Origin of the sequence: Streptomyces luteolifulvus (genome assembly GCF_008806595.1) — a bacterium.
Lineage (GTDB): Bacteria > Actinomycetota > Actinomycetes > Streptomycetales > Streptomycetaceae > Streptomyces > Streptomyces luteolifulvus.
On the sequence record NZ_VZRB01000036.1, the window covers coordinates 1 to 57,671 of the forward strand.

The window sequence follows — 57,671 nt, forward strand, 5'->3', positions numbered from 1 at the left end:
TTCCTGCCCACCGGCCTGCCATTCGGCTCACCCGAAGAAGCCCTCGACTGTGCCTGCGGCCTCTACCTCAACGACCCCACCGCCTGGACCACACCACCCTCCACGAACTAACGCGGAGCAGCACTAGTACTGGGTGCAGGACAGTGATTCATCGCGGCGGGCCAGGGAACCCCGGTTGGCTCCGGCTCCGACTCCGACTCCGACTCCGACTCCGACTCCGAGGAGATGCTGCTGGTGCCATCGGCGGACGGCAAGGGGATCGTCATGCGGCCGGAAACACTGCGTGAGGAGACCAGGCGGTCCGCCGCGAAGAAGGCGGCTTGTGGGTGCGGGCCGTTCGCCACGCGCCTGGCCGGCGGGGAGAAGAACGGGCGCAAACGGATGGCGACCGTCGGCGCGGTCTACGACCTCGCGCCGATGCCGCGTGAACCCGGCGATGTGATCAGAGGTGGCGACAACACAGATCGCACGGATCGCCCCGAACGCCCCAGGGCGCAGGCGAAGTGGCTGACCGCCTCCGTCGAACGCGACGCTGAACAGGTCATCGGCACGGTGTTCGACGAGGCCGAGCGCCGTGATCCTGACCGGGAGCGGGAATGGGTGATGCTGGTCGACGGTGCCCGCCACCAACTGGACCTGATCCATGATCAGTGCGACGCGCGCGGTGCGGAGGTGCGCATCTTCATCGACTTCGTTCACGTGCTGGAGTACACATGGGGCGCAGCCTTGTGCTTCTTCGCCAGGACCGACCCCGCCGCCGAGACGTGGGTCGGCGATATCGCGACGGAGATCCTTAAGGGCCGGGCCGAGCAGGTCGCCGACGACCTCGACGCCCGGCGCCTGGGGGTGGACAAGGCGGTCGGCTATCTGCGGGCCAAACTCCCCTACCTCGGCTACGACATCGCCCTCGCCGAGGGCTGGCCGATCGCCACAGGCGTGATCGAGGGCGCGTGCCGGCATCTGGTCAAAGACCGGATGGACATCACCGGTGCCCGCTGGGGCCTGCCCGGGGCCGACGCCGTCCTCAAGCTCCGCGCGGTGATCAGCAACGGCGACTTCGAGGAGTACTGGGAGCACCGCACGCAACGCGAGCACCTGCGGGTTCATACCATCCGCTACCGGCGACGGCCTCGCACTCACGGCGTGATCACCGTCCCTCAAGCCGAGCCGCACCCATTCGGGATCGGCCATCGCGCACAGATCTTCACCGCGTAGCAAGAAACACCAGGCCAGTACTACAGCCTCACTTCCTGGGCAGTCGATCGCATACGATCGGAAGCGGTCACTGCCTCGGAGCGCGGCAGGGAGCGGCGGCCTGCGGGGCACATCTGACCCCTTCCGGACACGGTCGCCGAGCGGGAAACGATCAGGTTCTATCACGAACTCGAAGATCTGCGGCTGCAGTACCAGGCCGACAGCAGGATTGACTCGCCTACCAGAACGGCCATCTGTGTGTCGTCCGTTGCCTCACCCGGCTCCCAGCGCCGCCTCCATCTCGCACACCGACTCCTGGCACAGGGAATCGGGCAGAGAACACACCCTGTGGCCCGAAAAGGCAGGCTCGCAATCGCTCGGATCCGAAGCAATGCACCCAGGTCACGCATGGCTCCAGGCTTCCGCACCGCGGGTCGCCGGCGGCGTCGCGGCGTCCGGTACTGGCTGGCGTGGGTATGGCGGCGCATATCGCAGTGATGCTCCGCGACATTTGCATAGAACGAATCTTCGAGTCGTTCAACCTATTGACCGCGGTGGGCGATGGGCGGGACCCTCCTTATCCGTGAGGGGGATCGGGGGCTGCAAGCATGCCCGAGAGGGTTATTCGGTACGTAGAGTCACCGGAGTATGCGAAAGACCTACGTGCTGTCCGCAAGATCTGGGCGGCCCCGAGGATGCTGGGTGGCGCAGGCATGTTCATCTTCACCACCTATGCGACCCTTCCCTTGCTTTCCCGTGTGGGATCGGTCGATGGGCATGGGGAAGCCCTGATGTTACGCAGGATCGTCGACGGTGGGCGGGAAAAGGAATTCTTGGTGGGTCTCCTGGGTATCGGTGACGAGACCGTACCGGACGGCGGCATAGCGAATCCCATGGTTCGCCGACTGCTCACCGATCTCGGCGAGCTTCACCGAGATCTGCACGGCATGCGCGGCGAGTATCTCGACTTTTTCGCCGGCATCATCGCCCTGTCATGTCTGCGGACCGGAAGTGCCTTGAAGCTGGTTCTCGACGTCGACGACTGCCGCCGCTACTGGCGGTATATGTGTCATTCCCTGACGCTCTTCGGGGCCGAACTCGGTGACCGAGAGACGGTTTCGGCAGCGTGTGAGCACTTCGTCGCTCAGCACGCCGGAGCCGATCGCCGGACGAGGGCTTACCTGACCCAACTGTTCGCCACCCATCCGGAGCACATGGCGACCTGCTCGCATGCGATGTTCCCCGAGAGCAGACGGGTCGTCGTCAGTACCATGTCGCCACACGTGCCTGCGCATTGGGCGATCCGATGACCGCGCTACCGCGGACTGGCGGTCGCGCGCGTACCGCACTCCGGTTGCTTCCCGTCTACGGGCGGCACTTGCTGTTCCGCCCCTACCGGACGGATCTGCCCCCCGCGGCAGGTGGCCGGGGCCGGGAGATCGCCGCCTACGACCTCTTCCTCAACCTTCTGCTGTCGGGCTTCGCCGAGTTCACTGGACGGCCGGTGCGGCAAGGAACGGCACAACTGCTCATCCTGGTCAACAGGATCGCATTCCTAATGGATGACGAATTCGAGCGCCGGATCGGGAGGGAATCCGTTCACTTCGACGATCTGGCCACGGCTGCGAACGTCGAACGTGCTATTGCGGACCTGCGGGCGTACTTGGGCAGCACCTGCGACCCTTCCCGGTGCGACCTGATCCGGCAGGCACTGCGTCAGACCGTCGACACGGAGTACCGGCGCTACGCGACGTCGATCGAGAATCGGCGGGCCGCTCCATCGGTGGACGATCTTCTGGAGGACGCTGGCGTGGACTGCGGTGCCGTGATGAGGCAACTCGCCGAGATCACGGGCCTGTTCCAGGGTGTCGACGCCCCGAAGGCCGCTTTGGACGACTTCTGTGCGCTCGGCCTTGCCTGCAGGTTTGCCGACGATCTGAGGGACTGGCAGAAGGACAGCGAGACAGGCGCTGGAAACATTCTCCTCTCCACCCTTGCCCGGCACCCGAATGAGGCTCGACGACTCACGGACGCACAGAAGCCGAGGACCCGGATGAACGAGAAACAATGGTGTCGGCTGTGTCCCACGGCGTTCGCCGAGTTCACGCGTCTTTACGAGGAGCACTACGCGCGCATTCGCTCGAAAACCCTGCGCATCGCCGCCGACTTGATGATGGAGCCGGGCCGCAGCGGTCATCGTGCCACGGCCGATGGTGTGACGGCTGCTCGGGCTTAGAGAGGGAATTCCGCATGGACAGACCGTCGGACGCGCCACCGACGACCGTGGCACTCACCGACGACCGGGCAACCGACACCCGGGTGAGCGGGCGCAAGGCGGCGATGCTGGCACAGTTGCTGAGGTCGGGTTTTCCCTGCGCCGACGGCATGGTGATTCCGGCTTGGATCCACCAGCACTTCCAGGAGCGTGGCAAGACCGGTTCGGACGACGGTGAAACGTCGGCACATCTTGAACGCGCCCTGGACGAGATCACGGACGTTCATCACTCGGACCTGCTCGCCGTCCGCTCCTCCAGCACCGTGGAGGACACGAACGAGGCGTCCTGCGCCGGCCTCTTCACGAGTGTGCTGGACGTCAGGGGAGCCACCGCCCTGCGAGCCGCCGTACTGAAGTGCTGGGGGTCCGCGGAGAACGTGGCTCTGCCTCAGCGCGAGAGAGTCACCGAAGCACCGCTAATGGCCGTCCTGGTGCAACGCATGCTTGAACCCGACGCCGCCGGCGCCGCGTTCGCCACCGACCCGAAGGATGGTGACACCACGGCCGTGTCCGTTTCCGCTGTGCGAGGCCGCGCGGACCGGCTGATGCAGGGCGAGACGGCCGCCGACGAGTGGACGGTGACGGTCTCTGCCGCCACCTGTGTGCGTAACTCATACGACGCGATCACGCCCGACCAGGCGGTCGCGATCGCCGAGCTGACCCGGCAGGTCTCCGCCCACCTGTCCTGCCGCGCCGAGGTCGAGTGGGCCCTCCTGGACGGCAGGATCACGCTGTTGCAGGCTCGGCCGACAGCCGCCGGCGACGAACACGCGGTCGCCTGGCCGGCGCCCCCGCGCGGCGAGTGGCGGCGGGACATCCGCCTCGGCGAATGGCTGCCCGAACCGGTGACCCCGCTGTTCGCCACATGGTTTCTGCCCACGGTGGATCTACGATTCCGGCGAGCGCAGTGGCAACGCAGTGGTGTCCTGGTGCCGAAGCCGTCGTACCGGCTCCTCCATGGCTGGTACTACCACTCGCCGCTGGGCGACCGCCGCTCCTCAGCGCTCCTCGAGGGGATGCTCGCGCATCCCGGCTTCGCCTGCGCCATGCTGGTCAGCAGACACCGGCCGTCGATCACGAACCGGATCGTCGTCGCGAAGCAGACGGCCGCCCTGGAGAACCACAGGCTGAGCTGTCGTGCGCTGCTGGGCACGGTGACGGCAGGCTTCGCCGCGATGTCCGAGCGTGTCGTGGTCGACTTCGTCAACCGTGTGATCGCGCTCGTGGGAGACTGCCTCTGGCCGATGTTCTTGGTGGGCGGCACTGCCTGGCGGGCGGAGGAGGCGCTGGCCAGCTACTACGAGAAGGCGATCCTCCCTGAGCTGGACGAGCCGTATCACGGGTTGCTGGTCGACCGGGAGCAGGCCGAAGCCGTCGCCCCGCACGCGGTGTCAACGCTCGACTGGTACCGACCGACCCTGGGCGAGGTCGCTGACGGCTCTGGCCCGCAGCCACGACCCGTGGTGTCCGAAGACGACGCCGACAGGCTCAAGGAGTTGTGCCTCGCGGTCCTCTCTCGGCGCAGGACGGACCCGGCAAGGTTCAACCGCCTGCTCACCCTTGCCCGGGACACGGCGCGCATGCGGCGGCGGTACACGGGGAACCTGACCGAACCGTGGCCGGCTCTGCGCCAGGCGCTCCTACGGCTGGGCACCGTGCTCAAGGAGAGGGGCGTGATCGACTGCCCGGAGCACGTGCACTTCCTGACCTATCAGGAACTGAGGACGGCACTGTCCCACGGCTCTCCCGCCCGCAGGCAGGAGCTGATCGCCCACCGGACCTCAACCTGGGCACGACAACGGGCTCTTCGGCCGCCTCTGAGTCTCGGTACCGCGGCGTACCTGCTGCCGCTGCTGCTAGGCCGTCCGGTCGTGGAGACGGACGGACGGATTTCTCCTGACGTGCTCGAGGGGATCGGTGTGAGCCCCGGAAGGGCAACCGGCAGGGCCCGGCTCGTCGATCACCCGGCGGGAGCGGAAGTGGCGGCCGGTGACATCCTCGTCGTCCGCTCCCTCGTCCCCGCACTGGCTCCACTGATCGCACGAGCCGGAGCCGTCGCCGCCGACGTGGGGAGTGTGGCCGCACACATGTCGGTCATCGCACGCGAGTACGGCGTACCCGCCGTTGTCGCACTGCACTCGGTGACGCAGGCCGTTCAGGACGGCGATGTCATCACCGTGGACGGCACGACGGGCCGTGTCCATCGACGCGGACCCGTCCGATAGGGCAGCGGGCGAGGAGACGGTATTCCATCCATGGTGCACAGCGCTTCACACAGCGGAACGGGGCAGCGGATCGTGGCCGCCTGCAGCATCGTACGGCCGATCACCTGCGCGCTGGCCGCACTGTCCGCGGCGTGCGGCGGCTACATCGCGGCGGACTCGCCGGGCGTGGGCCGGGGCCGCGGGGTCCTCGCCATGGTGTGCATGGCAGGGGTGATGGGTGTCGCGAACGCGGTCAACGACATCGCCGACCTGCCCGCCGACAGGATCGGCAAGCCCTGGCGGCCGATCGCCTCGGGGCGGGTTGATGTCCGTACCGCCCGGCTCGTGGTACTGGCATTGGTGGTGCTCACACTGACGATCGCCGCTGCGCTGGGCCCGGCCGAGACACTCTTCGCCTCTGCGCTCCTGTCCCTGGCCTTCGCTTATTCCTACCGGCTGAAGGACACCATCCTGGTCGGCAACCTCGTCGTCGCCGTCGTCAGCTGCGGCACTCTCCTGTTCGGCGCCCTGGTCTGCGGCGGAATGCCGCTGAGATCGTGGGTCGCCGCAGGGACCGTCCTGCTGTTCGTGGTCGGCTACGAGATCGTCAAGACGCTGCAGGACCGCGACGCCGACAGCAAAGCCGGCCTGCGCACGCTCGCCACCGTGTTCGAGCCCGGTACTAGCGTCGCCGCCTACATCGCCGTGGCCGCAGTTCTGTGTGCCGCCGTTTGCGGCATGGGCGCCCCGGTCAGCTCGGAGCCGTCACTGTTTCTCGTCTGCGTCGCTCCCTTCCTGATCGCGCCAGTGTGCTCGTGCGCCTACATCCTCTGGTCCTGGCCGGACCGGGACAGGTCGACGGCACGATCACTGCTCATCCTTCGACTGGCCTGGTTTCCAGGCCTGTTCTCCCTGACCCTGTTGAAATGAGATGGTGATGGATACCAGATGAATACGAGTCACATCGCACTGGTGACGGGCTATGTCGTCCTGAGCTACTTCATCGGCTGCATCTCGACCAGCTACTACGTGACGAAGACGCGCACCGGAAAGGACATCCGCGACCTCGGCAGCGGCAACGCCGGCGCGCAGAACGTGGGAAAGGTGCTCGGCCGCCCATGGTTCGTGGCCATCCTGTTGCTGGACATGCTGAAGGGCTACGTCGTCGTCCTCGGCGGTGTCCACATGGGACTGGGGGATGGCGTCGTCACCCTGGCGATCGTCGCCGTAGTCTCCGGGCACATCTGGCCGGCACAGATGGGGTTCAGGGGAGGAATGGGCATCGCCACCTCGCTGGGGGCCGTGCTGGCGTTCCACTGGCTCGTCATGGCCGGCATCGTGGGGATCTTCGCGGTCACCTACTTTCCGCAGGTGTGTAGCGGGCGCATCGTGGCACGCAAGGCGGCCGCCAGGAGCGCGGTCGCCGCGATCAACCTGACCGCTCTGTCGATGGTGCTGATGAAACAGCCGTTGATGAGCTGGCTCTCACTGATCATCCTCGGCTTCGTCCACTACGCGGCCTACCGCTCACGGCTAGCCAGGGGCTGGCCTCATCCAGCCAGAGACAAGGCGGCCGCATGAGTACCGGACTGCACATCCACTTCGCCGACCAGCTGCGCGGAATCGACGACCGCATGCGGGCCGGCTTCGAGTTCTGGCCCTGGGGGCACCGAGACCGGATGCGCGTTCTGGTGGAACGGCAACTGGCCCGGAAAGGAAAGCGACTTCGCTCGTTGTTCGCCTTGCTCTGCGGCGAACTTCTGGGCGGTACGCCGGAGAAGGCACAGCCGCTCGCGGCGGCCGTCGAGCTGTACCACGCCGCGTCGCTGGTGCTCGACGACGTCCAGGACAACGCCGTATTTCGTGACCGCGACCAGGCCGTGCACGTCAGCGAGAACGTCAGCAATGCGATCAACCTGGCATGCATCGTACGGTCGTTCTCGCACTATCCCCTCCACGGCAGCGATCTCACCCTGGCGGAGAAGGACGGAGTGCGGCGTCGGCTGGACACGATGGCGACACTGGTGCCTCTCGGGCAGAGCATGGACATCGGCTGGCACCAGGGCTGGTACGACTTCAGGTCCGTACCCTACGAGGAGCTGATCCGCCTGAAGACCGGCGCACCCTTCGCCTGTGTCGCAGCCGGCGCCGCCGTAACCAGCGGCAAGGACAGCGGAACGCACGCTGGGATGGAACGACTCGGCTACCGGGTCGGCATGCTGTACCAACTGGTCGACGACTACAACGACATGTTCCTGCACGACCAGGCCGCCGTACCGAGCGACCTGCAGGAGGGGAAGTTCACCAGACCTGTCGCGATCCTGATCGGACTGCTGTGCGCGGACGGCCGAGAGGGCGTCGCCGAACGCGTGGCGTCCCGGTTGAGGAAGCCCGACGGCGACGGTCCGCAGTGGATCCTGGACCTCATGACCGCCTGTTCCGTCGCCGCCCTCCTCGAGGAGGAGATCCAGGACAGCGCAGCCGACATCGAACGGGACGTCGCGGCCCTGTCGTCCGGCGGCCTTGACGCAACCGGCCGCATGACGGAGTTCGTCCGCTCGCTCGCCGCGATGATGGCCGAGCGGCCTCAACCGGTGCCCGCGGAGTCCCTGTCGTACAGGAGGCGTTCCACGTAGCGAGCCACGGGCAGGTCCGCGTGGACCTCCAGTTCGTTGCCGAGGATCCTCTTGGCCCAGATGGGTACCAGGACGGCCGCGACCGAGGGCAGGGCCGAACGGCGCTTCCGCGAGACCAAGGCGACCGAAAGCAGCAGGAGCTGGGAGGCAAAGGATCCCAGCCCGGTCTCCCGGCAGGCGTACCCGAGACCGGGACCACTGAGGATCACCACGGCCCCCTTCCAGTCGGTGCACAGCAACGCTCCGATGGCCGGCGTGATGCCGCGGCCCCCCGCTCCCTGAAGGAAGGGCGACCAGTTGTGCCCGGCGACGACGAGAGCCGCGTGCAGGGCCGGCGAGCGCCGGCCACGCCCGGCCAGCCTGATGGCGACGTAGCCCTTGGCAACGTCCAGCGCCGACACGATCAGAAACGGTGCCAAACCCGCAGCCCGATACGCCCCGGTCGCCGACACGGATTCCGGATGGACTGCACGAAGGTCGACCCCTGAGGCGCATTTCGCCACGAGGTGCGCGGACGGCAACGCGCCGATGAGGAACGAACACCCCACCCGCCACAGGCCCTCACCGATCCCCGCGACTCGCGTCGGGCCCCCGAAGACGACGGTGTCAGCCACTCACCACTCCCCAAACCCGGTCACCTCTGGCGCAGGGTAGCCTTTACCGGGATCACAACGGGCATGCGCGGCCCGGTCGGGCCTCGGGACTGGCGGAGTCGTGTACCAAACTGTCGCGTATTCCCCGCCTCGCCTTGGATTCCTGTGACTGTCCGTGACTGCTGCGTCCCTTGGCGATGGGGAATTCACCACGCTCGGATGCGCGACTCTCTCCGGAGCGGCGGGCCGCGCAGTCTCATCGGGCCCGTTGCCCAATTCGCCGACCCTTCACCCGACGAGGCGTGTTGAATGGCGTGGCTGAAGGTCCGCTACTCAACTGGTCATAGGGGCTTGTACTCAGCCTCAGATCTTGTGACTGGTGATCGGTGCTGATCGTTGTCCAGTCATGCTGATGGATGTGAGTGCGGAGCACGTTGAGGGCTGGGCAGAGGAACTGGCTGTCTTGACGGGCGGGTTGGGGCATCTGTTCGCCCGGCCGGAGCCGCGGGAGGTTTTCGCCGATCTTATCGAGGGGCTGCTGTCGGACCTGGGCCGGAAGAACGGCTGGACGATGGCCGGTCGGGCCGGGCATGCCACCCCTCACCGGATCCAGAAGTTCCTTGGTGAGGCCTCCTGGAGTGCGGACGCGCTGCTGGCCGAGGTGCAGGCTTATGTGGCACGGGAGTTGGGAGACCGGGGCGCGACGCTGGTGCTGGACGACACCCAGGTGGTCAAGAAGGGGAACCAGTCCGTCGGGGTCGCCTACCAGCACTGTGGGACGACCGGACGTCCGCAACTGCCAGGTCATGGTGATGCTCACCTACGCCGCCGCGAGCGGCCACACCTTCTACGACCGGCGCCTGTACCTGCCGGAGTCCTGGACGAGTGATCGTGAGCGGTGCCGGGCGGCCGGGGTGCCCGACGAGGTCGTCTTCGCTACCAAGCCGCGGCTGGGCATCGCCATGCTGGCCGGTGCGGTGGCCGGCGGGCTGCCGTTTTCCTGGGTGGCCGCGGACGCGGACTACGGCAAGGACCCCGCCCTCAGGTCCTGGCTGCACGATCAGCAGATCCGCTATGTGCTCGCGGTGCCGGTCACCCTGCCGGTTCATGGCCCGCCGGGCAAGCCGCGCCTGCCGAAGGTCGCGGCGGCCGGTGATCTGCTGCACTACGCCACGGTGCGCGAGCAGTGGGAGTGCCGCAGCCAGGGCGAGGGCTCCAAAGGGCAGCGCAGTTATGGCTGGGCCTGGTTCAATGTCGCCCTGCCCGGACAGACGCCGGCCGACGGCTTTGCCCACTGGCTGCTGATCCGCCGCAGCACCCAGAAGAAGCAACTGGCCGGCGGCCGCGTGGACTTCGAGTACGCGTACTTCCTCGTCCACGCCCCCGCCACCGACCCGGTCACCGAGGCGATCGTGAAGGCCGGAGTCCGCTGGAAGATCGAGGAGAACAACGAGCTTGCCAAGCAGATCACCGGGCTGGGCCAGTACCAGGTCCGCCGCTGGATCTCATGGCACCGGCACGTGACCTGCGCGATGCTCGCCCTGGCCTTCCTGACCGTCCAGCGCGCCCGCCACCCCGCCCCGGAACCAGAACCCGCGGACGAGCCCACCCGTCCGGACCCGGCAGACGAGGGAAAAGCGCAGGAGACGGCGGGAGGGAGCACGTTCCGCTGATCCGGCTGACCGTCCTGGCCCTCGCCTGTCTTCTCGCGGCCACCGCTCTGACCGCCCACCACAGCGACGCCTACCACCTCAAACAGCATCACTGGCGAGCCCTGCACCAGACCCGGGCCACCGTCAGCCACTACAAACGGCGCGGCGACCCTTTGCCCGCCCGCCTCCGCCCCTGGCGACAACCCGAGCAGAACCGATCACAACATCAAGATCTGAGGCTGTAGTACCAGATGGCCACTCCTATGGCCTTCTCATTTCAGTGCGCTGGGGATTCTCACACAGTGTCATCAGGACTCCTCACCCGATGTCACCACTCCTATGCTCTGACCAGGAGAGATGCATGACATTCAGATGAGAACCACAGGTGACACCGAGATGAGGAGTCGCACCCCGGCCTCCCGCCGGTCCCACAGCACCATCCCAGGCCCGCCTCGACGAGCCCGAATACCCCTGCCCACTTGACAAAACGCCCTACATATCAGGATCCGCGGATTCATCGACAATGAGGGCGTCTCATTGAGAACGGATTAGCAAATCCGCAATCCCATTGACAATGGCTACGCTCAGTGGCGGTCCTCGTCGGGATCTTTCGCCGGACCGCGGGCGGTGCCCGCCGTACGCACAAGGTTCCTACGGCGTCGATCCGGTACGAGGACGCGTCGGTATGTGAAGTACCGTTCCGGCAGCTGCGGTTGGCCGATTTCGTGGAGTCGAAGCCGTGGCGGGACGTTCGGTCGGTACGCGGCATGACCCACTATTGGGGCAAGTACGCGTCGGCGACGACGTGCGGGCACTTGGTCTATGAGAGCCGCGACGTAGGCCGTCAGAGATTCCATCCCGAACCAGGCGACCCGCATGCCCTGGTCGATGGCCTTGTGAGCAAGGGCCCCCGGCGAAGGTGGCTGTTGCCGACACCCAACGGGCCGGCGGCGAGGTTCTCCGCGCGGCGGATGTCCGTGCGTGTGGTCGCCCTACCCCGACACGGCTCAAGCCAGCTCAGCAGGCTGTTCCGTCTGCTCATGATCCTTTGGACATCAGCGGGTGCGTGGCACCAGGCTTGTCAGATCCATACCAATGTCGTATGGGACAGAAACGGTCAGCTGGTCGCGGTGGATGCCGGTGGCGACATACGCTCTGGTGGTCTCGTCCAGCTCGTAGGTATGCACGACTGGCAAGCCCTTTTCATCTTCCACACGCCAGTAGAACGGGATCCCGGCTTGTGCATATTTGAACGGCTTCAGTACCCGGTCCCGTCCGGCTGACTCTGCAGAAACCACTTCCACGACAAGGCTGACTTCTTCCGGCAGGTACCGCGTGCGATCGGGCTCGAAGGGCACTCGCACAGCAAGGACGTCAGGCTCGGGCCGGTTGATCTTGTCAAGTTTGATCGTCATCTCGCGGTCGACATCGAAGCCCTCCGGAGCCAGCTGGCGAAGGGTCACCGCCAAGTTTTCGACGACCCGGGAGTGCCAGGACCGCTGCGGGGACATCATGAAGATCAGGGCTCCGTCAATCAGCTCAGTATGGCGTGGTAGGTCAGGGACCTGATCGAGATCATCGGCCTCCCACCCGCTGGGCCTAGGGGGCTGCATCCAGGGAGGCAGTGCATCCCATGCTGGGGTGCTCATGGACGTCTCCTTGCCTTCAGCTTCGAGCCCTACCGTAGCTGAGGAGAATCCGGTGCACCCGCGTTCTGCGGCGATCTTCACTCCGCCATCAGACTGCGAATAACGCACGCGGCCCCGCGACGGATGCCACAAGCGGCGCTCGCGGCCCCCAGCAACCGTTCAGCGCCAGAGTGCTTGCTGGTTCTGTCAGCGTGGCCACTGATCAGGCAAGGCCAGGTGTCGTTAGCCAGAGGAGCACGATGAGCGAAGGGACTCGCGGCTCTGACGGCGATACCAGCCGCTCGCTGCGTGGTGGGTACGGTTCGTGCGACTGGGCGGCGTAGGGCGACATGGCGTCGCCGTGCGGGCAGTCGTGCGGGGCGGCGGGTGGGCATTCGGTTCGCGCAGGACGGGCTGTCCGATGGCGCCGAGGTCGTCCGGGAGCGTCGGCGAGAGTGATGCTGGCGGCGATGACGACCTGGTCGCGGGCGGTCTGGAGGGCGATGGTGAAGCCGTCCCGGTCATGCGCAACACCGAAGCGCGCGAGTGACACGTCGAGATCCATGACTGCCTCGACGCAGACGTCCCCCTCCTGGAGCGCATGCACCCTAAACGCCGCCGCATCCTCGAAACGCCGCGGCTTCACCCCACCACTTCAGAGAACCTGCCGCCCACGCCGTCCCGGGCGTCTGTCCCCATTGCTCGGCGCCCCGGTCCGTGGCTCCGGCGCCGAACGTGGCCGAGGTACGGGCCTGAGCCCGCGAACAGGGCATGGACGTACCACCGCGCGGCAGACTCCGCACCCAGATCTGGGACGCCTGGTGCCGAAGCTGGTGTCCAGGGGCCGTCACCCCGAGGTGTCCGGGCAGGCCGGTGCTCAGGAGCGCTGAGGGGCTCGAGGTCACTCGCGCGGTCGAGTCATCGTCGAGCCTGCCGGGGAGCCCGGACGCCGGGGCTCCGGCTACCGGATCACTGGCGGCACGGTAGGGACCGCCTGCCATGTGGTTGCCGGAGCGGCGGTGGTGCGGGTGCGCTGCAACGCCGACACTCCCGAGGAGTCGACGCGGGACGCGCGTGTGCTCGCCGCGGACGGCGACCTCGCTCTCCTGGCCGTCGACCGGGCCGACGAGCTGACCCCCGTCCGCTTCGGCCGTGTTCTGGAGCGGGACGCCGTGATTGCCTGTACCGGTCTCGGTTTTCCCCGGTTCACGTTCCGCGGCGACGCGTCGGGGACCTACCGGGATGTGTGCCATCTGGTCGGTTCCGCGCCGGTGCTGTCGAACCGACGCAGCGGCACCCTGGAGATCACGGTTGCGAGCCCGCCGGAGCCCGACCCCGATCCGGCACGGTCGGCCTGGGAGGGCATGTCGGGCGCGCCGGTCTTTGCGGCGGGCCGCCTCGTCGCCGTCGTCAACGCGCATCACGCTCTCGAAAGGCGCGGGCAGGCTGGAGGCACACCGTATCGCCGTCCTGTATCGCCGCAGCGCCCGCGAGTTCCGCGACATCCTCGGGCTGCCGCCCCGGGCCGAGGACACCCTCGACGTCCTGCCGCCGGTGAGCCGGTCCTTGGAACGGGAGGCGCACCAGGCCGAGGTCGCGTCCATCGCCCCCCTGCGCCTGGTCGACCGGGACGCCGAGCTGGCGGAGCTCACCGAGTTCTGCTCGGACCCGGACTCCTATCTGTGGTGGCAGGCGGGCCCGTGGGCCGGCAAGCCTGCTCTGGTCTCGTCCTTCGCGCTCGCCCCGCCCGACGGTGTGCCATCCGCATCCGGATGCAGCAGACGCAGGCGGTCCGCCTGGCCCCCGCCGCCTTGCGCTGACCTCGGACTACCTCTCACTCGCTGGCAACGGCGACATCCCGCAGCGTGGCGCGGTCTGTGCACGGCACTCGCGCGGCCAGCAGGGGCTGGCCTATCTGCCGCCGCCGTGGCGCGGGGCGTTGGTGGTGAGCTCGGAGACCACGAGTGCGGGGGTTTCCGCCGTCCAGGGGGCCGCGGCCGGGTCCAGCTGGTCGGCGAAGGCGCGGGCGATGTCACGCGCGTGAGCGAGAGCGGCGGGGCTGTCGCCTTCGACAACCACAGAGGCCCTGGGGATTCGCGTGCGTTCGTCTGCGTGCCAGTCATGCGCTGCCACCTCGCCGTTGGCTCGGTTGTGCCGTCAGGCTCAGCGTGTGCCCGCCCGCCGGGGCTTCAACCGGGACGGCACTCTTACGGGCGTACTTGCGGCAGAAGCCCGAGCATGGGCTCGCAAGAAAACCTGTCGTGGTCACAGTAGACATTTCCTCGTCGCAGGGTTATTGTTTCTGGCGTACCCAGGAAGTCGATGAGGGCACAGCAGAGATGAACTGCCGTGCATGCAGGTCAAGCAGGACGCGGCCCCTCCCCCAGGGGTTGCGAGCAGTACCCGCGGTATCCAGCAGTACGACCGTGTAACCGAATGAGGTAAGGAGCAGACGCCATCAGGATCGCCCGGGCGAGGAAGAAGTCCGCCCGGGTACCGCAAGGCCCCGGATTGGAAGGTGGTCCCCGGTCACGCATCCGCGATCCCCGCAGCCCCGCCCTCCCAGGCAGGCTCTGCGGACACAGAAGCCCGGCGCAGTCGGCCGGTAGATGGTGTTGAAAGCTCGGGGCCCGAGGCGCCAGTACGGCGCCCCGGGCCCCCCGACGTGTCCCCTGAAAGAAGAGGTCTATGCCCCCTGCCAGTCCCCGTCCCGTCGACAATCTCGACGACGACGACTACCCCGCCTACACCATGGGCCGGGCCGCCGAGATGCTCGGCACCACCCCCGCCTTCCTCCGCGCCCTGGGCGAGCACCGCCTGATCGCCCCGCTGCGCTCCGAAGGCGGCCACCGCCGCTATTCCCGCTACCAGCTGCGCATTGCCGCCCGCGCCCGCGAACTCGTCGACCAGGGCACCCCCATCGAGGCCGCCTGCCGCATCGTCATCCTCGAAGACCAGCTCGAAGAAGCCCAGCGCATCAACGAGCAACTGCGCACCCAGGGCGGCGAGGCACAGCCGAAGACCACGGCCTGATCACCATGCCGGGCGGCAGGCGGACCACACCGACCGCCGGCGAGCGAAGCCGCCTTCAACACGGTTCCTCCGTGGATACCCCCGCCTTCAGGCGGGGGAGGAAACGGACTCCTGCGAAGCAGGGCAGGGAAAGCCGATGCGCCGCCAGGGCGGATCGGCGTTCACCGCCAACCGCCCGCAGGCGAGTGGTAGTTTGTGTGCCGTCCGGGCAGTGGAAACCAAGCTGGCCGGGTCTACCGCCGGGCTGGCGGGATGTCAGGTCTGTGGAGCCGGCGCAAGACTGCTGGGCGTACCCACGTCCCTTGCCGTTCGTTCGGGGCAGCTGCTGTCTGGGAACCCGCGAGGGTCGAATCCCCCTGCTTCAGCTGGGGGAGAAGTCAACACAGTGCGATGGCACGCGCTCAGGCCACTTGGGTGGGTTCGGCGCGGCCGAACAGCAGCGCGTAGCCGCCGGGGAGCTGGCGCAGGATGCGGGTGAGCAGGTCGGGGCCGGCCAGGGCGGCGACGGCGGCGAGGACGGAGCCGGTGTCCCAGCGGGTGGTGGCCAGGGTGGCGTCGCTGCGGGTCGCGAGGTCTTTGACGAAGGCCCAGCCGGTCAGGGGCTGGCTGTCGGGGATCTGTTCGGTGAAAAGGCGTGCGGCCTGGAGGGGCAGGCGGGCGGCCAGTTCGACGCGTTCCTCGCCCGTCACCTGGCGTCCGAGGCCGGAAAGGACGAGTCGGATGGCTTGCTCGGCCCGTTCCCGGGTGGGATAGGCGCCGTCGTAATGGACCTTGCCCAGCATCTGCTCGAACGTCATCACAGGCAGGTGCTGGATCGATGCACGTCGGTCGGCCATCACTGCGGTGGTTGCCCTTTTCTCGCGGTGGTGCCGGTGCCCGCAGGTGTGCGGGTACCGGGTGTGGGGGTGGTCAGGTGGGCTGGGGCGGCCGAAGAGCAGGTCGTAGCCTGCGGGGAGCTGGAGCAGGATGTGCCCCAGCAGGTCGTCAGCGGCGGCGTCGGCGACCGTGCTGAGGCCGGCGCTGACGTCCCAGGTAGCGGTCTGCTCGGTGGCCCCCTCGAGCCAGGCTGCCGTCGCCCTGATGAACCGCTCCCGGGGCAGCGGTTCGGCGCTTTGCAGCGGGTTGAGCAGGATCAGGGCGAAGGCTTCCGGCAGGCGCGCCGCCAGCTGGGCGCGGACCTCGCCAGCCAGGTGGGCGCCCAGCAGGGCGAGGACCACGCGGGTCGCGCGTTCTGTTTCCTGCTCACTTTGGTACTCGCCGCGCTCCTTGACCTGGTCGAGGAACGCTTCGATGCGCAGGGTCACCTCGGCCGCCGCCCTTCTTCGGCTGCTGTGCTCCGTGGGTGCGGAGGGCGGGGTGAGGGGGGAGATCATGCCCGCCCTCCGCCGTTGACCGACCCGGGGCGCCGGGCTCAGCCGGAGATCTCCTTGCGGGAGGATTCCCCGCCGATGGCGATCTTGCGGGGCTTGGCGCGCTCGGCGATCGGGATGCGCAGGGTGAGCACCCCGGCGTCGTAGTCGGCCTTGATGCGGTCGGTGTCGAGCGTGTCGGCCAGCACGATCTGGCGGGAGAAGACGCAAAGCGGTCGCTCGGAGAGTTCCATCTGCACGTCGTCGGCCTTCGCCACGGGCCGACGCTCGGCCCTGACGGTCAGCATGTTCCGCTCGACGTCGACGTCGATCGCCTCCGGGCTGACCAAGTTTCCACGTGATCTTGGACACTCGATCTCTATCACAAGGTCTTCGGCTATTTCGCCCCGGCCGAGGCCAGGCAGCGCCACACGCCCTCGCGGCAGCCTCCTCGCTTATCTAGGGGTATCGGTTGATCTGCGCAGTTCAGGCGGCCTTTGGCGTGTGCAGGCATGTTAGGCACGTACGGAAAGTGGTTCGCTCGAACCACTTCGTGGACGCTCGTTCGAGCGCGGCGGTGCGCCACGCGGAAAGCAACGAGGCTGAGTAGGTCTGCGGGTCGCCGCTCACCACACGTCTTCACCATGTGGTGCCAGATAGCGGTCAAGCGGTGAGTGGCACGTGGAACATTGCCATGGCCGCGTGGGCGTGCCATCTGGGTCTAGGCCGTCGGGCCACCTCGTTGCGAAGGTCCGCCCGAAATTGAATGTCTCTAAAGGGTCGTCCGTACGAAGGTCGGCAGCCTGCCGGTAGAGGTGCTCAGCACCTTCCCAGTCGCCGGCCTCCTCCCGCATCGTGGCCAGGCAGGACAGGGCATTGGTGCTGCCGTGGTCGGCAGCCTGCCGGTAGAGGTGCTCGGCGCCCTCCCAGTCCCCGGCCCGCTCCCGCATTAGGGCCAGGCGGTCCAGGGCGTCGGAGTCGCCGTGGTCGGCGGCCCGCCGGGCGAGGTGCTCGGCACCCTCCCGGTCCCCGGCCTCCTCCCGCAGCAGGGCCAGGCGGAACAGGGCGTCGCCGCTGCCGTGGTCGGCGGCGCGGTGTCGGAGGTGGTGGGCCCATTGCAGGCGGTGCCGGGCCTGGGCTGCCTGGGCGAGGTTGTTCAGGGCGTCGGGGTGGGTGAGGTGGGTGAGGGCGGCGTGCCAGAAGGAAGCGGGCGGACACAGCGGTCTGCGGGCGGTGCGGCCGTGTTGTTCGAGGTAGTCGGCGAGCCGGAACATCGGCCCCGCAGTCGCCGGGGGCGGGATGTCGGCAGGCGGGGAGGGCATGGGCGGTCGTCGTCGGGGCCGGGGAGTGGTGTTGCGCAGCGGGGCCTGTTTGCCGTGGACCAGCTCAGCGAGTTCGGCAAAGGCCTGTTCGGCCCAGTCCTCGGTGAGCTGGTCGTAGTCGGTTTCGGTGAGATAGTCGGCGGCAGCGTCGATGAGAAATGCCTGCGGCAGGTAGAGGCCAACACCGAGGCGGCGCGCGTCCATCGCCGCCTCCAGCACAGCTCTGGCCGCAGGGGTCGCTCGTTCGTAGCGGTTGAGCAGCTCGGGGGCACCGGCCAGGTCCTGAGTCACTCGCCCGTCGGCGTCGGCGCGGGTCAGGGCATCGGCCAGTAGCCGGTCACCCTCCCGGGCGAGGGCTGCCGCGGTGGCCAGCGCCTGGGCGTCGAACGCTTCGGGGACGGTCAGCGTGCGGCCGGACAAGAGTTCCCGCACCCGGCTGTGCGGGTCTTTCCTCTCTGGGGAGGGCATGGCGGCGTAGCGGGCGGCGTACTCGGGCCAGAGGGTGCCGAGTACCAGCACCGGACCACGCTCCGGGGTGGTGAGCAGGCCATGGAGTACGGCGGCGATGCGCTCACCGGCCTCCCGGTCGCCGAGGTAGTGCTGGGCTTCGTTCAGCCACACCACGGTTTTAGGAGCGACACGGTGCAGGTCATCGAGAGCGGCCTCGGCGCGGGTGGGATCGAAGGGATGCCAAAGCCTCCACCCCATGTCCGCGAGCGGCTGCACAGCCTCCCAGCACGCCCGTGTCTTGCCCGTCGACGAACCGCTCACCAGGACCACCATCCGGCTGCGGCCGGCCGCAGCGTCCCGCACCGCTTCCGCCAGCAGCAGGTCATGCCCGCGCTCGACGTACCCCGGCAGCACCCGCGCCCCCGGCGCATCCCTGCCGGGAACGATGCTGTTGGGCCCCGCCGGATGGACTTCCAGAGCGTGCGGCTCCCACAGCCCGATCGGACGGCCCGGGACCGGCCGCTTTCCTCCCCAGCCTCCGTCCACATCCCGCTGTAAAGCCAGCAACTCCCCGACAGGCAGCTTAAACGCGCGGGCCAGTGCCTCCACCGTGTGCGCCGAGGGCACCGGCCCGCCGACCTGGAAGGCCTCCGACACGGTCGTACGCCCCAGCCCCGACCGGCGGGCGAGTTCCGTCTTGTTGATCCGGTTGCGGGCCAGCCCGTCGCTCAGCTTCCCGCGCAGCTGTGCGAGTGCCGGATTGTCGCCGTTACCGTTCCGCTCGTACTGCACCCGCTCGCCCCCGCAAAACCGTGTTCGCCGTGTTCAATCTTCTCCCGGCGAACCCCGGTGAACAGGGTTTCCGCGACTTTCGACCACGACACCCCACCTCGTGAACCGGGAGCCTGCCGTGACCGTCGCCGTCGCCCTCCTCACCACCGCACTCGTGATCGTCATCGCGCTGCTGGCCGCCGCCGGCGCGGGCAAACTCGCGCGCCTGGACGGCGCCACCTACCCGGCCGCCCTCACCCGAGCCACCACCGCCTTCGCCGCGGTCATCACCCTCGCCGCTGCGGTGGCGGGCGCCCTCGCCGCCCTCTTCGCCTGAACCAGCCCACCGCCGCAAGACCGACGGCCCAAAGCCCGCACCCAGTACCGCACCACTGATGGAGAACTCCCGTTCCAGGTCGTCGCGTCCCGAAAGGTGTTCGAGTCGAAACATCCGAACCGAAGAGGTCGGCGCGTACAGCACGAACATCCCGTACGTGCCTGAACAGCCCCCAGATACCCGTCAGGCACGCCGCATGCAGGCCACTTGTCTCACATGCCTGAGACTCAATCCGAACCCGAGATAAGCGCAGCCGGCGCCACATCCCTGGTGCAGAGCTGGGGCACGACTGGATCCGCCAGGACGAGCAGGACGCCCCCGCGCCGATGCGCTCGTTCGCCGGCTTCCTCCGCCAGGACCTCGACGAATGGAGCTCCGGCAAGGCCGAAGGCAATGTGAACCGGGTCAAAACGCCTCTGTCGTGCACCGGACCACTCGGCAGGTGCGCCCTGCCCGGGCGAGGGCGGCCGTGCCGGCGGACTTCAGGGGGTGGGTCTTGGCCAGATGCAGTGGTGCGCCCGCCTTGACGGTGGCCCGGGTGAGGTGGCCGACCCGCGGCCTTCAAACGTGAGCACTCTCAGCTCCGCCACCTCGGCGGACCACGGCCAACCGTGTACTGGGTCAGCAGCGCCTGTCAGAGGTGGAATGCACCGAACTTCACATCGGTTCCGCAGACGTTGAAGGTGGTGGGGGACGCGGCGGCGTTGACGACGACAACAGTGCCGGCGGTGTCATCGGGCAGGGCGATGTCGACCTCCGACGCCTGGAGAGCGCACACGTCGCGGGCGGACTGGCTGCCTTCGAAATTGAGGTCGGTGTAGAGCACTTCGGCGGTGGCCGTTGCGCGGGGGGCGAGGTCGACGGCTTCGGTTCCGCCGGCGGAGTTGTCCGTCTCGACGGGGGCGCTCTTGCCGTGGTCGTCCTTGGCGGTGAGGGTGGTGGCGCCGACGATGGTGCACGGCTTGTCGGGCGCGTTGGTGATCTTCACGGTGGCGGCCGCAGGCTCGGACTCGGAGGCATGCGCGGCCGCTGCCACGAACGAAGCCGTGGTCGATTCCACGGTGCAGGCCGCGGTCGCCTTGTCAACCCCGTCCGCTCTGCCGGAGCCGCGCGCCCCGTGCGGCGCGCTCTTGCCAGCGGGACTGCGGTGACCGTGCCTGCTCCGGCCTTCCCTCCCGCTGCGGTGTCCGTGGACGCCCCCGGCGTGCCAGCGGCAGACAGAGGCGGACGAGCCGCCTGCTGCCTTGTCCTCGCCTCCCTGGCAGGCGGTGAGGCCGAATCCGGCGACGAGCATGACTGCAGCGGCGGCGGTCATGCGAACTCGCAGGAAATTTACCCGAGTTACTGGTGTGTCGTGTCGTGGGGAAACACGTCGCGCTCCGCGCGCCCCTTCCGGCGGCACGCCGTGGCAAGAGTCACAGGCGGCGACGTACAGGGCGGGGCAACCCGTACGGGCCGTCCGCTCATCGGCGCCCGTGCGCCCTGCATCGGACTGCATCGCCAACTCCCCTCTCCATCAGGGAAGTTGAGGCGTGAACGAGACAAGAACAGCAGCCGGTCAGTGAACCTGTGCGGCCTGCTGCCTCTCTACGTGTCCGACGACCGTGTGCCGGTCAGGCGGGTGTCCGCCGCCCGGCGCGCTCCGACGAGACAAGGAAACAGATCCGTGGTCTTGCACCGCACACTGAGAAAGATCCTGACGCTGTTCGCCGCCCTGGTCTGCACAGCTGTCATGGCCGGTCTGGCTGCCTCGCCGGCCCAGGCCGACCCCCACCGGGACCTCACGCAGATCGACTGGAACATCACCAACCTGGACGAGGGGGGTGACGCCGCGGCCTCCGCCTACCACGGCATGGTCGGGCGGCTTCGTGACGTCAGCGGCCACCGCCTGGGCAACAACCTCATGGAGACGACCACACAGCCGGCCCGCGTGATCGAAGTACGGGTCCTGACTGCCGGGCACCACCTGCTGTCCCTGTACTTCTGGGCGGACAACCTGTACCTGGGCGGCTACTGGGAACCGCACGGCGGCCACTACCTCTTCAGTGACCTGTGGCCCGACCAGATGCAGCGCATCCTGGGCAGCCCCGACGACGTACACATGCTGCCGTGGGGCTCCAACTACTCAGAGCTGCCCGGCGGCAGCAACCGGGGCAGCTTCAACCTCGGCCCGCAGGGCATCTGGACCGCGCTGAACCGTCTGATGCGCTCGCACCAGCTCCTCCCCCAGGACCACCGTGACGTGGCCGCGGGAATCCTGCAGACCATCGCGGTCACCTCCGAGGCCGCCCGCTTCGGATACATCGAACGACTGGCCGGCGACAGCATCCGCAACAACCAGCCGACGCAGCTCGGCAGTACCGGCCTCGCCCTGGAGAACAACTGGAGCCGCATGTCGGAATGGGTACGCGGAGAACTCCAGAACCCCACCCGCCCCGACCTGGAGGTCGCCGGACACAGGTTCTCCTCGATCGGAGCCCTGATCGCCTTCGTGTACTACATGGAGATCAAACACCCCGGCTCCTGAACCAGCCCTGCGGCACACCAGCACCGGCACGGTCGAGCTGAGCGACGCGGCGAACGCTGCGCCGAGATCACGCGGGACGCCGGCGCACTCCGCGGTGCGGAAAGGCCACGGCGCGGGCACCTCCCTTTGCCCTGCTCGTACTCATGGGCGTGTGTGGCGCCCGCAATGGCGCCGTGCCAGATCACCGTGCGGCGCGGGCAGTGAAGGGCCGTGCCGCAGCGCCGTACGGGGTGGAGCACCAGGGCTTCTCCTGACCGTGATCGGAGGCATCTGGCCGATGTGCGCTTCGTCTCAGACTCCGTGGTCCACGCTCCACCCCAAACTCGTGGGTGCGAGCGTCGTCTACCGTCTGACGCGGGGCTCCGGACGGCATCCCGGCGAACAGACATCCGGCGGTGTCACAGCAGAAGAGGGTGGGGACGGGGTGGAGTTCAAGCTGCTCGGGACGGTGTCCGTCATGAGCGAGGGGGCCGAGATACCGATCGGACCGGTCAAGCGGCGCAGCGTCCTCGCCGCGCTCCTGCTGCGGGCGAACTCCGCCGTGCCGATGAGCCGGCTGATCGACGCGGTCTGGGAGGAGGAGCCTCCGGCGAGCGCCCGCACGGTCATCCAGGGCCATGTCTCACGACTGCGCGCGCTCTTCGACGAATACGCCGCTGCGGACCACGGTGTGGAACTGGCCACGCATGGGCAGGCGTACAAGCTCCGTGTGCCCCAGCCGCTGCTGGATGTGTTCCGCTTCGAGGAGCTCGTGCAGGGCGCCAGAGGTCACAAGCACCCCGCAGACGCCGTGCCGATGTTCCGTCAGGCACTGGGCCTGTGGCGCGGCCCCGCGCTGACGGGGACGGTGGCCAGCGCCCCCCTCACAGTCGCCGCCCATGCCCTGGAGGAGACCCGCATTGCCGTGGTCGAGCACCTCGCCGCGGCATACGGACGGCTCGGTGACCACGTCGCGGCGACGACGCTGCTGCGTGCGGAGTCCGTGGCGCATCCGCTGCGCGAGTCGCTGGTGGCGGCGCTGATGCTGGCCCTGAACCGGTCGGGCCGTCAGTCGGAGGCGATGGAGTGCTATCACCGGACGCGAGCACATCTCGGGGAAGAACTGGGAGTGGATCCGGGTCCGGAACTGCGGGCAGCGTACGAGGCCCTGCTGCGCGGCGTGCGACCGACCGAGCAGATCCTCCCCCTGCATGAGGGGAGTGCCGTCCGGTCCAGGCAGCCGGGCGGCCCCTGTGGCGCGGGCCTGCTCATGGACGGACCCGTCACCGCGTCGACCGAGGGCGTGGCCATGGAGCGGGCCTCCGACCCGGCCGCGGCAGAGGACGCCTCCGGCCCCCTTACCGTGGCTCTCCCGGCCCCGGATCTGCTTCCTCGGGCGCCGCGCGGATTCGTGGGGCGCGCGCCGGAGTTCGCCGCTCTCGACGCGGCGGTCGAAGCGGCCAGGCTCGCCCTGGTCACCGGGCCCGCCGGGGTCGGCAAGACCGCGCTCGCGCTGCACTGGGCGCACGAGCGCGCCGCGGCCTACCCGGACGGCGTGCTCTATGCCGATCTGCGAGGTTTCAGCCCGCACGACGGAGTCGAACCGTGCGACGTGCTGCGCGAGTTCCTGTCGGCGCTCGGAGTACCGTCCTGCCGCATCCCGGAGTCGCCCACCGCAGCCGCCGCGCTGTACCGCTCCGTCACCGCGAACCTCGCCCTGCTCGTGGTCCTGGACAACGTCCGCAGCGCGGACCTGGCCCGCCCGCTGCTGCCCGCCGGTCCCGACAGCGCCGGCCTGGTCACGTCCCGGCTCCGGCTCGGCGGCCTCGTCGTCACCGAACTCGCCCGTCCGGTCCCGCTCGACGTCCTCGGAGTCGACGCGTCCACCGCTGTGCTCGCTACGGCCGTGGGCGACACCCGGGTCGATGCGGAGCCGTCCGCCGCCCGGCGCCTCGCCGCCCTCTGCGACGGTCTCCCACTCGCCCTGCGCGTCACCGCCGCGCAACTCGCCGTCCGGCCCCACTGGCGCCTTTCCGACCTGGCCACGGAACTCGCCGACGAGCAGCGCAGGCTCGCGCTGCTCTCCGTGGACGGCTCCGAGGGCGCCGGCGCCCAGGGCGTCGCGGCCGCCCTGCACCTCACCGTCGAGAGGCTCCCGGAGGAAGCCGCACGGCTTTTCCGCCAGCTGGGCGTGCTACCCGGCCGGGACCTGGACCGGCACGCGGCGGCCGCCCTGCTCGACCGCGCACCCACAGTCGCCGCCGAAGCACTGGACCGGCTCTGCGACGCACACCTGCTCAGCGAGTACGCACCCGGCCGCCACACGCTCCACGACCTCGTCCGGCTCTACACCCGAGGTCTCGGCGCCGACGACGACGCGCTGCTGCGTCTGCTGGACCACTACACGCTCACCGCACTGGCCGCCGCCCGCGCCGCCGAGCCGGACGACCAGCCGTGCTGCACCATGCCGTCCAACGCCCGCCTGCCTCGCGGGGGCGCGCCGCTCTTCGCGGGCCGGGACTCCGCGCTCCTGTGGTACGCGGCCGAACGCGACAACCTCGCCGCCGCCGTCGCGGCGGCCCGCGCCGCAGGACACCACGACCGCGCCTGGCGACTGGGCATCCTCCAGTGGCCGTACATCCTGTGGAACGCGCACGACTGCTGGGCGCCGCTCCTGGAGGACGCGGTCGACTCGGCCGCCCGGGTCTCCGACCCCGGTGCCGAGTCCAAGGCCCGCGCGCTCATCGGCTGGGTGCTCACCCAGGAGAATCGGCTCCCGGAGGCGCTGGTGCACCTGCGTCTCGCCCCCTCGCTCGCCGCACAGGCCGGCGAAGTGTCCAGCGAGGCGACTGCCCTGGTCAACCTCGCAGTAGCGCTGGACAGGTTCGACGTGAGCGAGGAGTCCCTGGCCCACACCGCCAGGGCGGCCGCGCTCGTCCGGGGTACCGGGGATGTGATGACCGAGTTGCTGGCCCTTGAGCACCGCGCGCGTCAGCTGATCGCCGTGGGCGATCACTCCGGCGCGCTCATCTGCGCACGCGAGGGGCTCGCCCTCGACGGAGACACGGTCAACGGCCTCGTGGGCATCCGGCAGAGCATGCTGGCCGCCACCGCTGGAGCGGCACTGATGGCCCTTGGGAAGACCGTCGCGGGCAAGGCCATGCTTGCACGGGCCAGGCAACTGGCGTCGGCTCACGGGTACGAGGAAGGCGTACGCCGGGTGGAGGCCGTGCTCCAGCAGACCGGCGATACGTCGGCAGCATGACGTTGACCGGATGTCAGCGCAGCGGCAGCCAAACGGCTCAACCTGCGGTGAACCTGTGTGGAGCACGAGTACGGCCCCCGCATCCGTAGCCAAGCGCGACCGAGGCGGGCAGGCCGCCGAGCAGAGCCTGGGTGCACCCCCACTGCCCGCCGAGTCGCCATCCCCAACCCGCCCGTACCTGGGAGCCGTCCTCCGGTGGCCGCCCGTCCCGTAGTCAGCACTCCCTTGGCCCAGGTACCCATGAGCACATCCTCTCCACAGAACCGGAGATTCGCCTCACTCCAGGACCGCTCCGGGGGCCACATGAAAGCGGGTCGCGTCCGGGAGGGCGCGGCGGTCGTGGGATTCCAGCATGTCCCTGCGCTCGAACCATTCGCTCAGGCGGGTACGGGCCTGCTCGTCGCGTTTGCGGAAGCGGTCGTCCGCGCCGTCGGTCTCCGCGGACGAGATCTCGCGGAGCAGGACGCGGATCGGCGCCGTTTCGTCCTCCGCCAAGTGGAGAGCCAGGACGGAGAAGGCCGTGCCCGGAGGGAACACCACCTCCGGTTCGTCGTCCGTCCCGAGGAAGACGGACGTGCGGCGGCCGGTGGTGGACCAGATTCCGAATTCGACCGCGCCCTCCAGCTCCGCGTCGCACGCCGGGACGGCCGCCACCGCTGCGGGCTCGACGAGAACCGTGCCCGGCACGTACCGGTCCAGCGGCACCCGCTCTGCCGGGGCCGCGAGCATGACCGCCCCGTAGTGCCCCGGCAGGCGGCGCAGACCTGATTCCAGGCAGCGCAGTAGCGGGGTGAAGGGGCCGGGCGCGGCCGCCCGCGCGGCCTCGGCCAGTCCCGAGCGGGACCCCAAGTCGGGAGCGTCGGCCTGGTACAGGGCGATGGCGACCATGTCCGGCTTGAGGCCGTCCTGCGCCGTGGAGCGCAGCGAAGGCAGCCGGGAGGCCAGCAGCTCCGCCTTGCTGGCGAGGATGTGGTACTTCTCGCCCAGGAGTTCCCGGAGAGCCGCTCGATCGTCCGGGCCGCTGCCGCCGCCCGGTTTCGACGGGGGGACGGGCATCGGTGAGGTGCCGGGAGCCTCCCTCATCGCGGGCTGCGCCTCCTGCGGAGCCGGGGCCGGACTCGGGGACAAGGTGGGAGTCGCAACGCGTGCCGGGGTCGGAGCCTGCGCCTCGGTGATCGCTTCGTTCGCGGTCCGGGGCGGGACCGGTCCGGTACGGGGTTGGGGGGCGGGCTCGGGCGCCGGCGCCGGGCGGGAGTTCGTACGGCCCAGCCAGCGCAGGTCCAGTTCCCCCGCCCAGGAACGGGGCTGCTCCTCTTCGGACGCGTAACCGTGGAGCAGCAGTCCGCACGGCTCCGTCGCGCCCAGGTCCGGCAGCGCGGCCAGTACTCCGGGCAGTGCCCGCCGGACCTCGGGACCGACGGGTCGTTCCCCGTCGCCCACGATCAGGATCGGGCCGGCCGGGTCGGGGCGCACCGTACGGGGGCGCGCGTCCGGAGCCCGGTCCGCCGGGCGCAGCCAGAGTCCCGCCGGGACGAGTTCGATGCGCCAGCCCTCCAGGTCCGCGCACGCGTACGACGCCGGGGCCGTCGCCTCCGGGCCGGACAGCCGCAGCCACGCGGACGGCACCACGCGGTCGTGTACGGGCGAGGCAGCGAGTTCCACCAGGAGGGGCTGCCAGGTTGGCGTGCCCTGTCCGTCGAGGAACGTGGTGGCGTGGTCGTCGATCGTCCGTACGGGCAGGCCGATCGCCGCCCGCACCGTACGGTCGAGGCGGTCCGCGAGGGCCACCGCCATGACGACGAGGTCGGACGGGTCGGCCCACGGCGCGGCCAGGAGGAGGTGTCGCGCGCCGGCGGCATCCGCCGGTACCCGGTCCAGGAGTTCGGCGGCGGGCAGCGCGGGGCGGGCCGGTGTTCCCACACCCAGGAGGAAGGTGTCCGGGCCGACGCCGATCAGCGGCTCGACCGCCTTGGGCGGTTCTCCCAGCCAGATTCCACCCGGAACCGCGCGGCTGTCCTCCGCCGGATCCTCCCCCGGCTCCCCGGTCGGCGTCGCTCCGATTGCGTGCGCGCCGCCCTGGGACTCCGCCACAACGGGAACGGGCGGCGCGGGGGGTGGGAGCGGCTCCTCCGCCTCCGGGGCCTCCGCCTCCGGGTCCTCTTCTTCCTGCTCCTCTTCTTCCCGCTCCTCCGACTCCCACGGCTCCTGGGCCTGCGGTTCCGCCGGAGGCCACCCCGGGCCCAGTTCGTACGGTTCCTCCCCAGGTTCCGAAAGCCACCAGGTGCCCGTTTCCGCGAGGCGCAGCGTGCCGTCCGGTTCGACGCTGACCACGCCGTCCGGGGCGACCACCGTGAAGTCCGCCGCCTTGGCGACCCCCTGCACCGGGCGGCCGCCGCCGGGGCCCCGCGCGGCCAGGCCCGAAGCGGCGAGCACCAGGCGGGTCGCGCCGCGCTCCCCGGCGAGGGCCACCAGGTCCGGCAGGGCGCGGCGGAGGACCGGTGCTGCGTCCGGCGCTGCGGCCAGCACCAGGAGCGCACCGGGCAGCGGGGGCAGCCCGCTCAGCACGGGCGTCAGGGCGGCAGCCGTCTCCTCGGACGCGATCACCATGTGCGGGCCGACGGGGTGCGTGCCCGATGCGGGGGCGGACGTGGTCATCCGGGGTGTCCGTTCTGCGCGGTGCGGCCGTCGGGGTCGAGCAGCGGGGTCTGGAGTTGCACCGTGCGGCGGCGGGTGATGTGCAGCGCGCGTCCGGTGGGCAGCACCTTCGGCTTCGTGCTGCCGAAGAGATGACCCTCGGTGGGCGGGCAGGACAGCAGGACGGCCGGAGTGTTGACGTCCTGGAGCTTGCGCAGGAGCGGGTCGGACAGCCCGCGGCCGGCGCCGTTGGCGGAGCGGGCGACGATGATGTGCAGGCCGATCTCCGCGCCCTGGGCAAGGTTGTCGAGGACGGCCGCGAAGGGGTGGGCCGACAGCGAGCCGTTGACCAGGTCGTAGTCGTCTACGAGTACGAAGAGTTCCGGGCCGCTCCACCAATCGCGCAGCCGGAGCCGGTCCGGGGTGATGTCGGCGGCCGGGACGCGGTTGGCGATCGCTTTGCCCGCGCCGGTGATCATCTGGCGCAGCGGGTCCGCGGAGACCGCGTAGCCGAGGCGGTACTCCTCAGGCACGGTCTCGTACATCTCGCGGCGGAAGTCGGCCAGCATCAGGCGGCCCTGGTCGGAGGTGTAGGCGCGCATGATCTGGGTGGCGATGTGCTTGAGCAGGTTGGTCTTGCCGGTCTCGCTGTCGCCGACGACGATCAGGTGCGGGTCCTGGGAGAAGTCGTGCCACAGCGGCTGGACGTCGTTCTCCTCCAGACCGAGCGGGATCCGCAGGGAGCCGTGGGGCTCGGGGAGGTCGGCGGCGTCGAGGACGAGGGGAAGCATCCGGACCTCGGGGGCGCGCGGGCCGGTCCAGTGGTCGGCGACGACGTCGACCAGGTCGGCGACGCCCTCGCCGAGGTCGTGGACGGAGCCGACGCCGTCCATGCGGGGCAGCGCGCACAGGAAGTGCATCTGGTCGGCGGTCAGGCCGCGGCCGGGCATCTTGGGGACTTTGGCCGCCGCCCGCATGTTGACGACCGAGTCCACGGCGTCGCCCAGGCGCAGTTCGAAGCGGGTCTGCAGCTGGTCGCGGAGGGCGCCGGTGATCTCGCCCCAGCGGGTGGTGCCGACGAACAGATGGACGCCGTAGTTGAGTCCGCGCTGGGAAATGAGGGTGAGGGGCTGGACCAGGTCCATGAAATCCTGGCGCAGCGTGTTCCAGCCGTCGATGACCAGGAACACGTCTCCATGCGGGTCGTCGGGGAGTTCGCCCGCCGCCTTCTTGCGACGGAAGGCGGCGACGGAGTCGACGCCGAGTTCGGCGAAGTACTTCTCGCGGCGGGTGATGACCGCGTTGACCTCGGCGACGGTCCGGACGACCCGGTCCGGGTCGTGCCGGCCGGTGACCCCGCCGACGTGCGGCAGGCTGCGCAGGCTCGACAGGGCGCCGCCGCCGAAGTCCAGGCAGTAGAACTGCACTTCGGCCGGGGTGTGGGTGAGGGAGAGCGCCGTCATCAGGGTGCGGATGAGGGTGGACTTGCCGGACTGCGGGGCGCCGGCGATGCCGATGTGGCCGTCGGCGCCGCCGAGGTCGGCCACGAGCAGGTCGCGGACCTGCTGGAATGGCTTGTCCACGACACCGACGGGGACTTTGAGCGTGCCGCGCTCCTCGCCCCCGGCGGTGAAGCCGTGTTCGGGGTCGGGTCCGATCGGGGGCAGCAGTTCGTCCAGGGTCGGCGGCACGTCGAGGGGCGGCAGCCACACCTGGTATGCGGGGGGACCGGCGTCGACCAGGCGTTCGGCGGCGATGTCGAGGAGCGTCCGAGTCTCCTCGGCCGCGGTCTCCTCGTCCGGGTCGGGGGCGGCGGGCAGCACGCGCGGGGCCACGTAGTCGGTGCCGAGGGCGACGACCTGGCCCTCGATCACCGAACGCCGGGCGGCCGGGCGGCGCTTGGGCCGGTAGGTGCCGGAGACGTAGGCGGCCTTGAAGCGGGTGAGGGTGGAGATGTCGCTGCGCAGGTAGCCGTTGCCGGGCTGGGAGGGGAGCTGGTAGGCGTCGGGGACGCCCAGAACACCCCTGGACTCCATGGCGGAGAAGGTCCGCAGACCGATCCGGTACGACAGGTGGGACTCCAGCTGGTGCACGCGTCCTTCGTCGAGGCGTTGGGAGGCGAGCAGCAGGTGGACGCCGAGGGAGCGGCCGAGTCGGCCGATCATGACGAACAGATCCATGAAGTCGCGGTGGGCCGAGAGCAGTTCGGAGAACTCGTCGACGACGACGAAGAGGGTGGGCAGCGGGTCCAGCGGAGTGCCGGTGGCACGGGCGCTCTCGTACTCCAGGAGGGAGGCGTAGTTCCCGGCGGCGCGCAGCAGTTCCTGGCGGCGGATCATCTCGCCGTGCAGCGCGTCGCGCATGCGGTCGACCAGGTCGGCCTCGTCGGCGAGGTTGGTGATGACGGCGGAGGTGTGGGGCAGGCCGTCCAGGCCGAGGAAGGTGGCGCCGCCCTTGAAGTCGACGAGGACGAAGTTGAGGATCTCCGAGGAGTGGGTCAGGGCCAGGGCGAGGACGAGGGTGCGCAGCAGTTCGGACTTGCCGGAGCCGGTGGCACCGATCAGCATGCCGTGCGGGCCCATGCCGCCCTGGGCGGATTCCTTGATGTCGAGGTCGATGGGGGTGCCGTCGGGGCCGAGGCCGAGCGGAACCCGGAGCTTGTTGGACTGGTTGCGCCGCGCCCATTGCTCCTTGGCGTCGAAGCCGTACAGGTCGGGGATGCCGAGCAGGCCGGCCAGATCGAAGTCGGTCTCCAGGGGTTCACCCGCGTCGACACTGTCGCCGAGCCGGTACGGGGCCATGGCGGCGGCCAGCCGGGTGGTGGCGGCGGGGGTGAGGCCGTCGGGGACACCGAGCCGGGTGATCTCGTCCTTGCGGTTGCGGTCGGCGCCGACCATCTCCAGGGTGCCGGGGTCGTCGGGGGTGCCGGTGATCCGCAGCCGGAGGGTGAGTCGGCCGTGTTTCCACTCCAGGGTGGAGCCGACGTCGATGACGGTGGCATTGCGGTAGCCGCCGAGCGCGGCGCGATGGGGGGCGGTGAAGACGGCCCCGTCGAGTACGACGACGGTGTACGGCTCGTCGCGGCTGGGGGTGGCGTCGGGCTCGTAGGGCGGCCGGGCGCCGAACTCCTCACCGAGCAGCTGCTCCAGTTCGCCGATGGTTCCGGCGACGAGCCGCAGCGGCCCGGCGCCGTCGGTCTCGTGGGGGTGCAGGGCGTGCGGGAGCCACTTGGTCCATTCCCAGTGGGTGCGCCGGTCGGGCGCTGCGACGACCGCGATACGCAGTTCGTCGGGGGCGTGGAAGGTGGCCATCTGGGCGAGGATCGCGCGGACCAGGGCGCGGGACCGGTCGTCGTCGGGGCCGGCCCCGGCCTCGCCCTCGGTCCGGGTGGTCTCAGCGGCGGCCGAGGAGCCGGCGTCAGCGCCGGTGCGGATCAGGACGTGGGCGAAGCCGCGCAGATGGATGGCGACGGGCTGGTCGGCGACGGAGCCGTACGCGTGGATGAAGCGGCGCAGCGCGTGGGCGCTGAGCGGTTCGAGGTCCTCGACCGGTTTGGTGGCGAGCGGGGCGAGGCGCACGGCGAGGCGCTGGGAGCCCAGCGCGATCCGTACGTCGCTGAAGTCGGGGTGGGAGGAGCGTCGTTCCCACAGGCGCGAGGTCCGTACCAGGAAGGGCAGTTCGGCCGGGTCGGGGTGGCGCCAGGCCAGAGCCTCCTGCTGGCGGAGGATCTCCTTGCGCACCTGCTGCCGCATCTGTGACAGGTAGCGCAGGTAGTCGCGGCGTTCGCCGGTCAGTTCCTGCTTGCGGTCGGCGTTGCCGCGCATGATCTGGGTGACGACCATGCCGATCGCGGACACGGCCATGGTGCCCATGGCGATGTACGTCATCAAGCCGCCGTTGGGGCGCAGGAAGATGAAGACCATGGAGAGCGAGGACAGCGCCATCGGCACCATGGTGATGATGGTGCCCAGGCCGTTCTGCTTCTCGGGCAGGCCGGGGGGCTCCTGGAGCTGGATCTCGCCGTCCGGCATCTCGGGACCCGGCCGCCGCGGCGGGCGGTTGACTTGCACCACGGTCAACGAACAACGCTCCTCACGCCTGGCGGCCGATTCCGTGCGGTTTCCTCGTCAGTCGGGAACGGATGGGAGGTACGGAACGGTTCACCGCGTCCGTACGGTGACTTCGGGTGAACCCCGGCGGCGGGCAGGCGCGTTGACCACAGCGGCGAGGAGGGAGCCGAGGAACAGGGAACGGGGAACGGCGTGCGCGTGTACTACGAGAACGACGAGGACGATGAGGGGTGCGAGATGCGGGCGCTGCTGCGCGGGTGGCTGTCGGACGTCTGCCCTGAGGACGGGGATCCACTCGGCGGGGCCATCACCGGGCTGGACGTGCCGGAGGCCCCCGCGTCCGAGGTGGCGGACGTGCTCGCCCGGCTGCTCGGGCCCGTTTGCGGGGCCGACGCGCCGGAACCGGAGGCACGGCTGATCGCACGCACGCTCGTGGTCGACGAGCATCCGTCGGCGGCCCGCTGGAGCGGGAGCGAGCGGCGGTCGGTGGCCGAGCTGGCGGCCGTGCTCGTGGCGCGGTACGGCGAGGAGGGCGTCGAGGCGCTCGTGCGGGAGCTGCGGGGCGAGCCGCGTGCGGGCGGCTGAACCCGCTGCCGGGGCGCTTCCGTTCCCCTGTCCGCCGAGGGCGTTCCGGCCTCGGCGGGACAGCAGGAAGGACACGCGGACAGTGAGCGGTAGCGCGGCGGCGGGGCTGTGCCGGTTGAGGTTCCACGGGCCGCACAAGGTGGTGGAGCTCTCCGTACCGGCCGACGTGCCCCTGGCGGATCTGTTGCCGACCATCGTCGGCTACTGCGGCGACGACCTGGACGAGAGGGCCGTCGAGGCGGGCGGATGGGTGCTCCAGCGGCTCGGTGAGGAGCCGCTGGACGAGGAGCGGGCGGCGGAGGCCCTGGGGCTGCGCGACGGCGAGCGTCTCTACCTGCGGATGCGCCGCGAGGCGCTGCCGGAGGTGCACTTCGACGACATCGTCGACGGCGTGGCGTCCGGGCTGGAGCGGCGCGGCGGCGGCTGGCACCCCGCCCTCACCCACCACATGGCCCTCGGCGTCGCGCTGCTCGCGCTGGCGGGCGGTTTCGCCCTCCTGGCCCTCTCCGGCGGGCTCGGTTCGCTGCGGGTGGTCGCGGCGGCCGGCATCGGGGGCCTGCTGCTGCTCGGCGCGGGCAGCGCCGCACGGGCTGTGGGCGACGCGGGGGCGGGTACGGCGCTCGGTACGGCGGCGGTGCCCTATCTGGCGCTGAGCGGGGCGCTGCTGCCGGCCGGGGGGAGCGACCTGACGGCCGCCCGGCTGCTCGCGGGCGGTTCGGCGGCGGCCGGTGCGTCGGTCCTGGCGCTGGCGTCCGTGGCCTGTTCGACGCCCTTGTTCCTCGGGCTGCTCGTCACCTCGGTCACCGCGTCGGCGGCGGGGGCGCTCGTCCTGGCGGGGCTCTCGGCCTCGGAGACGGCGGGGGCGCTGGCCGTGCTCGTGGTGGCGTTCGGGGCGTTCCTGCCCGGCTTCGCCTTTCGGCTCTCGGGGCTGAAGCTCCCCGCACTGCCGCGCCGGGCCGCGGAGTTGCAGGAGGACATCGAGCCGTACCCGGCGCAGGACGTCGTGGACCGCAGCGCCGTGGCCGACGGCTATCTGACCGCCTTCCATGGGGTGACCGGCGCGGTGTGCGCCGCCTGCCTCACGCTGCTGGCGCCCGCGCCCGGCTGGGCCGCGGCGGCGCTGGCCGCCGTGCTGTCGCTGCTGCTGATCCTGCACGTCCGGGAGGTCGGCTCCCGGTGGCAGCGCCTGGCCCTGATCCTGCCTGGCGTGTACGGGCTCACCCTGCTCGCGACCGGGTGGGCGCTCTCTTTCGGCCCGACGGGCCGGCTGGGTCTGCTGACGGGCCTGGTGGCGGCCGCCGCGGCGCTCGCGATCATCTCGTGGACGTTGCCGGGGCGGCGACTGCTGCCGTACTGGGGGCGGGCCGCCGACCTGCTGCACAGTGCGCTGGCGCTCAGCCTGATCCCGCTGGCGCTGACCGAGGCCGGGGTGTTCGCGTGGGCGCGCGCGCTCAACGGTTGAGCGGCGCGCCCGCGAACACGCCCGGCCCCCGACGTACCTTTCCCACCGAGGAGTTCACATGCAGTCCAGACGCGACCAGGTACAGGCCCACCTGTTCGTGATGAGCAGGCTCGGGGCCGGGATGCTGCGGGGCGAGCCCGACGCGCTGGACCTCGCGCCCCGGCGGACCACCCGAGGGGTGCGTTCCGGACTGTTCATCGCCGTGATCATCGCCCTGGTCATGGGCCTGTACGGAGCGATCAAGCCGGGCGGCGCGACGGGCTGGGCCAAGCCGGGGACCCTGGTGGTCGTCAAGGAGACGGGCGCCCGGTACCTGTTCGTCGGCGGGGAGCTGCGGCCGGTGCTCAACCAGGCCAGTGCCCGGCTCGTGGCCGGGGACAAGATGACCGTCACGCAGGTCGGCCTGAGCTCGCTCGGGGCGGTGCCGCGCGGCGGGCCGGTGGGGATCGTGGGCGCGCCGGACGGGCTTCCGGCCGCGTCCGCGCTGGACCGGGACGACTGGCTGGTGTGCGGTCTGATCCAGGCCACGGCGTCGGGGCGGCCCGGCCCGGTGGTCGCGGTGGCCGTCGGCTCGGCGGGCGCGGGTCGGGCGCTGGGCCCCGGTCAGGGGGTCCTGGTGACCGACTCGGACGGCACCGAGCACGTGCTGTGGCAGGGGAGGCGGCTCCGGTTGGGCGCGGGCACGGGTACGGCGCTCGGCTACGGCAGGGCCACCCCGTTCCCGGTGGCGGCGTCCTACCTCAATTCCCTTCCCGCGGGCCCCGATCTGGCCCTGCCGGAGATCGCGGGGCGTGGCACGGCCGGTCCCGCTCTGGCCGGGCGGGAGACCAGGATCGGCCAGCTCTTCACGGGCCCGGACGGCGAACCGTACGTCCTGACCCTCAAGGGCCTGGCGGCGCTCGACCGCACCCATTTCGAGCTGCTGCGCGGCGACCCGCGCACGCAGCGCGAGGCTTACGCAGGGGCGCCGGCGACCGCCGTGGCGGTGGGCGCCGCCGATCTGGCCGCCCACTCGGCGCCGGCCGGGACTCTGCCGAACGCGGGCCTTCCGGCGACGCCGCCGAAGCTGGTGGAGCCGGGTGCCGGGCAGGGCGTGTGCACGGCGGTGCGGCCCTCGGCGGACGGCGGGCCCGGCACCCTGGTGACCGTGACCGACGCGGCGGCGGTCGCGGGCCGGCCGGTGACGCCCCAGCCGGGCGTGACGGCGGCGTGCGGCATGGCGGACCTGGTCTCGGTGCGACCCGGGGGCGGCGCGCTGGTGCGGGCGCTGTCCGGGGCGGGCGCGGCCGGGGCGACATACCTGGTCGCGGACAACGGTGTGAAGTACCCGCTGCCGACACCGGAGTCCGTGAAAGCCCTCGGCTACGCGGGCGCGACGGCGATGGGGGTGCCCGCGACGCTGCTGACCATGCTGCCGTCGGGGCCGGCCCTGGATCCGTCGGCGCTGGCGGCGGCGGGGGTGGTCGACGCGACGGTGGGCGTTCCGGCTCCGGTCTGCCCCGGTGCGAAGTCGTAGAACGCGAAGAACCGCGACGGCCGCCGAGCGGCGGTGAACCCCGCGCCGTGAACGGCCCGTTCCCTCTGTCGGGAACCCAACCGACCGTACGATCCAAGGAGATCAGGTGTCCGACACTTCCCCCGGCCTCAAGGTTTCGTCAGCGGTACTCACCAGGACCATCAACGAACTGGATGAGCACCTCAGCACGATGGAGCGGGCCTACACCGAGTCCGAGGACATCGCGCGGCAGGTCGCGCAGAGCATGCGGTCCACCGCCGGAACCAAGTTCATCGCGAAGATCGAGAACTGGCAGCGCGGTTACCGCACGGTGATGGCCGAGTACAAGGACCTCCTGGAGGCCGTCGGCATCACCAGCAAGGTCATGACGGACACCGCCGGTGAGGCGGACGCCAACATGGACCTGTGGACCGGCGACGTCTACGACATTCTCGGCAAGTGACCCCGGGCGACGGCTCCCCTCTCCCCCGCCTCCCCCTTCTTCCTCTCCTCCGTAAGGAACGCGCATGAGCGACATGGACATGGACATCAAGCATGGCGAACTCGAAGACGCCAATGCCCATATGAAGCAGGTCGCCGCCACCATGGACTCGGCCCTGGACGCCGTCATGGCGCGCCTCGAAGCCATCCGGTCCGAGTTCACCGGTGAGGCGGCCAAGGAGTTCGCGGAGTTCAAGCAGGCCGTGCACAGTCTGGACGCCAACCTGTCGCATCAGTTCGACAAGGGCGCGGACCTGCTGGCGGACGCCCACAACATCATCCGCAACGGCGACCGCAGAAGCGCCTACCACTTCCAGCGCTGAGCACTTCCCCGGAACCCGGCCCGCCGCCCTTCGCCGGTGCGCCGGGTTCCGTGGTTCCCGGGCCGGTCTGAACCCCGGTGTGGGGGGCTTCCGTTCTCCGTGGCGGACGACCCGGACGACGGACGACCGAGATTTCGGCAGGAGAGCACTCATGGGGACCCAGAAGGACGAGAAGGTCACGTCGATCACGGACGACGTGCTGCGCGACTACGCGTGGAAGTTCGACACGCTGCTCAGGGACTTCCAGGACCCGTCCGTGATGGCCCTGCTCTCCTGGGAGAAGGGCACCGGCGACAGCAAGCTCCTGGTGGGGAACGTCAAGGAACTGCCCAGCGCCCTGTCCGTGCAGGAGGGGTTCGCGTCGCTGTGCAAGGAGCTGAACAGCGCGCTGGAAGCATTCCGCAAGATCGCCAAGTCGGCCAACCTCGACCTGATGTTCGTCAAGCAGACCTTCCAGAACTCCGACGACGAGTCCGTCGACGTCACCGAGATGTGGGAGATCCTCAACGACATCCAGCGGAACGCCGGCTCGGGCACCGGCACGGGCACCGGCAACCCCGCCCCGACCGGCAAGTAGCGCGAACGCCGACGCCTCCGGAAGGGATTCCCGAGCACCCATGGCAACCTTCACCTGGGAACAGGCCATCAAGGTCCTTCTGCCCGACACCAACACGCTGACGACCCGCGAGGCGGCAACGTCCGAGAAGTGGGTGTCCCAAGACACCGTCCACGTCGAGATCGTGACCGGCGACGGCACGTCCCTGGCCGCAAAGTACGACGTCTCTCACATCATCCCCCTCACCCACGGGGAAAACCCGCACGGCTGGTCGGACCTTTCCTGCGTGATCGGGTTCAACCTGGACTGGAAGAACGTCCTGGACAACACCCAGTCCAAGTACAACCTGTTCCAGGCCGACTCCCGCAGGGCCATCGGGAACCTGCTGTTCTCTAGCACGCACAGTTCGGGAGCCGTCAGCCTCCCCTCCTTCGACTCCGCGGCGGACGTGATCCACGGTGCCCACTCCTGGCTGGCGAAGTGGGTCCCAATCCTCAAGCGCTGGGAGGAGGGGGTCGACGCCGACGAGAGCGAGTGGAAGGGCAGCGCGGCCGGAGCTTTCAGGAAGTTCCTCGACATCGTCCACATAGAGATGAGCAAGGTCCAGCTCGACCTTGCCCAGCCCATACCCGCGGCGGACGCCACCGGCTATCCGGACACGTTCGACTTCTCTGGCAAGAGTGGCTACGAGAAGCTCATCGCCGACGCCAAGCAGCAGCTCAGCACCTCTCTCCTCGGGATGTACAACGCGCTTGACCAGTGGTGGTGGCCGCCGGGCTCACAGGAGATGGGCCACGACGCCAGCCCGGTGTGGCGCATGCGTGACGCGTTCGAAGCGGTCATGTCCAGCGCCACGTGCACCTTCACGTGGAGGTACCAGAGTGCCGGCAACAACGGCACAGGCTACTACTACCCCGAGAACCCGAAGGTCGTCGACAACAGTGGATCCGACGTCACCCAGAAATTCTGGCTCGACGGCGTCGAAATCGCCGCCAAGAAGACGTGGCTGGAGAAACTGAAGACACTCGACGACGCGGCGCAGAAATACATGAGCGCGCTGGACACCGCGTACCTGGCGCTCGGAGGATCACTGCGCGAGGGCGTCTATCAGCCCCGTTTCCAGATGCCTACCGGCGGCGGCGCGGGCCCGGACCCCGAAGCTCCCCCCGGAAAGGGCGGGGGCGGCACGGGTGGAGGTGCCGGAGACATCGAAGGCATCGGAAAGGGCGGGTCGGACGGCGACGGCGGCATCGGAGGGGGGACCGGCGGCGGCACGGGCGGTCCGAAGTCCGGGCTTCCCGACTTCCTCCCCGGCAGCGGGAAGGGCGGCGGGCCGGGGTACCAGCCGCCGAGCACCCTGCCCGGGTCCGGCTCGTCGGGCGGCGGCGCCCCGCTGCTCGACAAGAACGGCAAGCCGGTCCTGGGCGCGGACGGCCAGCCCGTCCTGCTGCCGCCGGGCTCCCGCATCGGCAAGGACGGCAAGGTCTACGACAAGAACGGCAAGCCGGTCCTGGGGTCGAACGGCAAGCAGGTCGTCGCCCCGCCCGGCGCCAAGGTGGGACAGCCGCAGCCCACCCCCGACGACCTGCCGGGCAAGGGTCTGCCGGGGTCCAACTACGACCAGATCCTGCTCCCCGAGGATGCGAAGATCCTCCCGGACGGCACCGTGGTCGACGCCAAGGGCAAGCCGGTACTCGACTCCAACGGCAACCCGTACGCGCTGCCCAAGGGCGCCACGATCAAGGACGGCGTCGTCGTCGACGCGAACGGCAAGCCCCTCAGCCGCGCGTACCAGCTGCTGACGAACTCCGAGCACGCCCTCACCTCCCGCCCCACACCGCACACCACGACCAGCGGCGGTCCGGCCGGCACCGACGGCAGACTCCTGGACCACTTCGGACGCGGAAGCGGCGGCACGGGGAGCGGCTCGAAGAACTTCACCGGCTCGGGGACCGGCGGCACCACCCTGTTCGGCGACCGGGCGGCGCGCTCCGCCGGGCTTCCCGAGACGGCCGCCGGCGCCACCGCCTCGGCCGGCGGGGACACCGGCGGGACGCACGCGTCCGGCGGTACGGGCGGCGGCACGCAGAGCGCGTATCCCCCCATGATGCCGCCGATGAACCCCGGCGCGGCCGGCGGCGCCCAGCCCAACCAGGGCAAGGACCGGCAGCGCACCACCTGGCTCACCGAGGACGAGGACACCTGGGGCACCGACACCGGCTCCGTCAGCGGGGTCATCGGCCGCTGACACCCACCCGCGTGCGACACACCTCTTCCCCTCTCACGAAAGGCGGCCCATGGCCATCGACTTCGACGGCATCATCAACGACGCGATGTCGGCCCTGCACGACCAGCGGGACAAGATGCTCGCGGCCAAACGCGAACTGGACGCGGCGACCGCGTCCGCCACCTCCAAGGACCACATGGTGTCGGTGACGGTCGGCCCCCAGGGCCAGGTGGTCTCGATGACCTTCCACACCAAGGCGTACCAGTCGATGGCGCCGGCGGAACTGGCCACCGCCCTCGTCACCGTCCTCAACGAGGCGCGGGCCGCGATGGGCCGCCAGGTCATCGAACACATCAAGGGGTTCCAGGACTTCAGCGGACACCTGCGCAGCGTGACAGGGCTCGCCGGCACCCCCGTCGAGATGGACGAACTCCTCAAGCCGCTGCGGTCGATGGCCCCGTCCTTCGACCTGGAGGAGACCCTGGGCGAGTTCAAGGCGGCCAAGCAGGAGGAGTTCGCCGCCGAGGAGGACACGACGGTCGGCCGCGCCGGTGAACAGAAAACGAAGCAGGAGGAGTTCGCGGCCGAGGCCGAGAGCCGCATCCCCACCGGAAAGCAGGAGCAGTTCAGTGGCTGACGACCTGAAGGTCCTGAGCGACCTCAAGAACAAGTTCGCCCACTACGACGACTACCAGCGCTGCCTCACCGACCTCAGCCGGGCGATCATCCAGATCAACAAGATCAACAAGGAGTCCGCGGGTCAGGACGAGATCGGCAAGACCTACCACCAGCAGGTCGACAAGCCCACCGTGAGCCTGACCGAGACCCTGGACTACGTCAACAAGCGGCTGGGCTTGGTCGTGGACGCCGGGCACAAGACAGCCGACATCATGGCCAACGCGGACGAGGAGGCCGGAAACCAGTCGAACGGCTTCTGAGGCCGGGCGGCCCCCACCACCCGGCCCGCGTCCGCGCGGTCACACCCCCACTGAACCGCGCGGACCGTCGTCCCCGTTCCTCCGGGCACAGCCGTCCGCCCGATCAGAGGACCTCCACACCATGGCCATCAACCCGCCGGAAGGGATCGCCGACTTCCTCGGCTTCGTGTCGGGCATGGAGTGGCCCCAGGCCGACGAGGACCTCATGCGGCGGGTGTCGGAGCACTACGCTTCCATCGCGCGGGACCTGGAGACGCTGTCCGGGTACGTCATCGAACTCATCCCGATCGTCAAGAACGACTTCGACGGCGAGGCCGCCGATGCGTTCCTCGTCGCCATGAACGACCTGACGGGCCAGACGGCGGGCGCGAACCAGCTGGAGCAGACGGCGGAGCTGTCCCGTCAGCTGTCCGCAGTGGCACTGAAGGTTGCCAACCAGGTCGAGTACACGAAGATCATGGCGATCCTCCAGCTGGTGCAACTGCTGGCCGAGATCCTGTTCGCCACGATCTTCTCCCCCTTCACCTTCGGCGCGTCGTGGGGCCCGGTTTCGGCGGCGTTCCTGGCGACACGCGAGGGCGTCCACCAGCTCTTCCGGTGGCTGCTCCAGACGATCATCAGCCAGACCTTCATCGGCATCGTCGGCGGCATCTTCCAGGACACGGTGATCCAGCTCTACCAGCTCGGCGCGGGCCACACCACGAGCTGGAACACGGAGTCGCTGATCGACTCCATCAAGCAGGGCGCGCTGACCGGCGTGGTCGCCGGTCCGCTGGAGATCCTCGCGCACTACGGCGGCAAGCTGCTCGGCAGGCTCCTCGGCGGCAAGACCCCCGAGTCGATCATTAGCAAGCGGGTCGACGACGTGCTGAACAAGGTCGACGACACGCTGGACGACATCGTGCCGAACCCGAAGCCCGACATCCGCACGGCCGGAACGGGGCTGAAGTCGAACCTGGACGACATCGCGTCCAAGACGGACAAGGACCTGCCGCCGATCCCGCCCAACAAGACACCGAACGAAGTAACTCCTCCCCCGGTCCCGCCGAAGACCGTCGGCGACGGTGTCCCGCCCACGACCACCACCAGCCGGCCCAGGACGGAGACGCCGGGCGGCACCACGCCCAAGGAGAAGCCGAACGCGCCGGCGTCGGGGGCGACGGGGGCTCCCGCCAAGGGCAAGGGCGGCGTGCCCACCACGAGCGAGGGCGACGTCCCCACCCCAGGCAAGACGGCAACCCCCTCCACGGACAAGCCCGATATTCCGGCCGCGAACCGGACGGAGACCATCGGCGGCCACGACGCTCCCGGCACGGGCAAGGCCGCAGCCGGGGACACGCCGACAGTGGGGACACCCGCCAAGGCCCCCGACACGTCGGCCGTCGGCCGGGTGGCAGGCGACGCCGGGACCCGGCTGGACGATCTCCTCGTCACCAAGGAGGCGCGGTCGGCCTTCGCCAAGGACGTCGGTGACCTCCTCGGCGGCGTCAGCCGCAATCTGGAGACCGGGTTCATGCGGCTCGGCGAGGGCACCATCGCGGACTCGTTCTCCAAGAAGATGGGCGACGTCTTCTCCAAGCATCTCGGGCAGGCAGGTGCCAGGGAGGCGGGCGAGGAGTTCGGCGAGATGCTGACCCGCAAGTGGGTACGGCTCGGCGCGGACCACACCGACCTGCCCGAGCTCCTCACCAAGGCGATGGGGGACTTCGGCCGGTTGGCCCCGCTGAAGAACCTCGCCGACTCGATGCCGAACCTGTTCGCCCGCTCCGAGCACAGCAACGCCCTGGCCCGCATCTTCAAGCAGGAGAACCCGCTTCAAGGCAGCCCGATGTACCAGCTCGGCGGAGCCATCTCGTCCCTCCTCAACGAGGGCACGAACGAAATGCTGAGCGAGGGCTTCTACAACCTGATCTTCGGAGACGGGACGTTCAAGGTCAGCGGCGGCCCGTTCGCCTCCGGCGTGGCCATGGGAGCGCTGAGTCACGGCCTGCACCGGGCGTTCGAACCGATCACGGTGAGGTACCAGAACTGGGTCCTCACCCACCAGCACGCCGACAACCCGCACGACAGCAAGTACTTCGGGCTGCTGCATCCCATCAACATCGCCTCGTTCGTGGCGAACATGACGGGCAACCCGGCACCGTGGCCGGTCCCGCGCCCCACATCCGAGGCGCAGGACCAGAGCTTCACCCGTGACATGAAGGACATGGTGAAGTGGGTCTTCTCCAACCCCATCACCGGCACGCCCTTCTTCGCCGACCTGCCCCAGCGGCCGGACGTCACGGTCGAGAGCGACGGTGACGGCGCCTTCACGCCCCTCGATCTGGACCTGGGTCCGTCGTTCGGCGACCAGATCGCCAAGGACCCACTGTTCCTGAACGAGCCGGACGGTGACTCGTCCACCGACGCAGGCGGGAAGAAGGAGGGTGAGAAGGACCCCGACACGGCCGCCGAGCCGGCCCAGGTCACCGTCTCGTCGGACCTCTCCTCCCTGCTGGGCGGCGACAGGGAGAGCCTGACCCCGGACCTGACGGACCAGCACCAGGACCGGGCCACAGCCCGCCCCATGACACAGAGCAGCGGCAACCCGTTCACCACCCCCGTAACGCCGCAGACGATCCCTCCGGCGCATACGGAGATGCCGGCGCAGGCCGAGCCGACGACGGGCCCCCTGCCCCACCCGCTCCAGACCGAAATAGACGAGGCCGCCGCGAACGGGCTCGACTACCTCATCCCCCACGACGGCGCGGACGACGACACCCTGCTCCCCGTCGGCGACGGCGGCGGTGACGACGACGGCAACCGCCACCCCGATGACGACCGCGGTATCGGCGACGACCAAGGCGACGGCACCACCCTGCCGGTCGAAGCCCCGGTCCAGGACATCCCCTCCGGCATCGCCGTCGGTGTCCTCTCCCCCGCCCAGACCACCGCACTCCAGGCCATCCCCCAGCGCCCCGGCGTCTTCGTCGTTGGCATGCACACCGACCCCCGCACCCCCCACAACCCCGACGCCGTCCTCAAAGCCCTCACCGACGCCCACGACGACGGCCGACTCGACGGTGTCACCGAAATCCAGTTCACCGCCTGCAACCTCGCCACCCCTGTCCACGAGTCCACCGTCAAGTCCGTTATGAGCGGCCTGTGGAAACACCGCACCACAACGGACACAACAACCCCCGACCCACTCACCGCCCGCGCCGCCGACGCCCCCGTCTGGTACATCCCCACCACGAACAGCGACACCGCAGACGGCCACCTCCTCACCGCCCAGCACATCGGACTCACCCCCGACGGAAAGATCGCCGTCGTCGACCAAGGCGCCTGGCACGTCTACAGCGACAGCGGCGCCCCCGACCACACACCCACCCGCATCACCCCCCAAGCCGACACCCTCCCCGACGACGCGGTCCGCTTCCTCTTCCGCACGCCCGCGGTCGACACGGAACATCCCGACGCCGTCAAGTTCGGCCAGGGCGGCAACGGCGACGGTTCCAGTTCCGGTTCGCGTTCCGGCTCCGGCACCAGTTCCAACAACCCGTCGAACCAGGCGCCGCCCGGCGACGGCCTGCCCGCCTCGACCGAAGACCTGGTCCGCATCCGCTACATGGAGGCGTCGCAGACGTACGAAAGACGTCTCGCCGACTACCTGTCGACGCTGGCGGACGTCCAGGAGGTGGCGCGGGTGTTGTCCCGGACCGTCTGGGACAAGCTCAAGGACAGGCCGAACGTCCACCACGAACTGGGCACGAAGAGCATCGAGATGCCCGGCGCCGTGGGCGCGGACCGGGGAGCGCTGAAACAGGTCGTGGACGCGGGCAACCTGCGCGAACGCATGACCATGTTCTTCAACTCCATCGCCTCACAGGCCCTCCCCCAGAGGGTCCAGCAGAAACCGAGCTACCCGGAATCCATCGCGAGAGAGCGTCCGCAGCGAATCGACAATCCTGACCTCGGCGACTACCGCAAGGCCGAGACGAAGATCAAGGAACTACAGAGGACCGGAGCGGATCCGCAGGAGTTGGGCAAGCTCAACGAGAAATGGCAGGCGCTGGACTCCGTCCTGCGGCCCTTCAAGAAAGCGGACGCCGTGCCCCCGCTGAGCGGGCCGGAACAGGCGCTCGCCGTGAATTCGAGCGGGAAGCTGCGGTGGATCCCCGGCGGAAGCCGTTTCACTCTCAAGATGGACACGCCGGTGCAGCACGAGAGCGAGGAGCGGGGACGCCTGGTCATGGCCGGCACATCGGGCTCGGCCTACTCCTTCCACCGGTACGCCCAGTTGATGGCCGACCGATGGAACATCCCCATCGACCACCAGACGCTGCGGCTCGCGATCATCGCCACCTTCGTCGGACAGGGCCATCACTCCCTGCCCGAGGTGTTCGCGGGTTCGTCCGCCTTCGCCGAGAACTACGGCGGCGGCACACGGCAGGACATCGAGGCCCTTCGTATGCCCGCCCCGCCACAGGCCCCGGGCCGGGACCATTACCGCGCCCTCGGTGTCCTGCCGGAGGAGGTGCTGCGCGCCCATGTCGCGGAGAACGGCCTGTTCCCCGACGAGATCGCCGAACAGTACCGGCTCCAGCTGTTCCAGGAGTACGCGGAGGCACAGTCCTCGGACGACTCCGACTCCGACGCCATGGACATCGACAGCGGGGACCCCCGGCCCAGGACGTCCTCCGGAAACAAGCGTGCTCTCGACGATGACGACGACAGGACCACGAAGTACCCACGCGACGACGGCAGCCCCGCCGTCCCCGAGGACTCCCCCCACACCCTGCCGGGGCAGCAGCTGCCCCAGGAGGTCAACCCGGCGGACCGACCGATTCCGGCGGACCGGTGGTCGGCGTGGAGGTGGACACCGGGCCGCCAGGACGTGCCGCCGCCCGCCCGGATCCGCACCGAACGCTTCGACCCCTCGGCGAACCCGGACGCCACCGGTCCGTTCCCGGGCACGGCGGACCGGCGAATCGGCGACGGAACACTCGCGGGCCGGCGCACGCTGATCAGCGCCGACGTCCAACGCTTCAACGTGCCGCCGGACGGGGACAATGCGCCTGGCGGGGCCGTGCGTCTGGTGCAGATCACCCTTCCGGTGGTCGTCGACGACTCCCACTCGGCCTCCGACGTCGCCGCGCTGCGAGACCGGCTCCAGGACCTGCTCGACACCCATGTGAACCTGGGCTTCCAACTGCCCCGCAGCCGGGACCAGCTCCACATGGAGGTGCGGCTCGACCCCGTGGCCCCGACCCAGGACGGCGTCAAGGGTGAGGACTGGGTCACGGTGAGCCGGGACGCCGGCACCGGGAACAGGTCCGACCAGCTGCACTTCCGTCTCCACGCCGACGACACGGATCCGGACGTGCGCAGCCGCGACGACGCCATGCTGCTGCACGAACTGCTGCACTACGCGGGGCTGCCCGACCGTTACCACGACGCCGAGACGCTGTTCCGGCACACGCCCGACCGGGCCGACGCGTCCGGGGTCATGGCGACGACCGCACTCCCCGACGGCACCCTGCCCCACCGCTACCTGGAGGCCATCGAGGACGTCACGGAGTCCGGTTCCGTCCTCCACGACAACACCGGTCCCGGCACATGGATCACCTCGCCGCCCGAGGCCTCGGTCCGGGACATCCCCTCCGGCATCGCCGTCGGCGTCCTCACACCCGCTCAGACCACCGCGCTCCAGGCCGTCCCCCGACGCCCCGGCGTCTTCGTCGTCGGCATGCACACCGACCCCCGCACCCCGCACGACCCCGACGCCGTCCTCAAAGCCCTCACCGACGCCCACGACGAGGGCCGGCTCGACAACATCACCGAAATCCAGTTCACCGCCTGCAACCTCGCCACCCCCGACCACGAGAACACCGTCCGAACCGTCATGAGCGGCCTGTGGAAACACCGCGCCACGACCGGCACCACGACCCCCGACCCGCTCACCGCCCGCGCCGCCGACACCCCCGTCTGGTACATCCCCACCACGAACGGCGACACAGAGGGTGGCGGCCACCTCCTCACCGCCCAGCACATCGGACTCACCCCCGACGGCAAGATCGCCGTCGTCGACCAAGGCGCCTGGCACATCTACAGCGACAGCGGCGACCCCGACCACACACCCACCCGCATCACCCCCGACGCCGACACCCTCCCCGACAGCACAGTCCGCTTCCCCACACCCGCCCTCACCGCACCACACCCCGAGGCCGTCAAGTTCGGCCAGGACGACGGACCTCCAAACCTTCTGTCCCGCCACCTGCCCCGGGAGCGGTGGCCGGCGCTGCTGTCCGATCCCGCGTCGGCGGATCTGCTCGCCGAGGTGACGGAGACCCGGCGCTCCCGGGGCGACATCTGGCACACGATGAACGCGGACACGTACCGGAAACTGCGGAACCAGCTGCCGGCCGAGGCGCGGAGCGACCTGCCGAAGGCGACCGTCGACGATGCGTTCTCGCTCTACCAGTCCGAATTCTCCGCCGCCGACAGCGCCGACGAACGCATCAGAGCCGTCGCGGACCTGATGCAGAACCTCCACACCGACGCGGAGGGCGAGCTGCTGAGGCCTGACGTCGAGATCCTGTTGCAGCGCCTGCTCCTGGACGAGGGCTTCCCCCCGACCTTGCTGTACGACAAGGCCCGCACCACGGCGTTCTGGCGGGACAACGACACCGTAGTCCTGACGGCCGAGCTGACCCTCGGCATGGCCGGCGTCCTGGACGCCGGGAACGCCCCCCTCACTGGCGAGCCCACGGTCGCACCAGCGGCGACGCCGTCCGACGAGGCCCTGTCGGAACTGCTCCCGGGGGGCCCGGACGAGCGTCAGAAGTCCCTGCTCCGCGAGTTGCTGGACAGCGCGCGCCTCCAGGGCAGTCCCTTGCACACCCTGGACGGCCACTCGTACTTCGGCCTGCGCTCCCGGGTCGAGGGCAACCCGCTGGAAGTTCCCGGCACGGAGGTACGCGAGGCCGTCGACCAGGTCTTCGGGAAGTACAGGGAAACCCTGGCGACGGCCACCACGCGCGTGGACCAGCTGAGGGCCGTCGCCGACGCGCTCCTGTCGCTCTACGAGAAGCCCCTCCCCATCGGGTCGTCCGAGACGGCCCTGACCGTCCTCTCCCGGTTCCTGGTGCCGCGCATGCTGCTGGACCTCGGCATCACTCCGATACCGCTGCCGAACAAGCTCCACATCGAGTCGGCCTGGACGAAGCCCGCGAACCCCGGGAAGAGGAGCAACCGCCTCCGGACCTTCGCGACCTCCGTCGCCGAGGCCGTCATGGCCGCCCATCCCTCCTGGGCCCGCCCGCTCACCTCCGCTCCCGAGGAGGGCGGCACGCCCGACGTCACGCCGCCCGACATCACGCCGCTCGACGTCACACCGCCGAACCACCAAGCGCCCGACACCAGCACCAGTACCGAAAACCCCGCGCCCCACGACAGCCCCGAACACCACGGGGACGGAGACGACGCGCCCGAACCGAGGGACTGGCGGGCGGAGCTGGACGCTCTCGGCACGCGCACGGCGGAGGAAACCACCGCCTATCTGGTGCTTCCGGAGTCCCCGCTCTCCATGGTGGGCCGGGCGGACCGGCTCCTGCGCACCGACGACCGGCCGTACACCACCCTCGTCATGGAGCTGCCGCCCGGCACGGAGCACTGGCTGACGGTGCGGGTCCCGGCCGGGGACGCCGTCGACACGGGGGACGGACGACTCCTCGTCGGCAAGGACCGGCTGGCGACGGTGACGCTCACCGGCCCGGCCGACACGATCGCCTCCCTCCAGGATTTCGAACGGGGTCTGCGGGGTCCGGGCAGCCCGGAACAACCTCTCCCGCTCGCCGTGCTGAGCCGCGTCGGGCAGGCGCTCTACGCCAACCCGGGCCACGACGAGCACCACACCGCCGTCTGGACGGCGAGCCGCCTGGCGTACGCGGAGGCGTCGCGCGACGCCGAGCGTGCCCTCGGCGAGTACCTCACCCACGTGCCGGACGTCCAGCGGCAGGTGCAGGCGCTGGTGGAGACGGCCTGGGAAAAGCTGTCGGACAAAGACCGCATCGCGCTCGGCACCGCAGCGAATACCGGCAGCGGCTCCGTCGGCAACAAACTGACGACGCTGGAGGCCGTCGTCAAGAACGGGAACATCCGCGAGCAGATGCACATGCTCGTCACCGGGGTCCACGGCCCCCTCCTGGACAAGCTGAAGCTGACCAAGCCCGCACCGCGGATCCTCAAGCGCGAGCGGAGCGCGGAGGGCACGGAACAGGCCAAGAAGATCCAGCAGCAGGCCGACGTCGTCCAGAACCTCGAGCGGGAAAAGGCGCGGTTGCAGAGCGAGGAGGCGAACAACCCCCGCCTGGGCGAGCTGCTGCGCGACCAGGACCACCGCAGGCGCACCGAGTTGCGGCCCGAGGAGACCGTTCCGCCTCTCAGCAGGCGCGAGCGCGACCACGCACTGGACAACGGCCGGCTGACGTGGGAACCGGGCGAGCGGCACCGACAGATCGCCCTGAAAACCGAGAGCCAGGTGACGGCCGAGACGACCGGCGGCCTGATGAGCGCTGGCACGTCCAACACGACGTACTTCACGCTGACGGTCGTCCACGAGATGGCCAAGCAGTGGGGGGTCAAGGTCGACTTCCGGCTGGTGCGGCTCGCCCTCATGGCGGACATGCTCCCGATCGGCCACCACACCTTCCACGAGATCATGACGGCGTCCGCGGCGTTCGAGCAGGACGTGCTGGCCAAGGAGCAGCGGCCCACCGGCGCCCCGCCGTACGCACATGTCCTGTCGTACACCGACGACTGGGGAAGGTTCCGCTCACTCCCGCCGCTGACCGAGAACACGCTGCGGGAGGCCATGCCCGGCGGAAGGTTCCCGGACGAGGTCGCCCTGGGGCTCGAAGCCCACGAGCGGACGCCGGACGCGCTTGCCCTCCTGCCGTCGGTGCCACGCACTCTGCGCGCGCTCCCCGACAGCGAGCTGACGCCGCTCCTGGAAGGGACGCCCGGTCTGACCGATCGTGCGGCCGGGCTGCTGCGGGAGGCGCTCGGCGACGGCGGGAACGCCAACCGCGACTGGCTCCGGCTGCACGCCGACTCCTACCTGCACCTGATCGAGCGTGTCACCCGGCCGGACGACAGGGTCCAGGACCCGCAGACCGGCGTGTGGGACGAACTCGGCTCCATCTTGGAGCGCTTGCACGAAGTGGCCGAGCCGTACGTTCCCCAGCCCGACGACGTGCGGGACAGATTCGACCGCGCCTTCGACGACTACTACGCCGCCCTGGCCGGCGACCCGGGCCACGGAACGCGCCTGACGGCCGTGGCCGAACTCGTCCTGAAGCTCCGGACCGAGATCCCTCCGTCGTCGAACACCCATGTCTCCACCGCCCTCGGGATCGTGACCCAGCGCCTCCTGGTGGACCAGGGCTATCCGCCCGCGCTCTGGCGCGAGGACGTCGGCGCCCCGGGCTTCTGGCCTGACGACGCTGCCTCGCTGGTGCGGAAGCTCGAAACGGCCATCGGCGATTTCACCCGCCACCAGCCCGTGCGGCAGACCCCCACCGGCGTCGCCGTCGGCCCCATGAACGCCGCCCAGTCCAGGGCGCTCGCCTCCCTGCCGCCGAGCCCCGGCGTCTTCGTCGTCGGCCTGCACACCGACCCGGACGCCCCGCACAACCCGGACGTCATCCTCAAGGCCCTCACCGACGCCCACGACCAAGGTCGGCTCGACGGCATCACCAAGATCCGGTTCACCGCCTGCAACCTCGCCACCCCCGACCACGAGGCCACCGTCCAGACAGTCATGAGCGGCCTGTGGAAGCACCGCGCCAAGGGAAGCACGGACCCCGACAGCCCCGCCCCCCTCACCGCGCTCGCCGCCAACGCCCCCGTCTGGTACGTGCCCGGCGGCGACGGGCTGTTCACGGCGCACCACGTGGGCGTCACCACCGACGGCAGGGTCACCGTCGTCGGCGGCTCCGCGGACTGGCGCCTCTACACAGACACCGGCACGCGCGACCACACCGCCGACGGGGGCACCGCGGTCGGCGACAGCGGTGCCCCTGTCGGCGCCGTACACCTCACACAGCACGAAGGTCCCGCTCACGGGGATGCCGTCAAGTTCGGCGGCGAGGACGGGGACACGGAGTCCTCGTCGTTCAGCCTGACCTCGGACGGTCTCGCCAGCCGACAATGGACCATTGATTTCGGCAAGGGCGAGAAGACGCTCACCGAGGAGGGCCGGACGGTCATCCGCGACCTCGCGAGGGAGCTGTTCCCCGAACTCGTCCGCCGCGCCAACAGCACGTCCTGGGACGCGCTGGACATCCGGGTCACCGCGGGCGGCAACAACCGCTTCCCGGGAGCCGCGGACAAGGTGGGCATGGAACGCGCCCGCGCCGTCTCCGACGCGCTGGCGGCGGAGATCCGGGAGCTTGCCGTCGAGCGGGACCTTGCGCACGTGGAGAGCCTGGCCATGTTCACCCCGACCACACGCGGCCGTGACATCACGGGGCTCGACCTGACGGGCGACGCGTCCCCGTCGGTCCTGCGCCGCCGGGGAACCATCCTGGCCGAACTCCACCCGCTCCAAAGGGTTCTCGAACGATCCGACACGATGAACCTCAACGAACTGGCGGTGTTCCAGCAGCTGGCGGACCTCACGGACTCCCACCGCATGACGTTCTCGCTCGACGAACTGGTCGGCTCGCGGGTCTACGAGACCTCCGCGGCGACTCCCCTGGACGAGCACAACGTGGTCTTCCGGCTGGAGACCCAGGAGGCGGACCGGAGCACCAGGCGGGACTGGGCCTCGGGCCTGGTGACCTTCACTTCCGACACCCGGGTCGAGGTCGTCTCGTTCGAGTCGACGGAATCGGGACGCAGCCTGGTGACCCTGCGCGAAGTGCTGCCCGACGACCGCGAGGACGGGCCGCTCGACGGGCCGCCGCGGGACGCTCCGGTCCTCGGTCTGCCCGGCGTCGCCTACGCGGGGCCGAGCCGCCCCTTCGACTCCACCCTGGTCCACCGCAAGGACGAGACGGAGTTCACGGAGGAGGTCACGGAGGAGGTCACGGACGAGACCACGGGCGAGACCACGGGCGAGGTCACGGTCGAGACCAGGACCAAGATCGACAGCCGTTACGAGTTCCGCAAGGCGCTCTACATCCACCGCGGTGAGGTGGAGGTGGAGATGACGGAAAAGGGGCCGCGCGTCCGCTTCTACACCGCGGTCACCAACCAGACGCCCCTGGTGATCGACAGGGAGTCGGGAAACGTCACCGCCGAAAGGTACAAGGACATCCAACAGGATCCGGATACCGGCGAGGTCGTCGTGGCGACCGGCCCGAACATGGGGGGAACCCTGTGGACCGGCATCGGCACCCCGGCGCGCGCCGTCGCCTGGGCCATGAAGTACAAGGCGGAGAACCCGGACGCCAACAGGCCGCTCATCCGCTCCTACCTCGTCCCCCTGCACGTCTACCACCAGATCACCTCGACGGCGATCCCCGAGGGCGACGTCAACTCGCTCGGCGACGTCTACCGCGGCAGCGAGTCGCTCGTTCCCCAGGGACTGCGTGACCCCCTCGCCGTGCCGTCCACCTCCGCGGAGGCGGCCTACCGCAAGAGGTGGGAGGCGCGGGAGAAGGGCTCCGCCCCCGACCCGATCGACGGCCCCACGCCACTCACCGACCGGACCATCAACACCGACCAGCCCGGCGAGCGCAACCAGTTCGGCATCCGGGGCAGCCACCTTGCCCTGCTGCGCGAGAGCATCCTGCCGAACTCCCTGATCACGTACTACGAGCGGGAGGACAGGCAGGACCTGACGCCGGAGGACGAGGGCGCGGCGCACTCCAAGAACGGCACGATCCTCCACGTCGACAGCCTGCGCGACCGTCTCGGCATCCCGGGCGTCGGCGCGCCCCAGCTGAAGTCCGACTACAACCCCTGGGTCCAGAACAAGAAGCACGTCAACAGCTCCGACAAGCTGAGGAACATCTCCAACCAGCTACGGCAGTTCTATTCCACGTGGCAGCAGTCCCGGCAGCAGCCGGCCGACCGCAGGCCGAGCCTCCTCGTGGACCCGGACGCGACCGTACTGGCCTACGACAAGCGTCTGGACGCCCTGGAGAAGTTCCTCAAGGACCACAACGAGTACCTGCGGGACGAGAACGGCGCCGACCTCACCTTCGAGTTCCTCCGCGTGCCCGACCACGACGCCATGTCCCCCGCCGAGGCCGCCGCCAAGGACACCGTGGAGCAGTTCATGGTGGACACGGTCCTGACTTGGGCCTCCCACGCCGAGATCGGCTACCTCCTCTCCCGTCAGCACCAGGAGGTCAAGGGCGACCGGAACGTCAGTGACGCGCCGCTGATGCACGACTTCGACGAGATGCGCCGGCGGCGGAAGGAGGACGTCCGCGTTCAGCTCAGGGCGGGCGAGGACCTCACCCGGCTCTGGCGGGCGGGCGAGCCGACCCACCGGCTGATCAACCGCCTGATCCGGGACTACCCCGAACTCTCCCTCCTGTACGGGGAGATCTGCGCGCCGAGCGAGAGGTACACCTTCTTCCAGCACGCGCAGATGGTCCTGGGCCAGTACCTCAAGCTCGCCCACCGCGACATGGACGACGACCGCCGCGTGGTGCCCGTGGACGCGATCGTCAAGGCGATCCTCTTCCACGACATCGAGAAGGCGAACTCCAAGGTGATGTACGGGGACGACAAGGACCCGGACCAAGAGCCGGATCCCGAGGAGAAGAAGCCGAAGAAGGGCCCGAAGAAGAAGGAGCAGCACGACTACGAGGCCGAGCACCGCGGCGCCGTCGACCTCATGAGCCGGTACCGCCACCTGTGGGGCGACGTCGACAACGACAAGGATCTGGCGCGCACGTACAGGGCGGCCGTCATGATGGTCGACTCCGACCCCCTCGGCTTCTACTACCGGAAGAAGTTCCACGCCAAGGACCCCGGCCCCAACCGCGACGCGGCGTTCCACTGGATCGTCTCGGCGTACATGCGGCTGCAGGGCAAGCCCCTGGTGACGTCCGACGGCACCACGCGCTACCTGGCCACTCTGGACGACGCGGACACCGAGGGCATCCGGAGGCTGTTCCACGAGTTCCACCAGTACTACCAGGCGGACTTCTCCTCCTACACGAAGTACAGCGGCTACCACGACTACGAGGCCCCGGAGAAGTCGAGGCAGGGGCAGACCCTGAGCCCGGAGAACCCCGGCGTCTTCGAGGCCGCTCCCCGGCAACCCGCCAAGGAGGCGACCGGCAAGGAGACGTTCACCCAGCAGTTCGTCTCCGACGAGGACCAGGATCCCCTGGACCCGGGGAACCGCTACGGCACCGGTCCCAAGATGGCCGAGACCTCCCCGGTGGGCGAGACGCACGGTCTGCGGTTCGTCTTCGACACGAAGTACGAGACCATGTACGCCGAGATCGCGAAGATGTTCGCCAGCGACGAGGACGTCCGGGTCAACTTCCGGCGCGTCGGCGGAGAGCGCATGCGCTCCGACGCGAAGGCGCTCGGCGACGAGGCGAACGCGAAGGCACCGGCACCCGACGCGGTGCCCCCCGGAAACGACAACACCACGCCGGCAGATCAGGAGGGGAACAAGGGCGCGCCCGTCGACCTGCTGGACGACGGGGACGACAACCTGCTGGGCTTCATGGAGCTCGGGAACGGCAAGGTCCCCGTCCCCGGCACTCCCCAGTCCTCCGCCGAGCGGATCGACGAACTCGTCGCGTCGCTCACCCTCTCCCACCAGGACAACGGCACCCACCACCTCGTCGACCCCGACACCGACCCGGCCGAGGCGGACCGGATCCGCGGCGCCGTCGGGCGGTTCCCCCGGGACGACCGGTTCTTCACGCTCGCCAGTCACGTCGCGGGCACCGACGGCGCGCCCACCTGGCGCGGGGAGCGGGTCACCGCCCATGAACTGGCCGTCGTGCTGTCCCGGCTCGCCGACGACGGGGTGTGGGACACCACCAGGCCGCTGCAGTTCGCCGCCTGCGGTCTGGGCGAGAACATGGAAAGGTCGTACGCCGCAGACACGCTGCGTGCGCTGCGGGAGCTGCGGCCCGACCTGCCGCTCACCGCGTACGCGCCCCGGTCCACCCTGTGGTTCGTGCCGTCGGTGACCGGGCCGTTCACCACGGACACCACCGGTCCCGGCCACACGGCCGTGGCCCGGAAGGTCGTCTGGGGCACCGACGGTACGCCCCGCCTCGTCCCCGACCACTGGGTCAGGCTGTTCCTGCCGCCGGGCAGGGACGCCGCCGTCGAGACGACGCTCCTCGGCGCCCACATGCCGCCCGACGGCCAACTGTCGCCCGACGACGGGCCGACGACGACTGCGGCGCCCAACGGCTACCTCACCGACGGCGGCGACACGTCCAGGGACTTCTCCGAGGCCGTGCCGTTCGGGCAAACCGGCAACGGCGAGGGCCCTTCGACGTCTCAACAGCAACAAGAGCCGCTCGAACCCTCGCCGGTGAGCTCCACTGCCCCGACCCCGCGTGCGCCCTGGTACGTCGGCGAAGGCAAGGCGCTCGGCGACGGGCGGGTCGTGTCTGTGTCCGGTCACGCCCAGATGGAGAGGGACCTGAAGCTGGCCGGGGCCGAGCTGAGGAACGCCGGGATGGGCGCGGAGACGGCCGCCAAGGTCATGAAGCGGCTGACCCCGGTCCTCTCCAGCACCGACGCCGGAGACTGGAACGACTTCCTTCGCAACGGGGCGGTCTTCCACACACGCGGCAAGGTCGTGATCGTGACCGCCCGGCCGGACGACCTCACGCACCACGCGGCCCAGCCCAAGGAGCAGCTCGCCCCGTACGCCTCGCGCAACCAGGCCGTCACCAACCGCGCGGTGTCTGCCGGCGGCAACCTCTCGGCGGCAGGCGCCGTGGACGCCGCGGTGAAGCTGGCGAACATGACGAACGTGACCGGGACGGTCCCGTCCGTCAAGGTCCAGGCGGGCACCACGTACGCCACGTCCCGGACCGCCACGGCCGACACCCAGGGCGCCGGGCGGACCCTGCTCAAGGAGATGCACGAGTTCGACGGAGACGTACGCGTCCAGGTGCACGTGCTCGACAAGGACACGACGCGCAAGGCGGAGTTCGCCTTCCCCCTGCGGCTGCGGCTCGCCCTCCCGGAGGGGACCGACCGCTCGGGCGACGGCAGGACCTGGAAGGTCGTGGCCCCCGAGGCGCTCAAGTCCGTGCCCTCCACCGTCAACGCGATCGCGCCGGGCCCCCTGCTGACCGATCTCGCCTCGGCCATGACCAAGGCGGGGTACGCCCCGGACGTCTCCGCGGCGTTCGTCTCGACGGTCGCCACGGACCTCTTCAACGAGAAGGCGCTCAAGGACGCCAACCAGTGGTGGAGCACCGGGAGCCTGACCTCCGGGGTGTTCTCCGCGGGCGGGTTCCCGAAGAAGTCGACGGTGGGGCACTTCGTGGTCGGCGCCGAGCTGACCGGCCTGCGGCGAATGGGCCTGACGAGCGGGAAACTGCAGGTGCGGGAGGACTTCTCCGACGCGTTCGGCGTCAAGTCGAGCAGCAAGTTCGGCGACAAGTCGGGCCTCACGCTGGGCGCGTCCTTTCTGACAAACCCCGACGGTCCCATGGTCGTTCCGAGCGTGGAGCTGGCTCTCAACGTGGCGCGCTCGCACAACTCCGACGTGGGCGGCTCGGACAAGACCAAGGTGAAGGTCAAGCACGCCGAGGAGAAGCAGGTCGAGTACCACGCGACCGCCCGGTTCCACGTGGAGTTCATGTCGTCGTCGACGCGGACGCCGCTCTCGTTCGACTCGACCTTGGAGCTCGCCGTGGGCGTGCCCGCCTCCCAGGCCGGCACCTTCGAGGCTGGGCTGCTCGGCCCCGTGCCGACGGAGTTCGTGCCGGACCGGCCGCGCCCGGACGCCCCCGCGACCCCGACCCCGTCTCGCCTGCGGCTCATGGGCCAGGCCGTGCGCGCGCTGCTGCGGCTCGCCCGCCAGGAACCCTCGGCGAACTTCGACGTCGGCGCGGCCCGGCCGTTCCCGAGCGGCGGGATGCCGGACCCGGCGGGTCTTCTGAAGATCGCCGGTCGGCATCCGATCGAGATCGCGACCTCGACCGGCACGCTCCCCGACGGGCCCGTGTGGACGAGGCTGCGCGACCACTCCCGGGTGACGGTCGTCCCCGGTACGGATGAATACTGTCTCGCGGACGCGACCGCGCCGGAACCGGCCTTCCGCTACCACGTGAACGCCGCCGGGGAGGTCACCGCGGCCCAGCGCCTGCGCACCTCCACCTTCACCGAGCTGTTCGGACCGCTGGAACCGGGGGACGCAGGCATCGCACGGCTCACCCGGCTCAGCGCCGACCGGCCCTGGCTCGGCTTCGCTGTGCTCGACGACTCGGAAGTCCCGCTTCACATCCCCGATCCCCCTCGCGAGGGCGGCCCGGTACTGACCGTCCTCAAGGGCGGCGGCGGAGCTCTCGACGTCCAGGGCGCTCTGCGCCACCCGGTCGAGCAGACTGTCCGCAACCTCGCCGCCACCGACGCCGCGGCGGCGGAGCAGCCCATGCAGGTGCTCACCGACCTCGTGAGCGAACTGGAGGACTTCGCCGCCCGCCGCCGCCTAGTGGAGGTACGGATCGACGCGAGGTACCGTGATCGCGACGCGCTCACCGAACGTCTCGCCGGCAATGCCTACCTGAGCATCCGGGACGGCGACGACCCCCGGCAGCCGGCCGCGTACCTGATGAGGGTGGACGAGAACGGCGCCCTGCTCGGCCCCTTCCGCCAGCGGGACTTCGGCAGCGATCCCCTCGAACCGCCCGCCCTCGCCTCGCGCAACGGCCTCGGCCCCGGTGTGGTCGGCGAACTCCCCGGCTCGGAGCAGGTGTTGAAGACCGCGCTCGACTGGCTCGACCGGCACCTGGAGCGGACCGGCCTGAAGAAGCGGCTGAGCGAGGAGGAGTACGCGCAGTTCCACCGGGAGCTCACGGCAGCCTTCGGCACGACCGGCATGCGGGCCCGCTTCCCCAAGCTCCTCGGCTCCGGCGTCCCGCTCGTCCTGAAGGCGGGCAACCAGGAGCTCCGGCTGCACCTGCGCTCCGAGTTGCTCGGTCTGCGGGGCGAGCCCGTGAAGAGCGACCTGTCGCTGACCCGCTCGGTGACGCGGAGCGCCAACCAGACCGTCGGCGTCGGCGACCAGGTGTCCGTCTCGGCCACCGCCGGCGCCACCGTCCGGGTCGACACCCGCGAGAAGCAGCGGTTCGAACCCGGGAGCAAGGTCGGCCTCACTGTCACGCCTTCCAACGTGAAGAACTCCGTGGCCACAACCGTGAAGGCCTCCCGCGAAAAGGAGACCAGCGGACCGCACACCGTGTTCACCTACACGGCCGTCCACCACCTGACTGCCACGGTCCACGACGCCAAGGGCAACCAGGTGTCCGGTTCGTCGCTGCGCATCGAGGGCGACGACGTGTCCGCCGTCGTGCGCGTCGGCGACGACCACCTCGCCAACGACACGACCGCTCACCGAATATCCACGGGCTTGGTGACGGAGTTCCTCCTGAGCGACGACCCGGACTGGCTCGGCAGGGCCGGCGCCACGGAGTTCGTCCTTCCCCGCGACGGCCTCGGCGGCATCCAT

30 protein-coding genes and 4 pseudogenes (1 of these 34 running past the window's edge) are annotated in these 57,671 nt (G+C 69.8%); 23 read left to right on the forward strand and 11 right to left on the reverse strand.

The annotated features are described in order from the left end of the window. Positions 1-225: 225 nt before the first annotated feature. Positions 226-1,215: a hypothetical protein gene (locus F7R91_RS34130; RefSeq protein WP_225320945.1), complete on the forward strand. Its 990-nt coding sequence runs from the start codon at positions 226-228 to the stop codon at positions 1,213-1,215. Between the two features lie 203 nt (positions 1,216-1,418). On the opposite strand, the pseudogene F7R91_RS43200 reads toward F7R91_RS34130, so the two are convergent. Next, positions 1,419-1,612 (reverse strand): annotated as a pseudogene (locus F7R91_RS43200) (hypothetical protein); the annotation flags it as partial. A 295-nt stretch (positions 1,613-1,907) separates the two neighbouring features. On the opposite strand from F7R91_RS43200, the gene F7R91_RS34140 reads away from it, so the two are divergent. From F7R91_RS34140 to F7R91_RS34160, 6 genes are all read left to right on the forward strand, one after another. Then, positions 1,908-2,504: a hypothetical protein gene (locus F7R91_RS34140; RefSeq protein ID WP_150956068.1), complete on the forward strand. Its 597-nt coding sequence runs from the start codon at positions 1,908-1,910 to the stop codon at positions 2,502-2,504. Between the two features lie 68 nt (positions 2,505-2,572). Then, complete coding sequence (locus F7R91_RS42290) at positions 2,573-3,430, forward strand: class 1 isoprenoid biosynthesis enzyme (RefSeq protein ID WP_191971755.1); 858 nt, start codon at positions 2,573-2,575, stop codon at positions 3,428-3,430. Between the two features lie 14 nt (positions 3,431-3,444). Continuing rightward, complete coding sequence (locus F7R91_RS34145) at positions 3,445-5,694, forward strand: PEP/pyruvate-binding domain-containing protein (RefSeq protein WP_191971756.1); 2,250 nt, start codon at positions 3,445-3,447, stop codon at positions 5,692-5,694. A 30-nt stretch (positions 5,695-5,724) separates the two neighbouring features. Next, positions 5,725-6,603 (forward strand): UbiA family prenyltransferase, encoded by an 879-nt coding sequence (locus F7R91_RS34150; protein WP_150956072.1) that lies wholly within the window; start codon positions 5,725-5,727, stop codon positions 6,601-6,603. 18 nt (positions 6,604-6,621) lie between these two features. Beyond that, entirely contained in the window at positions 6,622-7,254 is a 633-nt protein-coding gene (locus F7R91_RS34155; RefSeq protein WP_150956074.1) for a glycerol-3-phosphate acyltransferase, read from the forward strand. Beyond that, positions 7,251-8,309, forward strand: coding sequence for a polyprenyl synthetase family protein (locus F7R91_RS34160; protein WP_150956077.1), 1,059 nt, complete (start codon positions 7,251-7,253; stop codon positions 8,307-8,309). The genes F7R91_RS34155 and F7R91_RS34160 overlap by 4 nt, the downstream gene beginning before the upstream one ends. Here the strand turns inward: F7R91_RS34160 and F7R91_RS34165 are convergent. Then, positions 8,261-8,923: a glycerol-3-phosphate acyltransferase gene (locus F7R91_RS34165; RefSeq protein ID WP_150956080.1), complete on the reverse strand. Its 663-nt coding sequence runs from the start codon at positions 8,921-8,923 to the stop codon at positions 8,261-8,263. The genes F7R91_RS34160 and F7R91_RS34165 overlap by 49 nt on opposite strands. A gap of 391 nt (positions 8,924-9,314) precedes the next feature. Between F7R91_RS34165 and F7R91_RS34170 the strand changes: the two are divergent. After that, positions 9,315-10,575, forward strand: a pseudogene (locus F7R91_RS34170) (IS701 family transposase). 1,034 nt (positions 10,576-11,609) lie between these two features. Here the strand turns inward: F7R91_RS34170 and F7R91_RS34180 are convergent. Beyond that, positions 11,610-12,203 (reverse strand): Uma2 family endonuclease, encoded by a 594-nt coding sequence (locus F7R91_RS34180; RefSeq protein WP_150956171.1) that lies wholly within the window; start codon positions 12,201-12,203, stop codon positions 11,610-11,612. Positions 12,204-13,102: 899 nt separating this feature from the next. Between F7R91_RS34180 and F7R91_RS44410 the strand changes: the two genes are divergently transcribed. Further along, positions 13,103-14,002 carry a trypsin-like peptidase domain-containing protein gene (locus F7R91_RS44410; protein ID WP_408056088.1) on the forward strand — a complete coding sequence of 300 codons (900 nt, stop codon included), beginning with the start codon at positions 13,103-13,105 and terminating at the stop codon, positions 14,000-14,002. 91 nt (positions 14,003-14,093) lie between these two features. On the opposite strand, the gene F7R91_RS42295 is transcribed toward F7R91_RS44410, so the two are convergent. Continuing rightward, positions 14,094-14,261: a hypothetical protein gene (locus F7R91_RS42295; protein ID WP_191971757.1), complete on the reverse strand. Its 168-nt coding sequence runs from the start codon at positions 14,259-14,261 to the stop codon at positions 14,094-14,096. A gap of 609 nt (positions 14,262-14,870) precedes the next feature. Between F7R91_RS42295 and F7R91_RS34190 the strand changes: the two genes are divergently transcribed. Then, positions 14,871-15,215, forward strand: coding sequence for a helix-turn-helix domain-containing protein (locus F7R91_RS34190; RefSeq protein ID WP_150956083.1), 345 nt, complete (start codon positions 14,871-14,873; stop codon positions 15,213-15,215). Positions 15,216-15,616: 401 nt separating this feature from the next. On the opposite strand, the gene F7R91_RS34195 is transcribed toward F7R91_RS34190, so the two are convergent. The 4 genes and pseudogenes from F7R91_RS34195 to F7R91_RS34210 all read right to left on the reverse strand — a co-directional run bounded on the left by F7R91_RS34195 (position 15,617) and on the right by F7R91_RS34210 (position 19,128). After that, positions 15,617-16,051, reverse strand: a complete 435-nt coding sequence (locus F7R91_RS34195) for a DUF2267 domain-containing protein (protein ID WP_150956174.1) — start codon at positions 16,049-16,051, stop codon at positions 15,617-15,619. 78 nt (positions 16,052-16,129) lie between these two features. Continuing rightward, a pseudogene (locus F7R91_RS34200) lies at positions 16,130-16,519 on the reverse strand (DUF2267 domain-containing protein); the annotation flags it as partial. A 107-nt stretch (positions 16,520-16,626) separates the two neighbouring features. Then, a pseudogene (locus F7R91_RS34205) lies at positions 16,627-16,911 on the reverse strand (Hsp20/alpha crystallin family protein); the annotation flags it as partial. Between the two features lie 279 nt (positions 16,912-17,190). Continuing rightward, positions 17,191-19,128, reverse strand: a complete 1,938-nt coding sequence (locus F7R91_RS34210; RefSeq protein WP_150956086.1) for a helix-turn-helix domain-containing protein — start codon at positions 19,126-19,128, stop codon at positions 17,191-17,193. Between the two features lie 118 nt (positions 19,129-19,246). Between F7R91_RS34210 and F7R91_RS34215 the strand changes: the two genes are divergently transcribed. Then, complete coding sequence (locus F7R91_RS34215; protein ID WP_150956089.1) at positions 19,247-19,444, forward strand: hypothetical protein; 198 nt, start codon at positions 19,247-19,249, stop codon at positions 19,442-19,444. Between the two features lie 634 nt (positions 19,445-20,078). Here the strand turns inward: F7R91_RS34215 and F7R91_RS42300 are convergent. Further along, the gene (locus F7R91_RS42300; protein WP_191971759.1) at positions 20,079-20,759 is read right to left on the reverse strand and encodes a DUF4232 domain-containing protein; all 681 of its coding nucleotides are present in this window, start codon (positions 20,757-20,759) and stop codon (positions 20,079-20,081) included. A gap of 351 nt (positions 20,760-21,110) precedes the next feature. Here F7R91_RS42300 and F7R91_RS42305 point away from each other — a divergent pair, with 351 nt between their 5' ends. Next, positions 21,111-21,971, forward strand: coding sequence for a ribosome-inactivating family protein (locus F7R91_RS42305; RefSeq protein ID WP_191971760.1), 861 nt, complete (start codon positions 21,111-21,113; stop codon positions 21,969-21,971). Between the two features lie 424 nt (positions 21,972-22,395). After that, positions 22,396-25,215 (forward strand): AfsR/SARP family transcriptional regulator, encoded by a 2,820-nt coding sequence (locus tag F7R91_RS34225; protein WP_225320946.1) that lies wholly within the window; start codon positions 22,396-22,398, stop codon positions 25,213-25,215. Positions 25,216-25,491: 276 nt separating this feature from the next. On the opposite strand, the gene F7R91_RS34230 is transcribed toward F7R91_RS34225, so the two are convergent. Together F7R91_RS34230 and eccCa are read right to left on the reverse strand one after the other, a co-directional pair. Continuing rightward, a complete protein-coding gene (locus tag F7R91_RS34230) occupies positions 25,492-27,870 on the reverse strand; it encodes a hypothetical protein (protein WP_150956099.1) in 2,379 nt (792 codons plus the stop codon). Next, a complete protein-coding gene (gene eccCa, locus F7R91_RS34235) occupies positions 27,867-31,928 on the reverse strand; it encodes a type VII secretion protein EccCa (protein ID WP_456243074.1) in 4,062 nt (1,353 codons plus the stop codon). Before eccCa ends, F7R91_RS34230 begins: the two co-directional genes overlap by 4 nt. A 183-nt stretch (positions 31,929-32,111) precedes the next feature. Between eccCa and F7R91_RS34240 the strand changes: the two genes are divergently transcribed. From F7R91_RS34240 to F7R91_RS34285, 10 genes are all read left to right on the forward strand, one after another. Continuing rightward, positions 32,112-32,504, forward strand: coding sequence for a hypothetical protein (locus F7R91_RS34240; protein ID WP_150956103.1), 393 nt, complete (start codon positions 32,112-32,114; stop codon positions 32,502-32,504). A gap of 82 nt (positions 32,505-32,586) precedes the next feature. After that, positions 32,587-33,966: a type VII secretion integral membrane protein EccD gene (gene eccD / locus F7R91_RS34245; RefSeq protein ID WP_150956106.1), complete on the forward strand. Its 1,380-nt coding sequence runs from the start codon at positions 32,587-32,589 to the stop codon at positions 33,964-33,966. Positions 33,967-34,024: 58 nt separating this feature from the next. Next, on the forward strand, positions 34,025-35,482 hold the full coding sequence (gene eccB, locus F7R91_RS34250; protein ID WP_150956109.1) for a type VII secretion protein EccB: 1,458 nt from the start codon (positions 34,025-34,027) through the stop codon (positions 35,480-35,482). 106 nt (positions 35,483-35,588) lie between these two features. Next, the gene (locus F7R91_RS34255) at positions 35,589-35,924 is read left to right on the forward strand and encodes a hypothetical protein (RefSeq protein WP_150956112.1); all 336 of its coding nucleotides are present in this window, start codon (positions 35,589-35,591) and stop codon (positions 35,922-35,924) included. A gap of 64 nt (positions 35,925-35,988) precedes the next feature. Continuing rightward, positions 35,989-36,285, forward strand: a complete 297-nt coding sequence (locus F7R91_RS34260; RefSeq protein WP_150956115.1) for a WXG100 family type VII secretion target — start codon at positions 35,989-35,991, stop codon at positions 36,283-36,285. 151 nt (positions 36,286-36,436) lie between these two features. Continuing rightward, a complete protein-coding gene (locus tag F7R91_RS34265; RefSeq protein ID WP_150956118.1) occupies positions 36,437-36,862 on the forward strand; it encodes a hypothetical protein in 426 nt (141 codons plus the stop codon). 40 nt (positions 36,863-36,902) lie between these two features. Further along, positions 36,903-39,089, forward strand: coding sequence for a hypothetical protein (locus F7R91_RS34270; RefSeq protein ID WP_150956121.1), 2,187 nt, complete (start codon positions 36,903-36,905; stop codon positions 39,087-39,089). A 49-nt stretch (positions 39,090-39,138) separates the two neighbouring features. Beyond that, positions 39,139-39,705, forward strand: a complete 567-nt coding sequence (locus F7R91_RS34275; RefSeq protein ID WP_150956124.1) for a YbaB/EbfC family nucleoid-associated protein — start codon at positions 39,139-39,141, stop codon at positions 39,703-39,705. Beyond that, on the forward strand, positions 39,698-40,006 hold the full coding sequence (locus F7R91_RS34280; protein WP_150956127.1) for a hypothetical protein: 309 nt from the start codon (positions 39,698-39,700) through the stop codon (positions 40,004-40,006). Before F7R91_RS34275 ends, F7R91_RS34280 begins: the two co-directional genes overlap by 8 nt. 121 nt (positions 40,007-40,127) lie before the next feature. Beyond that, positions 40,128-57,671, forward strand: the 5' portion of a protein-coding gene (locus F7R91_RS34285) for a WXG100-like domain-containing protein (protein ID WP_150956130.1). 3,882 nt of this gene lie beyond the right edge of the window; only the first 17,544 of its 21,426 coding nucleotides appear in the window; it begins with the start codon at positions 40,128-40,130; its stop codon lies off the right edge, out of view.

Excerpts from the sequence above, each read along its gene's own strand:
- F7R91_RS34190 (WP_150956083.1), top strand. The coding sequence starts at position 14,871 with ATGCCCCCTGCCAGTCCCCGTCCCGTCGACAATCTCGACGACGACGAC.
- F7R91_RS34275 (WP_150956124.1), top strand. The coding sequence starts at position 39,139 with ATGGCCATCGACTTCGACGGCATCATCAACGACGCGATGTCGGCCCTG.
- F7R91_RS34230 (WP_150956099.1), bottom strand. The coding sequence starts at position 27,870 with ATGACCACGTCCGCCCCCGCATCGGGCACGCACCCCGTCGGCCCGCAC.
- F7R91_RS34270 (WP_150956121.1), top strand. The coding sequence starts at position 36,903 with ATGGCAACCTTCACCTGGGAACAGGCCATCAAGGTCCTTCTGCCCGAC.
- F7R91_RS34260 (WP_150956115.1), top strand. The coding sequence starts at position 35,989 with ATGAGCGACATGGACATGGACATCAAGCATGGCGAACTCGAAGACGCC.
- F7R91_RS34150 (WP_150956072.1), top strand. The coding sequence starts at position 5,725 with ATGGTGCACAGCGCTTCACACAGCGGAACGGGGCAGCGGATCGTGGCC.
- F7R91_RS34145 (WP_191971756.1), top strand. The coding sequence starts at position 3,445 with ATGGACAGACCGTCGGACGCGCCACCGACGACCGTGGCACTCACCGAC.
- F7R91_RS34160 (WP_150956077.1), top strand. The coding sequence starts at position 7,251 with ATGAGTACCGGACTGCACATCCACTTCGCCGACCAGCTGCGCGGAATC.
- eccB (WP_150956109.1), top strand. The coding sequence starts at position 34,025 with ATGCAGTCCAGACGCGACCAGGTACAGGCCCACCTGTTCGTGATGAGC.
- F7R91_RS34140 (WP_150956068.1), top strand. The coding sequence starts at position 1,908 with ATGTTCATCTTCACCACCTATGCGACCCTTCCCTTGCTTTCCCGTGTG.
- F7R91_RS42300 (WP_191971759.1), bottom strand. The coding sequence starts at position 20,759 with ATGACCGCCGCCGCTGCAGTCATGCTCGTCGCCGGATTCGGCCTCACC.
- F7R91_RS34130 (WP_225320945.1), top strand. The coding sequence starts at position 226 with ATGCTGCTGGTGCCATCGGCGGACGGCAAGGGGATCGTCATGCGGCCG.
- F7R91_RS34155 (WP_150956074.1), top strand. The coding sequence starts at position 6,622 with ATGAATACGAGTCACATCGCACTGGTGACGGGCTATGTCGTCCTGAGC.
- F7R91_RS34180 (WP_150956171.1), bottom strand. The coding sequence starts at position 12,203 with ATGAGCACCCCAGCATGGGATGCACTGCCTCCCTGGATGCAGCCCCCT.
- F7R91_RS34195 (WP_150956174.1), bottom strand. The coding sequence starts at position 16,051 with ATGGCCGACCGACGTGCATCGATCCAGCACCTGCCTGTGATGACGTTC.
- F7R91_RS34265 (WP_150956118.1), top strand. The coding sequence starts at position 36,437 with ATGGGGACCCAGAAGGACGAGAAGGTCACGTCGATCACGGACGACGTG.